This window comes from Flammeovirga sp. AWQ4_249 (assembly GCF_056161045.1).
The window spans coordinates 230,686-288,356 of record NZ_JBSWYJ010000001.1 but is presented as its reverse complement, the minus strand read 5'-3'; the positions used below and the strand labels follow the sequence as shown (position 1 = coordinate 288,356).

Below are 57,671 nucleotides of genomic sequence, written 5' to 3'. Positions count from 1 at the left end.
TTTTACATTGATTAATTTATTGTAAATAAAATTCTTAAAATTAACAGTTTAGAAAAAGTAAAAAATCACCGAAACGGGTAACAGTAGATAAATCAGATGAAATTAAGTTAAATAACCTAAAACAAACGGTTGTAGATGCAACCTAAAAAACGTAAAAAAAGAGCTTAATTTTAACAAATAAACTCTTTATAAATTTAAACACCTTGTTGTAATACTATTTTGTTTAAGGACATATTATTGATATTATACATAACATTCTTTCCGAAATCGGTTGTTTTGTTAATTAGTGATTTCTGTCACTTTTTTAAGATATTACGGATTTGTTTCCCAGATACTGAGTTGAGGTATAAATGCTCTTGGATTCGTTGACAGCATCATGATTATTGTATCTGCTAAATCTGCCGCTGTTAATTTATTTACATCCAAAGGTATTTCTCCTCCTTTATTATTGTTATTTGTTCCAGTTGTCCAACTTGGATCTATATGAAAAACGCGGATATTATCTTTTCGAAGTTCTTTCACAAGCGTTTGAGATAAATTCATCAACGCTGCTTTACTAGAAGCATAAGCGGCTCCTTGTGCAAAACCCATTTGACCACCAGTAGCACCAACATTTACGATATCTCCTTTTCCTTTCTTTTTAAAATAAGGTAAGCACATTTGTACCATTCTAGCAGGAGCAATAACATTAATGGCATACATCAATTCAAAATCCTCTCTATTTAATTGGTCGATTGGATTGACAATGACATACCCAGCATTATTAATCAGAATATCGATTTCTTGGAGTTCTTTAATAGCAAATTCAAAAAATGATTTTAAGCCAATTTCGGTACTTAAATCAGCAGTAATACCTTTAGCGTTTAATACTTTTGATGTTTTGATGACCTCATCTTCCTCTTTTCCACAAAAGACAACTTGGGCACCATTTAAAAGAAGTACTTCCAAAGTAGCTCTACCTATACCTGTAGAACCACCTGTCAGTATTACTTTCTTATCTTTCCAATTCATTTTATACAGTGTATCCATAAATCTTATCGACCATTTCATCACCATCAAAATATCCAGCGGCTAATTGCTTCGGTTCTCCATCTCCTTTATCAATTAGTAAAGAAGGGAATCCATTTGCCAGAAAACGAGCACGATTGATTTCTGCAATGGTATCATTTTGATCTTCTTCAGAACCCCATGAATCCATAAAAGGTTGTGGATCGATTTCTAATTTCTGAAGAATAGAAATATAAGTTTTAAAGTCATCAAAGCGTTGACCAAAATAGAATTGTGCTTTTTGAATTTCTGAAATAAAAGCTAAAGTCTTTTCTGGGGCATGTTTTTTTACCCAAGTAATGGCTAATGAAGGTTCAAAACTTGAAAAAACATAGGTTTCATCCTTGGCTAGTTCATAAAACTCCGTACTTACTAAAGCGCCAGTTCTTTGTTCCATTGCAGGAGAGTGTTGTTGAATAAACTGAGAAGTCTGCGCTCCACCTCTTGGTGCATGCTCTCCTACCCACATTCCTCCAACTAAAAATTCAAACTCAATATCGTCTTTGTAAGCCTCATATACTTTTTGGATACTTGGACTATTACCATAGCACCATCCGCACTGAGGATCCATTACATAAATTAGTTTCATAATGCTAAAATTTTTGTTTGAACAAATATTGAGGAATTGTCACATAAAAAAAAGTAGTTCACCTTATTAAATGTGAACTACTCATTTTTTAGATCAAAATTATTGAATGATCACTTTTTGATTATGTATCATTTTTTTACCGAGATAAACTTCCATTAGATAAATACCTGGAGGAATCTCACTAACATTGAATTCGACATTGTTCATATCCACATTTCCATCCAAATTAAACTGTTGACTATTGACTACATTGATCAATTGAATATTCATTTTATTTAGATCGCTTTTTACATTTTGTACTTCCACATTCAACTTAGTATCCGCAGGAATTGGGAATACATTGACATTATAGTCACTATTTCCTTCTGTATGAACAATCCTAGTCCACTCTTCTGCATTACCATCAAAGTCATATTCCGTTAGTTTATAATAGATCAATGATGAGTTAGGTACATCATCATCAATGTAATTATATACTTCTCGTTTTTCTGAATTACCAGCCGCTTTTATACGTTCTGAAATCACTTTGAATTTCTTACCATTAGTAGATCGTGAGATTTCAAAGAAGTCCACATTCACTTCCTGTTCATCAATCCAATCTAACGTCACATTTTCATCTTGAATTTTAGCTGTAAACGTAGAAAGTGTAACAGGTAAAGTAGTATGATGTCCAAAAAGAATATCAAAAGTAATGGCACCCATTCCTGAACCACAAGAAACATTTACATCATTGACAAATTTACTTGCTATTGCTAATTGACGTTTCATTTTACTGACAGCATTATCTGGGTCTGCATCTTTAGGAGTTTTATCAACTATTTCTTTTAAATGTCCAAGTGCAACAAAAGAGCCTTCGTTTGCATGATCTATTATTCCATCATAGCAAGCACAGAAAGCTCCATCCATCATGGTTTGTCCATTGTTTTTGAACATTTCACCAACTACTAAAGCTCCTTCTCCTTCGATAGATAAATCATCTACTTTTCCACTAGTTTGTGTCTCGAAGTTTTCACCAACTAAGATGATACCTTTATTTTGTATATCATATCTTTTATTAGTAGTATACGGAACATCTTTAAAGGATATACTTTTATCTACTTGTAAAGCACCGTGTGGTTCTATATGTAATCTATATTTTGATAATAATTCTAGATTACCACAAACCATTACAATTTCATAATCTTTAATTTCAAGAAGGTCATATGAATGCTGTCGATTATCTATTAAGGATACATCTCCTTCCATATAGTAGATTACATAATTTTTTCCATTATTACCAACATAAGTTTTTGAGTGACGTTGTAAGTTAGGACCAAATTTATCTCTGAAATATTGTAACCTTGATACTGGTCCTTTTACAATAACTGTATCTACCGTGTTATTATTTTTTAAGGCAACTAACCTATAAAATGTACTTTTTGTCTCATCAAATGCGACATCAAAGTCTTGTCCTGTAGGTAATGATGCACTTGGTTGTTCAGAAATTGTATTAAAGGATAAATTGTTATCAGACTTTTGAACAGTAATATTTTTAATTGTTGGAGCAGTTGCAACATCTATATTCCAACCAATTTCTACTGTATGTTCATCTTTTATTGTTGTGGTAACTTTGTAAATACTTTGAAGACCTTTATTAATTGGATCTTGTTCTTTGGCAGCTACAATCACTTGTTTTTTAAAAACTTCATCAAATTTAACTTCTATATAACTTAAATTTTGATCTTCATCTTCTGAACATTTTTTGGATTTCAGATTTTCAAAATGATGAACTACATGATTCAGTTCTGCTACTTCACGAATGATATTGATTCCCATAGAACCTACAACTTTCACACCTCCAACTGATCCTCTATGGGTTGTAGATGTCCAAACATATCCTGAGTTTGTCAAATGATGCACTTTAAGATTACCACCGATGGCCATGTAACCAGAAGTTACAATTTGATTGTTTTGAGGATTTTGGATTTCATCTACTCCTTTAAAATCTTTTCCGACAATTATATATCCACTGTTCTCTAATTTATGTGCTGTTGGAACTCCGTTAAAAACATCATTTTCATCAAGAATTAAACTACCTGAGATGATTAGATTGCCTTCGTTTTTTAATAATGAGTTCTTATCCAACTTTAAATCACCACATATAGCTAGTGTTTCACCTGCTTTTATTACTAGAGATTGTATTTCTGCTTCAGTTAGTGTTCCAAAAGCAACATCGCGATCAATTTCATAGACATCACTTCTTTTTTCTCCATTCATTATTCTTACAAGGAGGTCAGGCGTAATTTCTTTTATACTTTGAGAAAATGCTAATACAGGAAATAGAGTAATAGCTAGTAGTAATAATTGTCTCATAATTAATAGGTTATTTTATCCCATTAATATACAATGACTCCTATTTAATTTCTATTGAATAATAATTGATGAAATAAGATTCTTATTATAGTACTATTGATTATCTATAAATTGTATTAATGCCTTATCACCAATACATTTTATCTGATATTTCCCTCCTAAAACAATAGGTGTATTTGGATAATCATGACCAGCAGTCACCTCCGAAATTACAGGCACTTCTACTTTTTCTTTGACTATTTGTTTGATATTTAAAGGAAAAAATGGCTCTGATTCATCTGGAATTCCAGAAAACTGTCCCATAATCACAGCTTTTATTTTTTTGAGATCTCCACTTCTTTGTAAGTGCGTTAAATAACGGTCTATTTGATAGGGTTTTTCACCTATTTCTTCAATAAAAAGGATTTTATCCTCCATATTCAGTTCAGAATAAGTCGCTATTTGATCTGCTAATAAACATAAGTTCCCTCCTACAATTTCTCCTTCTATGACGCGATCACTATAACTTTCACTTACTTCTCCTTTTAAAGAAGGAATCTCTCCATAAAATAATAATCCCTTTAATTGACTTACACTTAGCTCTAAATCTTTATTAGCAAACTGAGCTACCATTGGTGCATGGATAGATTTGAAACCTAAATTATTGATACAGGTATGAAGGGCTGTTACATCAGAGAATCCAATGATATATTTTGGATGATCAATGAATTTGGCCCAATCTAAACGATCTATGATCCTAGTTAGACCGTATCCTCCTCTAGCCATAAAAATAGCTTTGACTTCAGGATCGTCTAATGCCATTTGTAATTTACTGATTCTTCTACTGTCTGCACCAGCCAAGCTTCCCCATTCCGCAGCCCATTCTTGATCATTGGGAACATATAATCCCCAACTTCTTAATGTTTCTATTCCTTGTAAAGTTGCTTCTACATCTACTTTTCCTGATGCTGCAACAACAAGTACTTTATCTCCTTTTTGTAATGTGTTCATAGTATTCAACCTGTTGCTTACTGTAATTTGTAAACTTCTGAGGTATAAAAAAAGCCTTGAACAAGTATTCTTATTCAAGGCTTTTCATTTTATTAGAATAATCCTTTAAAACCACTTAGACAGATACTTCTGCTTTAATATGTGGATGTGGATCATAATTTGTCAATTTAAAATCTTCAAATTTAAAAGAGAAAATATCTTTCACATCAGGATTAATTTCCATTTGTGGTAATGTTCTAAAATCTCTTGTTAATTGAAGTTCAGCTTGTTCTAAATGATTATTGTAAAGATGAGCATCTCCTAAAGTATGTACAAAATCACCCGGTTCAAGATCACAAACTTGAGCAATCATTACCGTCAATAATGCATAAGAAGCAATGTTAAAAGGAACCCCCAAGAATACATCTGCACTTCTTTGGTACAATTGACAAGACAGCTTACCATCAGCTACATAGAATTGGAATAAAGCATGACAAGGCATTAGAGCCATGTTGTCTAACTCACCAACATTCCAAGCTGAAATTACTAATCTTCTTGAATTTGGATTGTTCTTTATTTCATTAATCAACCAAGTAATTTGATCAATTGTCTTTCCGTCAGCTCCTTCCCATGATCTCCACTGTTTACCGTATACAGGCCCTAATTCACCATTTTCATCTGCCCATTCATTCCAGATTCTAACGCCATTATCTTGTAAATATTTAACGTTAGTATCACCATTTAAGAACCATAGTAATTCGTGGATAATAGACTTTAAATGAAGCTTTTTTGTCGTCAAGACAGGAAATCCTTCCGATAAATCAAAACGCATCTGATGTCCAAATACCGATCGTGTACCTGTACCAGTTCTATCTCCTTTGTTTGCGCCGTCGTTTAAAATTCTTCGAAGTAACTCGTGGTATTGTTTCATAGTGCTATTTTAAAAATACGAATGCAAAATAGCATTATTTCCTTTCGATTACCAAATTATTTGTGCGGTCAAAATAATAATCACTTCGCTTCACTCCCCCTAGATAAACATAAGGTAAATGAGAATCATCGTATTTGGAAACACCTCTTAAAATTTGCCTTCCTAACACAGATAAATAATACTTCCCTTCCTCTTCATGTATTAATTCAGGAGCCATATTTAGTATCATTTTTTCATATTGTAAATCTCCAAACCCTTCCCATCGTTGGCGTCGAAGTAGTTTTCCTATTAATTTATGTAATGATAAAGGCTCTATTTCTAAGAATTTTAATATTCTTCTTTCTATTTTATTTATTCCTGTTTCAGGATTTGGGAAACGCTCTAAATGAGCAATCATGGCCTCTTTTAAGAAAGCAAAACTAGATGGATGCTGATGAATAAAAGGCATGAAAGTGGTCAGGTTGCTATCTGTATATCTTTTCCAAAATTCCATAGCATATTCTACATCCTTCTGATTTAGTAGGAGTCTGTGATTATACAATTCTGGAAAATCTTGAACTCTGTAATTTCCTAGACCTTTATTTTCTTCAGTTTGAATGACTGCAATTGATCGATAAGTAATATTATTTTCACCAATAAAGGCAAGTACAGCCATCAAGTTGATCTGACAAAAAAGATCATTCTCAAACCAAAGTACTATATCGTCTTGGATAGTAGACAATTTTAACTTTTGGAGATCATCGTACAACTGGGTAGCAAAATTGCACGGATCGATGTCGTAATGGGTCTCGATAAAGTTAATTCTGGATTCAAAAAAGAGTTTCGTAAAGAGTTCACCCACACAATTTCCTTCTACCAACATTTCTCTAAAAACGATAGGAACACCTTCAAATTGATTTTGTTCCCACATACTCAATGTACTGTCACCATTTAGGATATGGTAAATCATAAACTAATTTATTAATATTAAAATATTTTAAAAATAGATACACTTATATTATTAATATTATAATAATACACACTTATTACAAAATATAAACATACATTTTAGATAAAAATCAAAATTTTTTCCTATTATGCATATTGGAACGTTAGACCAATTATGTCAAATATTAAGTGTGCGTTCTTTCTAGGTAACTTATAACAATTCCACCAACTATCATGAGAGCTTTATCTAAAAAAGAGCAAGATATTATTGCTATAATAAAAGCTGGTTTACGAGAATCTATGAAATTTGGATTTATTGCTGAATACATTAGTGTTATCATACCTGATCACAAAGAATTAGCAGAGAAAACCTTAAACAAATTATGTCCTCATTCAGGGGCTCAAAAAGAACAGTTAGATGCTGAAGATGTGAATATCATCCGAAAGGTCATGGAGTTTATTACTGAACCCAATACACCTTTCATTAATATTATTCACCCTTATCACAGAAATTTAGCATTAGAATATCAACATTCTTGGTTATATAATCTATCTGATTTAGGAACACCAATGGTAAATGTTCCTTCTTATTTAAAATAATACATTTAAACTTCTAAAGTATTACCAAATCGTAAAATACTTTAGGAGTTTTTTTTATGTCCTTACTTTTTGGACTAAAGTACAATTTGTTATTTCTTCTCAAGAGAAAAACTCAGACACAAAAAAAGGTACACTGCTTAACAGTATACCTTCAATTTATATTTTATATCTTGTAAATAGCTGAATATTAAAAACCTAAGTTGACTACTTTTGGAGATTTAGTATTCATCATTTCTTTTGATTTCTTAATCGCTTTCAAATTCTTAATATTCTTAATTAACTCTTTTGTCTGGCGAATATCTGTTTTGATATCTTCTAAGTTTAATGCATTAAAATACATTTTACCTAAACCAATAGCCATAAAGATTTTGAATTCAAATCCTACTACTGAAATAGGTTGTTGAGAAAGAACAAATGCAATGGCAAATAAGAATACCACTAAACCTGTTACTCTTTTCACTATTTTTTCTGGTGATCTTTCAAAAAATGAAGCACCAACCATTAACACACCAATCATAAGTGCATATATTCCCATTACTAAGAAATTTTGTTCAGAAGTATAATTTCTGTAAATCTCAGCAAATGGAGCCAATGTCATTATTACTAAAATAATTCTGTTGACTTTTGATTTATCGTCTAATGTGTCGGTTAAAGTGAAGAGTTTGTTCTCTTCCTTGATTAATTGTTTTGTAGATTGCATAATGATAGTAATTTAATAGGTAAATCAATTACCTAACTAGCAATAAGTCGTTATAACTAGCCTGTTAATTTATTTAGATTTAACTGTCTAAACAGCTCAGGTTCACAAGTTGTGATTATTTTCTAAAATAAGCAATAGTACTCACATTAGTTAACATGCATTTTAAACTTTATTTACTATAAAAGATAAATTAATCTTTAATTAATTGTTTTTCAGTAGTTTAAATACCAACATTTTAACATTTCCTACTTAATTTACATCTACTTTCAATCTATTGATCCAATTAATAAATAAATCCATCCACTGATCTGTTCCATCAGAAGTTCTACCAATTCCAAACCCATGACCACCAGTTGGGAAAATATGTGTTTCAACGACTGCCCCTACTTTATGAGCCTTCTCAGCATATAAGGTTGTTTCTTCAATAAAACATACTTGATCATCATAAGCATGGACTAAAAATGCAGGAGGTACATCTTTTGTGACATAATCCAACAATGTGTTTTGAGCGATTTCCACTTTTGTCAACTTACGGTAATAAAGACTTTCTTCAAGCCATTTTAAATTAGCTTCTGATAAATCCGTTACACCATAAATGTATCCGCAAAAGTCAGGCATTTCTTCTTTATCATCTGTAGACCATAAAGCAGACACTGTTGCTAAATGACCACCAGCAGAAAACCCAACAACACCAACTTGATCTTTAGAGAATCCATATTCCGATGCCATTTCACGCATCATCTTCAATCCTCTTCTGGCATCTGTAATGGGTACCATTTCTGGCTTGGTAGATGATTTCGGGTTAGGTATCCTATATTTTAATACGGCAGCCGTAATCCCTGCCTCTTGTAGTTTTTTTGCGATATCATAACCTTCATGGTGCATAGCGACTAATCCATATCCTCCACCTGGGATGACCATCACAGCTTTTCCTGTATTTTTTCCTTTGGCTTTGAAAATGGTTAAAGTAGGTTGAGTGATATCAAAAGCACACAGAGTACCATAGGCTTCCTTCTCATATTCTTTTAAATTATTTTCTTTATAAAATGGAATTTTTCCTTTCTCCCATAAAGGGACGACTTCTTGTGCTATTGCAGAAAAGTAAGTGATGAATAAACTTACAATTAATACTAATTTCTTCATATTTCATCCATTTTAAAAAATGCTCTAATCTCTTTGTAGTGTTCCTCCCACTTTTCATCAGAAACCCAATGACCTTGTGTTTGATCAATAAAATAAGTCTTTGGTGTTGTGATGAGATTATAAGTTGCAAAACTTGTTGACGGTGGGCAAACTTCATCTTGTAAACCTATACCCATAGATACTGGACATTGAATATTTTTCGCCATGTTTTTCGTATCAAAATAGCTCAATGTATTCAATACTGTATTCCATGATACAGTAGGATGTTGCATCAACCATTCATCAATTTCTTCCCAATTAGAGATACTAAAATATCTTTCCCAATCTGTTAAAAAAGGAATATCTGCTACACAAAAATCAATTCTTTGGTCTAATGCGGCTGTCATAAAGGCCAATCCACCACCTTGAGATGCTCCCCAAACAGCAATTCGATCTTTATCTACATCTTCTCTCGTCATGATATAATCTACTGCACGAATACAATCTAAGTAAATACCATAATAATAGAATTCTTTAGGATTGTCCAATCCTCTAGCCCACATTTTATAATGACGTTTTCCAGAATTGTCACTATTACCATGATCTCTGACATTGAATGAGAAGATGATCATGTCTTCGTATTTGTCCACTGGTTCTAAATTTACAGTATAACCTGGTACTTGAATTAATGTAGGGTAAACGCCTTTTTTCTTAGGTACTTCTAACCAACCTCTTACTGTTAACTCTCCTACACTTTGCATCTCTACTTCGAAAAGGTTCGTCTTTGCATCTTTATTTCTTTTTATCTTTTTTACTTTGAAATTGGGCTTTATAGCTGCTAATTCTTCTAAACCTTCTTTCCAAAATTCATCAAAATCAACTGGTTTTAATAAAGGAGAAGATATATTTTCAGGGTTCGTTGTAACAACTGTTTTAAATTTTTGTGTAATCCCATTGACATTCACCTCCGCTCTTACTTCAAAAAAGCCATCTGTTTGGAATCGATATAAAGGACAATAAGCCCAAAAAGTACCATTAGGTTGTACTTTGTAGGGAAATGCTTTTTTTCTTAATACTACTCCTTCATCATTCGTAATTTCCCAATCAATGGTATACTTCATTTCTTCTGAAGTTGTATTTTTCACTTCAGCATACAGTTCCAAAAGACGGTCTGGAAAGATCCCTTCATTTTTAGGAATGAGTTTAATTTTTAAGGGTGACTCTTCGGTTTTCTCTTGTGCAATAGTTATGCTTGAACAGAGATAGAAGATCGAAAAAATGAGTAATAACTTTCTTATCATTGTATTTGTTTGTTAAAGTTTGAGTTAGCATTATTATTAATAATTACACTTACTCTATATTAATTAAACTATTGTTTAATTATTTTGAAAGGTGTTTGATTTCCTTCCACTTGTATAAAATATATTCCATTAGATAGATTGGATAAGTCTACACGATTGCCAATTCCTTCTAATTTAGAAATTCCTTGAATATTGTACACATTAAAATGCGTTTCATTTGTGCTTCCTTTTAATAGAATAAAATCTGTTGTCGGGTTTGGATATGCCACTATTTTCAATTCATTCTCCAACTGTACAACATCATTTCTTTTTCTAGCATTACTTGATGCTAATGACATTTCTGCTAAATCAAAATCTACAGTCGAATTATTTCTAGCTTCTAAAATAACATTGATTTGCCAAGTTCCTGCAGGGGCAGCATTTGTTGTCAGTTCTACTTGTTGCCAAGTACTGTTTAACCCTCTTACATTTTGCTGACCTTCTGTGATTATATTTTGTCCTTGATCTCTAAACTCATATTTCAATCTCCCTCTATTTCCAGTGACCGTTTTTGCATATACTGAAAGGTCAAAAATATCTCCCTCTGATGCAGGTGCTGCATGCATAACACCGTAAGTTGCAGGGCAACGAATATAACTATTACCATCATAAGCATCTGATGCATTCGCTACATATTCTGGAAAAGACCAAGTAGCAAATGGCCTCCAACCATCTGCAAAACCCTCCATTAATGAAGATTCAAAACTTCCATTCCCTACCTGTCCATAAGGGGCAAACGTAGATAAATCACTAGGTGTTGGCGTTGGTAAATTAAGCACTTCAGCAATATGAGTTGATAATATATTTGCAAAAGTAGCATGTTCATTAATTACAGCATGATAATCCGACCATAACCAAGGGAATTTCACAAAAGAGATATTTTGATCTCCTGCTGCTTGTCTTTCAGTTACAAATTCACCTACATAATCTGCAGGCTCACCTATTGCCCAACCATAAGAATTTGCCATTACAATATGAGCTGTTGGATAATGTCCTCTCAATGTATTCACAAACTGTTGCCAGCTACTTTTTATTGTATTTTTATTAGCTCCAGCGTAGTAATCATTTGCTCCAAGGTTAATTACTACAACATCAGGATCAAAATTGAAATAATTATTTTCAAAATCCCATTGATTGTTTCTTCCATTACCTCCAGTAATATGGATACGATGATAATAATCTTTCAAATCAAGACGATTCATATTATCCGTAACTCCATACCCTCCAGCAGAGAAATTTGAGATTTCAGCATTCAGCATCCTTCCTACCATTGCTGGATAGGTGTAATACCCACCAGACAACCTTGCAAAACCTTCATCTCTAACATCCCAAGCTGACCAACCTGCGGCATTAGAATCACCAAAATACTCAATTTGTAAACTTGGACGAGCAGGAGGTGCTACTAAGCCAGACCCTCCTTCAATAGTAAAGCCATTAAATGTTACTTTGGTATCGTACTCATTCACCTTGACAATTTCTACCGTATGCTCTCCGGCTGTTAACCCATCAGCTAAAACAAATGTTTGATTACTTTGTGTAATTCGAATCACATTTCTATTATATGGATCAGCATTTCCATCAATTATCACATAAAGATAACTGTTGCCTACAGTATTGGAGAAAGTAGCAGAGATAGCGGTACCGTTAAACTTCGCTTTTATAGAAGTTGAAGGCATTGAAAATACAGGTGCATTCGCATTACGCATTGTCATCCGACCTGTATATTGTATGTTGTCATTTGAGGGTAAAACTGTTACCGATTGTGCCTGAAGTAAACCTACTTCTACAAATACCGATAGAAGTAAAAATGATAGTATTTTTTTCATTTAATGTGTGTGTTTAGAGAATTAACTTCTTCAATGATTAAAATAGATTGAATTATTATTTAATAAGGAGAGCCGGCTTTCTCCTTATTAAATAAACTTATTTTTGGGTAAACGATGGCAGTAAGTATGCATTAAGTGTTGTGTATAATGTGTTGTTTATTGATTCTTAATTTTTAAAAAATTTCTTGCTATTATTTTGGTCTTTTCGATGTACGATATATAAACCTTTATTCCATTTTGAGATATCTAACTGTTTATTTTTTCCTCTATATATCTTATTTCCTAATTCAGAATATATGGAATAATTAATAACACTATTATCTTTTGATGAGATCTGAATAAAATCTGTTGCGGGATTAGGAAAGACATTCCATCCCAAGTCTTTTGTTGGTGTTTCAGTAGAAGTTACATCATTGTATTGCATTTGTATATCATCAAATAAAACGACATTAGATGATGATGAAATTGCCACATCAATCTGCCAAGTATTTAATGGAGCTTCTGTTGTTAAAACACTTATTTTTTGCCAATTACCTGTTGTTTCAATAGAAACTTCTTTCGTTGAAATTTCTCGCTGCCCTTGGTTTTTAAAAGTATATCTTAATGTTCCTTTTCCACCATTACCTTTTGCGTAAACTGTAATGTAAAATTGTTCTCCTCGAGTCGCTTTTACTGCTTGATGTACCCCTGAACCAGAAGGACATTCTATTATTCCAGAACCTGTTTTAGCTTCTTTTTCATCATTTATAAACTTAGCTTCACTTGTTACAGAAGTAGGCCTCCATCCATCTGGTCGAATCCCAAGTATAGCATTTTCAAAAGAAGGATTTCCTAATAAATTCCCTTCTTGAGGAAAAGACGAGTAAGGATTATCTTCAGGAATATCCCAATTCATTTTTTCTGCAATATGTCGAGTTAAAATATTTGCAAAACCAGCATGTTCTGAAATAACAGCATGTTCTTGTCCCCATAACCAAGGAAATTTGACATAAGAAACATTATTATCCCCTCTAGCTTTGAATTCCTCAATCATTTCATCTACATAATCAGCAGGTTCACCTATTGCCCATCCTTCAGAATTTGCCAATACGATATGAGCATTAGGATAGTGTGGTCTTAATTGTTCTAATACAATCTTTCTCCAACCTTGTTTTTGAGTATCTCTATTTACACCACTATAGAAATCATTTGCTCCTAAATTAATCACCACAACGTCTGGTGTCTTATTAAGATAATTATTTTCTAAATCCCATTTATTTGTGGTTGGTTGATCAGTATTAATATGGATATTTTCAACATATCTAGTTAAATCACTTTTCCCCATATTTGGTGTAATACCAAAACCTCCTGCTGTAAAATTAACAAGATCAGCACCTAGAGCTCTCGCAGTAAATCCAGGATATGTAAAGTAAGCTCCTGAAGCATTATCTCCTCCTTGATCTTTATCATTCCATGCTGACCACCCCGAAGGATTAGAGTCTCCATAATATTCGATTAATCGTTCACTTCTAGCAGGGAAATCTATTATTTCACCTTGACCGAGATCAAATCCATGAAATTCAATTAGACTCCAATATTCATTCATTTTTACTAACTCCACAGTATGTTCGCTATCTGACAGATTATCGGCTAACGTATACGTTTGTTTAGCTCTCACTATTTCTACAATATTTCTATCGTATGGATCTGCTTTTCCATCGACTATTACATATAGGTATCCTTTTCCATCTCCGTCAAAATTTTTGGCTGAAAAAGTTCCTTTTAATACTGTTCCTTTGAATTTAATTTTGATAGTACTGCTAGGCATACTAAACCTAGCTACATTGGAGGCTGTAAATTCTATTCTTCCAGAATATTGAAGGGAAGAATTATTTGGTAAGATTTCACTACTCTGAGCTACACAAGTGATTGCCCAGAGTAATAAAATTGTTAGATTAATTAGTTTCATTGTTTATCGGTTAATTACATAAGTTGTTACCGATTTTGGAGCGATAACAATTGGAGCACTTACTTCTTGCTCACCTATGTATTCTAAATTCTTAGACGATGACGTTTGATACATTTGCATCATCTCACCTTCTATGTCGTTATTTTCAAAATTAAAATTGATATCATATTCATAATCGTTGTAATTCACTAAAACTAAAACGATTTTACTTCCATCAACAGAAGCATATGCAGAGGACATAATACGCTGCATAATAAAGCTATCACTATTTTGCTTATCAAACAGTTGATTTGTATGTACTCTGTGCATTCCTTTATCAATAAATCGGCTATAATTTCCTAATGCATATAGCATTTTTGAGGTTTGATAACTTCCTCCAGCTTCTGATTTATTGATATAAATTAAACCATCTTTATAATCATAAGGACTTACAGCTAACCACCACTGCCAAGATGAAGCCTGAGCGATAGTTAGGTCGTAATGGACCACTCTTGCTAAGTATAAACCCATATCGATTGACAAATCTTTCCCATTACCATCAATATTTTCTTCAAAATCTCGCATGATACAGAACTCAGTCATGTTATATTTTAAAGAAGGATTTATTTCATTTAATCTCGATGCTAACTCTTGACGCATAGAAGCAAGATATTGTGATTCTGTTGTCCAATAGCTATGACCTGAAATAGATTGAGCAACATTTGATAAATCACCAACATGATTACTTCCTCCTCCAAAAAACTCATTGATTTGATCATCTCTTCCAGATTTATCCGTTCCTTCTTCATAGACATAATCAATTTGTCCAGCTTCAGCTACTTCAATTTTTGTCGATAGTCCTCTTTCTGATATTTTTTGGTCTAGAACTCTCACTAAACTTGCTACTTCGTTATTGGTATAAGGACTACCTTCCTGTCCTGAACTTCTGTCCCAATCCCATTGTGTTTCATTCACTGGAGACAACTCATCGATAGTGGTTCCATTCTCTTTAAAATGTGTCACCACTTCGGTTAAGAAGTTTGCGTAATTTTCATATTGTCTTGGAGCCAAATTTGATGTTCCTGGAGTGGATGTATTTGCTCTTCCGTTTTTTGTATATTGGATTGGAGCACTGTTTGCAAAACCAATAATTTTATCAACACCTCTTGTTTTAGCAGCATTCAAAAACCATTGTTGTCCACTTTGTTGCGTCCAATCATATGTAAAATCATCTTGAAGAAAACCTTCTGTACGTCTCCACGAATCACTGATTGCACTTGAATTACCTTGTGCTGATGATCCTGCTCCAATATTAAATCGCCAAATATTAAGACCTATTCCTTCAGGAGATCCATTTTCATTCAATTCATTTGAAAATAAAAGATCTGCAATTTCATTCTTTGTATCATCAGGCCAATTACCTACATGTTGAATAGACCATGCATCTGAAGCACCAAAACCATCTATTTCTTGGTATTGTTGTGAAATATCAATACTAAGAGTAGTGTCGCCAAGACTACTTCCATTATTTTCTGGAGTATCCTCAGAACAAGATGTAAATAATGTAACTGATAATAAGGCGGCTGTAAAAGTCTTAAAAATTGAGTTAATATGAAGCATAAAAAATATGTTTGTAAAAGAGTGTTACCTCATCGAATATAGTGTATCAAATCGAATAACACTCTTTATAGTTTATTTTCCTAGATCGGCTTTTTTGTTGCTTTGATCAACAGGAATCATGGTAAAACTATACGAGAATTTATCTTCTAAGAGACGATATTCATCGTGTGGTAAGTAACCCCAGCTGTTGTCACCTCCAACTCCTCTTTGTTTCAAGTCAACATTCAATACGATTAAGTTTCGTTGAAATATATCATTGATATGTCTCTGTCCTTTTTCCATTCCTGGATCAAAATCAGAAATATAATTATGTAATGCAGAAACACTCAATGGTTGATTCCCTACAATTTGTAAGCCGATTCCATCTTTATTTAAAAGAGATAACCATCTTACATCTGTTTTATTACCATTTTCTTGAGGACGTAAGTAAGCATGATACTGATCTGCAACTTTGCTTTCATATACCCCTACTCTTGTTGCGTTATTTCTATCTTGATAATTTTCGACAGGACCTCTACCGTAGAATTTGAAGTTATCAAATTGACCAGGCATTACCATTGAAATTCCAAATCGAGGTAACTCTGGTAGGTCTTTTTGTTTTGAAATATCCATAGAAGCTTCTACACCAATGTTTCCGTTTCCTTGGATTGTATATTTCAAATTGTAATCACTTTGAATATCCTTTAGGAAGAATGTAATATCTACAACTACTTGATCTCCTTCTTCTTTGATATCCATCGCTTTCACCCATTTGTTTCTACTCGCGTTTCTCCAAATGTTACTTTCCTTTTGCATATGATTTCCAAAATCATTGTCAACCGGTGCTCTCCAGAAATTTGGTTTTGGAGCATCTTTTATTAACTCTTGTCCTTTATAAGTCCATTGTCCAATTTCCCCCCACTCACTAATCCATACCGTAGCATCTTTAGTTTCAATACCAATCCAGTTACCTTCTTTTTTCACCTTTGGTTTCCCCTCAGCTTTAGTCACTGCTTGGAAATATTGACCATTACCAATCATAAACTGATCATGTGCAATAGAATGACCTTTTGGAATCATTTCCGTAGCTTCTGTTGTTACAACATCAAAGTTTAAGAAATATTCTGTACCTACTTCAGGCTTTATTTCAGGAAGAACTACTTGAATTTCCTTTGTTTGATGCGGTGCTATATTAAGTGCTACTTCTCCTTCTTTGATGGCTTCACCATTTTTTAAAACAGTATAAGTCATCTTGTATTTCGACAGATTTGTAAAGTCAAATTCATTAGTAATTTTTACCTTACCTGCAGCAGCATCCACTACATTAAACTGTACATTTTGATGTACATATTTCACTTCATACAATCCTGGATGAGGTTTACGATCTGGATCAACCAATCCATTCAAGCAGAAATTTTCTTGGTTAGGATACATCTGTGAATTGAAATCTCCACCATATGCCCAGTACATATTTCCGTTTTCATCTTTTGTTTGAATACCTTGATCTACCCAATCCCAAATAAATCCACCTTGCATATGTGGTTTACTTCTTACAATATCCCAAATCTCTTTGAAATTACCATTAGAATTCCCCATTGCATGAGAGTATTCACACATGATATAAGGACGTGTTTTATCTGTTGCATCTGCATACGCTTGAATCTGTTTCATCGGAGGATACATTGGACAGACTACATCCGTATCTCTTTTTTCTCCAGCTTGCTCAAATTGTACAGGTCGAGAAGCGTCTCTTTCTTTTAACCAATCGTAGATTTTGAAAAATGTTTCACCATTTCCACATTCGTTGCCCATTGACCATAAAATCACAGAAGGATGGTTTTTATCACGCTCTACCATAGATTTTACTCTATCAAAATGTGCTTCATACCAATCCGCATTGTAGGCAGTATGTCTTGCAGTATCAAAAGTTCCCTGATGTTCTGCACCTAATCCATGTGCTTCTATATTAGCTTCATCTACTAAATACAATCCATATTTATCAGCCAAGTCATACCAACGCGTATCATTTGGATAATGGCTTAAACGGACTGCATTAATATTATTTTGCTTCATCACTTCGATGTCTTTCAACATCATGTCTAAAGTATTGGCATGTCCTCTTGTTGGATGATGTTCGTGTAAATTGACTCCTTTCACCAATACAGGAACTCCATTGATATGTAATTGAGCATTTTTAATCTCTACTTTTCTAAAACCTACTTTTGAAGATGTAGAAGAGATTACATTTCCTTTGTTATCTTTTTGAGAAAGGACCATTGTGTATAAATAAGGGTCTTCTGCACTCCAACGGTTTACCTTATTTATTTTTCCTATAAACGGCACATTCTTGCCCTCACCTTTGTTTATAGATACAGTCGCTTTTTTGAGCAATACTCTTTTCATGTTTGCATCAAATAATGCAACTTCTACTGCTCCAGTAAAATTCTTTTGGTCTTTGTTTTTAACCGCAACATCTAGATTAAATACTCCATTTTTATAAGACTTATCTAGTGATGCTTTTACTTCAAAATCTTGAATTTGCGTTTTTGGCGTGGCATATAAATAAACTTCTCTATCAATTCCACTAATTCTCCAGAAATCTTGATCTTCAATGTAAGAACCGTCTGACCAACGATACACTTCTACTGCTATTTGGTTTTCACCTTCTTGAAGATATTGAGAAATTTCAAATTCGGCAGGTGTTTTTGATCCTTGAGAATAGCCTACTTTTTGTCCATTTACCCAAAGGTACATGGCTGATCTCACCCCTGCGAAATGAACATAAACTGTTTTATCTTCGAAAGTTGAAGGCAGTGTAAATGTTCTTTTGTATGAACCTACAGGGTTATCATTATGCGGAATATGTGGAGGATTTACAGGAACAAAAGGATATTCTACATTGGTGTAGATTGGAGTACCAAATCCTTGTAATTCCCAGTTAGAAGGAACATCAATATCAGCCCATTCTTGAACATCATAGTCCGTTTTATAAAAATCCAACGGTCTATCTATAGGTTTCTTTACCCAATTAAACTTCCAAGTTCCATTTAAAGATAATACACTCTCATTTACAGCTTTATTGTTTTCAAAAGCCTGTGTTTCAGAAGAAAAAAGCGTAAAGGTTGCATGGGCTTCTTCTTTGTTTTCTCCAATCATTTTAGGGTTTTCCCAATCATTTACTGATTGAGCATTGATCCCAAATGAAGCAGCTAACAACAAGCCTAATAATATATTTTTTTTCATTTGTCTTTTACTATGAAATTAGGTTGAATGTCGATAGTTAAGTGTGAATAGTTTGAAAAACCACAGTGGTTTAAGTTAGCTACATTCAAAAACTACTTATGGTTTTTCATTGTAACTATTCACTTAATAACTACTTTGTAATGCTAGTAAATTAGTCCTAGTAACCAGGATTTTGTTCTACTGCTCCATTAGACAAATCAATTTGTCGTTGTGGAATTGGGAATACTGTATGTATCAAAGGATTGAATAAATCACCCTTGTAATTTCTATCTCCATTTGAGTTTATAATGCCATCGTAGTCATTGTTAAGATTCACATTATAATCTACAAAGTTTGCTAATGCTTGTTCTAGGTCACCCCATCTTTTTAGGTCATAAAAACGCTCACCTTCCATGGCTAACTCCAAACGACGTTCTAATTTGATAGCATCATATAAAGCTTGACCTGAACCTTGGATATCTCTTGATGGATCGTTCCAAGCACGTTGACGAACTTGATTGACATAAAGTAATGCCTTTCCTTCATTACCTGTTTTGTATGCGGCTTCAGCTGCCATTAATAGAACATCTGCATAACGAATAATCTTATAATGGAAAGCATCTTGACGCCATTCACCTAAACGAAGTGTTGGGTTATAAAATGCTTTTCTATTGATTCTTCCTGAAGTATTTGAAAAATCAGTATCACTACTTTCAAAAGCATTATATGGATATCCATTTGGATCTGGATTTCCTTGAAGATCTATCAATTCATTGTGTCTAATTATCGTAAACGGTCTACGAGGATCTTCAGCTCCATCAGATGTTGTATATGCTAGATCCAAATGGCTTGAAGGAGTGTTATACCCCCACCCATATGCATAAGTAGATTCTTGAGCTCCTGAAAAATTATTATTATTTCTTGAACCATGCCATAATGGAATACCTGAACCTGTTGTTGCGATAGTACTATTTGATACGGCAATTTCAAAAACTGACTCTAATGAATTTGGTGTATTTCCATCCCAAAGATCTATCAATGACATCAATCCATATTCATTACTATTGATTACATTTTCTGACATTGTTAAAGCATTAGCCCAATCTTCTTGATATAGATACACTTTTGCTAATAATGCTTGGGCTGTACCTTTTGTTATTCTGCCCCCTTGATCACCTGCTTGTTGGCTTCTTACTGGAAGGTCTTCAATAGCACTTAATAAATCAGCTGCTACAAAATCCCATGATTCAGCTTCAGTACTTCTACCTCGAGTAAGATCTTCCTCTAATTCTACTCCTGTAGTTTCATGATCCATAATTATCACTCCACCAAAGCTTCTTATCAAATTAAAATAATGGAATGCTCTTAACACTTTTGCTTCCGCAATAATTTGCTTTTTATTTGCCTCTTCAGGAATTAAAGCGGTCTCTGTTCTATTAATTACAACATTTGCACTGAAAATTGCCTTATAGCTGAAGTTCCAAAAATATTGTAAATAACCATTTAATGAGTTTAATCTAAATTCTGAAATTAAGACATACTCTGGAACATCATTTTCATAACCTACAAACGAGTTGTCAGAACAAACATCTCCATAGGTTCTATGTGGATCTTGAAACCACCAATCGTCTCCTTGCAACCAGAAATATGCACCCATCAATCCTTGAGTAGCCTCTTTTTCATTTTGATAAAAAGTATCTGGCGTCAATACACCTTGAGGAGGGTTATCTAAAAAATCTGAACATGACATTCCTCCCAAGAAGATTGCTAATAATAAATATATTGAATTAAGTCTTTTCATGACGTTAAGTAATTTTCTTTAATTAAAATGAAACGTTTATACCACCTAAGATTGTTCTTGGTGTTGGATAAACACCCCAATCGATACCTCTTTGGAAGATACCATATGAACCACCACTTAAGTCAACATCTGGACCTTTGTAGTTTGATAATGTGAATAGATTTTGACCTGAAACAAAGATTCTTAACCTATCAATTCCTTGGAAATTATTGACAGTATAACCTAATTGAATATTTTGAAGTCTTACAAATGAACCGTCTTCAATATATTGTTGTGAGAAGTTATTAAAGTTGTTGATATAACCATCTGAACCTAATCTTGGGTAATCATTTGTAGATCCTTCACCACTCCATGCTCTATCTACTGCACCCTCTAAGAAGTTTGATTCACCTAATGCTCCAGAGTAAGTATACCATCCTAAGCCATTCACAATATCATTACCGTAAGTACCTTGGAATGTAGCTGAGAAATCCCAGTTTTTATAGGTAGCATTTAAAGTTAAACCATAAACTAAATCTGGAGTTGGATCACCAATATACGTTCTATCTTCAGGAGTAATTTGACCATCTCCATTTAAGTCTGCATACTTCACATCACCGGGCTTTGCTGTTGGTTGAATTAAAGTACCATCATTTAGTGAGTGAGAATTAATTTCTTTTTGATTTTGGAAAATACCCAACATATCATAGCCAAAGAATGCACCTACAACACCACCTTCTTCAGTTCTTGTGATATAGTTACCTGATATTCTGTCATCATATCCAGCTTGAATAAAGTCTCCTTCATTTGCAAATTTATCAACTGTAGTATTTACATGAGATACGTTTGCTGAGATACCTAATGACCAATCTGATTTTTGTAAGTTATATGTGATTGTTGCATCCCATCCATTTGTAGAAATGTTACCGATATTAGACCATACCGATCCATCATATCTATCAGCATATCTGTCAGGTTCTGGATAACCTAAATGAGCAGGTACTGAACGAAGTAACAACATATCAGATGTGTAACGATCAAAATAATCAAATGTTAATGTAAACTTATCATTTAAAAATCCTAAATCAATACCAATGTTAGCATCTCTAACTGTTTCCCAAACTAAATCATTATTACCAATTTGACCGATTTCAAAACCTGGAGCCATTTGTGCATTACCATCAGGACTTACAGCATAATCAGCTCTACGTAATGTTGACATTGTTGCACCATTAGGAATATCTTGGTTACCAATAAGTCCCCAACCTCCTCTAATTTTTAATAAACTCAACCATTCTGAGTCTTTCAAGAAGTTTTCATTTGAAATAGTCCATCCAGCAGATAGAGAAGGGAAGTTACCCCAACGATTTTCAGCACTGAAGTTTGATGAACCATCACGTCTAAAATTGGCAGTTAAGAAATACTTATCTCCATATGAATAAGAGAAACGACCAAAGAAAGAAGCTAATGAATAGGGATCATAATTACCATCAATATTAAATCCATCTACCGTTGCTGAAGGTTGTCTTAAATCAGGGTGGTTATTTGGAATATTTTGACCCGAAGCCCATAAACGTGTATCAGAGTAGCTTTCTACAGAACTACCTAATAACACTGTGAAATTGTGACGTCCTATTGCCTTTGAATAGTTAATTGTATTAAACCAAGAGTAGTTCTTTCTAACATTGTGTGATCTACTAATAGAAATAATATTGTTAAAATCATTTGGTCCAACAGTATATTCAGGAGAAAAGCTATTTTCTTCCCAAAGGCTACTGTAATAGGTTAATTGTGTTTTAAATGTTAAGCCATCAATTGCTTCGTATGACAATGCTGTATTTGAGAATATTTTTGATTCCTTTGTTTGATAAAAGTTTCTAGCAATCTGTGCTGCAATATTCCCAGTTAATCTTGTAGAAGGTTCAGCAAAAATACTGAATTCATTCAACCCCTGACGTTGGTCAATTGGTTTATAAATAGCATCTGTAGGTAATGAACGTTGTGCTGTCCATAAAGCATCACCAATACCTTGATCATTTGTTGATGGTGTAAATGTAACAGTCTGCTCTAATGTTAAACGATCAGTTAAATCAATATCCAATCCTAAACGACCAGTAAATCTTTCAAAATTTGCACCTTTAAAAATCCCTTCTTGTTGGAAATAGTTACCACTAAAGTTGTAACGAATTTTTTCCGTACCACCTGTAATGCTAATATTATAATCTTGCATTAACGCATTAGGATTACTTACCTCTCCTACCCAGTTTGAGTTAGGACCACTTAATAGCTCTTCAGAAGGTTGAAAACCTTCACCTCGAATAGCTGATAATCCTCTTAAATATTCGTCTTTGCCAGCTGCTCTTGGATCCTTTGCTAAATTTTGAACACCAACTTGAGCATCAAAAGAAACAGTAAGCTTACCTTGCTCACCTTTAATTGTGTTGATGATAATTACACCATTTGACCCTCTAGCACCATATATTGAAGCGGATGATGCGTCTTTAAGTACTTGAACACTTTCAATATCTTTTGGTGATAAGAAAGTAATATCTTCAACAATTGCATTATCTACCACATATAATGGTGAGTTGTTATTGACTGTACTTAACCCACGAATTAATACAGTTGGTGAACCACCAGGTGTCGTTCCTGAATTAGAAACTTGAACACCACTAACTCTACCTTGTAAAGAAGTGGCAATATCACCAGTAGAAATCTTACGTAAATCATCTCCTTCTGCTGTCGAAATAGCTGAAGTAATTTCACTTTTCTTTTGTGTACCATAACCCACAACTACAATTTCATCTAATTGTGCTGCATCTTCTTCCAAACTAATTGAAATCGTGCTTTGTGATGCTACAGCCACTTCTCTTTGTCTAAAACCAATGTATGAAAAAACAAGAGTTTCTCCTTCCTTAGTTGAGATTGAATATTTTCCTTCAAAATTTGTTGTGGTCCCTTTTGTTGACCCCTTTATCATCACTGTTACACCAATCAAAGGCTCGTCATCAAAGGATGTTATTGTTCCTGATATTTGTCTTTCTTGTGCCCAAGAAAAAGACATCATAAACAGTGTTATTAGTAATAAAAAATATTTTTTCATATTGTAAATCAGATATGATTGATTGCTTAAGAGAAAGCCCGGGTGGAAAACCACCCGAGATTAAAAAATTAAATTATTGTACGTCTGTTTTTTGAACCCTTACTGTATTATTATTTGTGTTGACAGTAATTGTATATTCGCCTGATAAATAGTAGTATACTATAAAGTCACTATCATCAATATTTTCTGCACTTAAATCTTCTTGAGTTGCTGTTAATGTATAAGTCACATCATCTCCTCCATTTACCCATGGAAGACCAAAATCTGCCCAAATTTGATCATCTGATGCGGTTGTAACACCATAGTTTACAGGACCATAATTACCATCATTTTGACCAACAAACTTGAAGAATACTCCATAATCTTGTTCCAAGTCATAATCGTCAGCAAATGTTGTTGTGATTGAATATTCTCCATCAACTCCCGTTGGAGTCATCATAGTCCCCTTTGAAGGATCATACCATGAAGCATCATCAATTCCAATACCTGATCCAATGATATATAAATTAGTTGGCTCTACGACTTCTGGAGTTTTTTCAACGCGAACAGTCATATTGTTTGTATTGACAGTGATAGTATATTCACCTGATAAATAGTAGTATACTATAAAGTCACTATCATCAATATTTTCTGCACTTAAATCTTCTTGAGTTGCTGTTAATGTATAAGTCACATCATCTCCTCCATTTACCCATGGAAGACCAAAGTCTGCCCAAATTTGATCATCTGATGCGGTTGTAACACCATAGTTTACAGGACCATAATTACCATCATTTTGACCAACAAACTTGAAGAACACTCCATAATCTTGTTCCAAGTCATAATCGTCAGCAAATGTTGTTGTGATTGAATATTCTCCATCAACTCCCGTTGGAGTCATCATAGTCCCCTTTGAAGGATCATACCATGAAGCATCATCAATTCCAATACCTGATCCAATGATATATAAATTAGTTGGCTCTACGGCAGCAGTAGTTTCAACAACTTTAACTGTTTGATCATTTGCATTGACTGTAATTTTATATTCACCTGGCTTATTATAATAATAAACATAGCTCTGTAAATCATCAATATTGTCTGAAGAAAGATTCGCAATTGGAGCAGTTAATGCAAAAGTCTCATTATCTGAAGGGTCATTGCTACCAGAAACACCATAGTTTATTGGGTTAAAACCTGTATTCTGACCTACAAAAGTGAAATAAACTCCCCAATCATCTTCTGACAAATCATTAAAGTTTAAAGTAGTTTCAAAAACACCATCACTTACTTTTGTCATCTCCAAACCTAAAGATGGATCATACCAAGAATCATCTGACAATTCTTGTGTACCTCCAGCAAGAATGTAAAGGTTTTCAGCAATAGGGAATACAGGTGCTTCACCTACTAATTCAGCCTTAAATGTTAATTCGTTTAGGTTAAATGTAATATCATATGTCCCTGCTTTATCAAAAACAAAAGAACCTGGATCTAGTACTTCTTCTTCACCAGCTACGACAACCATATCAGTTCCAACAACTACAGAAGTGTTTTCAGCAGGACCATAATTACCTGGCCACCAATCTCTTTGTGAAATGAATTTCATTTCTGCACCAGCATTAATTTTTACTGCTGTAAATTTATATACTCCATCTGTAAGCGTTTCCATTGGCGTTGCAGCAGCAGGACTCCAATTATTTTCTGGGTAATCTGCATAACCTGCTCCTACAAAGTACATATCAGCTTGTGGTACATTATCAGCATCACCTATTCTTAAAACATGAACTGTCATGTTTTCAGTATCTAATGTGATTTCATATTTCCCAGGCTTATAATAGTAAACAATGAAATCGCTATCATCGATATTTTCGGCATTTAAATCTGATTGTGGTCCTGTAACTTGGTATGTTGCATCTTCAGCACCCTCTACCCATGGAGCACCCCACTCTGAACTAACTTGATCTCCAGGTAGAACTCCAAAGTTCACTGGTACATAGTCATTTCTTTGACCTAAAAATTTAAAATAAACGCCATAATCACCACCTGCATCATTTACAAAATTAGCGGTTACTTTAAAGACACCAGGAATATCTGTCAAGTCCATTTTTGTTGCAGAAGAAGGATCATACCATGAATTATCGTCATATCCAATACCTGAACCAATAATATACATTTCTTGGTATGTCAATTCTTCAACAGTAACAGATTGTATTTCTGTAGTTCTATTACCTCCAATACTTGTTGCTGTAATTGTAATATCTCCTGATGGAGCATCTGCTGGGACTTTAAAAGAATAGTCCACATCATATTCGGTTGGCATTGTTTCAGATAAGTCAATTACCTTATCTAAATCCCAATCTAGTTGAGTAATTTGAATAGATTGAATTCCTAATTCATGGGTTACTCTTGCCTGTATCTGATAGTTAAGTCCAGCATACACTTCTGCTGTTGTTTCTAATTCAACTATCGGATTAGTTGGGTCATTAACGTCATCTTCTTTACATGATTGAAAAAAGATGCCTATCATTAAAAAAAATAATAAGTAGAGTTTAGTCTTCATAATAGTACAATAATTTAACTCAGTGTTTCATTTCGTGTCTATTTTACACTACAAATATGAAGAGAGTCATAAAAAAAAGGGGCGTATAATTTTTTTTAAAGGAGGGGCAAATCAGATTAAATGTAAATAAACTTAAATAAATAAAGGGTTAAATCATTTCAAACCCCCATAAATAAATATAATTAAAACTGATAATCAGAATATTACATACATCTTAATGAAAATTATATCACCATGTTAAAAAAATGTTATGTTTAGTATTATTTTTACATAACTAGATTAAAAAAAAGCTTTCTGTCCATCTAAATTCTCAAAATGACACAAAAAAAACTAATTTTACTACTCCTTTTTCCCTTTTTATCTTACAATTTTTTATTTGCTCAGTCCATAATAAACTTCACTACTCAAGATGGTTTATCACATAATACAATCTATCATATTGAAGAAGATGAATACGGTTTCCTATGGATGGCAACTGAAAGTGGACTCAGTGTATTTGATGGAAAAAACTTTAACAATGTCCAATCTACTTTCAGAGATAGTATCCCATCTTTATTTATTACGTCACTATTAGTAGAAAAAAACAAACAAATATGGGTAGGCTCTACGAAAGGCCTGAGAATTATTAATCAAGAACAGCAAAGCATTAATAACCCTGTTGATGAACTATCCAATAAAGTCATATCTTCGATTACATCTTTATCAAATGGATCACATCTAATCGCCGTAAATAGTTTTGGACTTTATTTAGTTGATCAAAATTATAAAATAATAAATCATTGGTATAAAGGAAGTTATAATTACCCTTTATCTTCAAATAATATAGAAACTGTTCTAGTTGATAAGGTTTCAGGTTTAGCATGGATAGGTAATAAGGACACAGGTATTGACATTATCAATTTATCAAATAATTATGTAACTACTTACCCAATAGGAAGAGGTCATAATATGGTACCTTCTTCTAGAGTATATACAATTACACAGGATAACCAAAACAATATTTGGATTGGTACGTCGAAAGGTTTAGCTAAATATGACGCGAGTTCTAAATCAATTTTTAGTATTCACCAACGAGCTTTTTTTAATTCTACAGTTCTGTCTTTAAAAGCAGATCAAGAAGGTAATATTTGGGTCGGTACAGAGTTAAATGGATTATGGAAAATTGACAATGAAAATCAACTCTCTAGAATAGAATTAGATAAAAAAATTAAAAATCAATCTATTCGTGATATTTACATCGATAAACACCAAAACATTTGGATAGGTACGCAAAGACGAGGCATATACTTAATACCAAAAGAAACAAAATCTTTTAAAACTTTAAATACAAAAGAATTAGACTCTGAAATTATTTGGGGTTTAACAATAGATCATAGTAATAATATTTGGTTGGGAACAGATGGCGATGGAATTATTAAATATAATTTAGAAGACAAGAATACCGAATTCTATAATAGTAGTTCTGATAGTTTAAAATTATCCAATAATAATATTCTTACTGCATTTACAGATATTGATGGTCAAATATGGTTAGGTACCTACGATGGAGGCTTAAATAAATATGACCCGAAATCGAATCAATTTTTTATTTATGATCAACAAAATGGCTTACTTAAAAATGATGTTCGATCAATTAACCAAACTGATGATAAGAAAGTTTGGGTTGGTACTAATAGAGGTGGTCTACATTATATTGATGAAAAAGATAACGTTGCTATTTCCATAGATCAAACAAGAAATATGGATATTCGATCAATTGCTGTAAAAGAAAATTCGCTTTGGCTTGGCACTTACGGTGACGGAGGAATTTTTATTTATAATCCTTCAAAAAATAAATTAGCAAAAATTAACCTTCCTATAGAGATAGAAATCACTTTTGATTTATTCTTTGATCAACAAGCAGACATTCTTTGGATTGCTACATATGATAAAGGATTATTGGCTTATCATTACAAAAAGCATGAATTAGAGGAGTTTCACAACTACCCTGAATTATCGAATAATATCATTCATGCTGTTCAACAAGACTTTAACGGTTCTTTGTGGCTAACCACAAATTCAGGAATTGTATCATTTAATTACAATACAAAAGTAGTCACTAAATACAATGTCGCAGAAGGCGTTCAACCGAATGACTTTATGGATGGTTCAAGAGCAATTGATAAAGATGGCGTCATCTACTTTGGAGGTGCTGGAGGTTTAAATTATTTTGATCCTAATGCCATCAAACCAAGTTCTGAATCTCCAAATGTAGTCATTACTCAACTTGAAGTTTTCAATAAAAAAATTAAACCAAATGATGCAACTCAGCTATTAGAAAAAAATATATCTGATACTAAATCAATTACTTTTGACCATCATCAGAAACAGTTTTCTATCCATTTTCAAGGAATTGACCTCAATGATGCGGAAGAAATTCAATACAAATATTTTATGAAGGGCTTGGATAGAGATTGGAACTTAATTGGTAAAAACAACGCCGTCAATTACAGTAATCTATCTCCAGGAAAGTATTCATTTATGGTTTCTGCAAAAAACTTTGGAGGTCCATGGAGTACTCCAACTGTTTTAGAAATAAAAATACAACCCCCATTTTGGGCAACTTGGTGGGCAAATCTTTTCTACTTAGGTATTTTCATTGGTATCATTCTCTACTGGAGAAATTTCACGAATAAAAGAGCACAATTCAATGCAAAACTTCAATTACAAGAGAAGCAAACATTGATGCATAAAGAAAACAAACAGGTTTATGAAGATATTATTGATGAATTAACCACTCCTATTAATCAGGTTTTAATGCCTTTGGAAAATATGATTCATAATAATGCAGACACTTCTCCCAGTCTTCGACGTCAACTGCAGACATTGTATTTTAATGCTTCTAAAATTCATAATATCATTCGTTTTATCTTAGGAAATAAAAAGAGAGAAAACGAAGATTTTAAATTAGAAGTATATCAATATAACTTTAAAACGTTTATCGATAATTTTAAAGAATCTTTCGCTCTACAAGCATCTCAGCTAGGTATTACTATTGAATCACAGTTAAAAGGAAATAATACAACAGGCTGGTTTGATATTGAAAAAATAGAAACTGTTTTACATTTTATTTTTCTTACTGTATTTCAAAATGCACAATCAGGTAACCAAATAATGATCTCCGTTGATACACAAGGAGACGCTGAATTTTCAACAGCGAATATCACAATTTACCTACTCTCCATGGAGGGTAAAAAGTTGATTATCGATTTTCAAAAAAGGAAAACTGCACAAATTGGTATTCCGATGAGTGATTGGTATTTACAAAAACACAAAGGGCATTTATCTCTTCCAAGTGAACATGACCAAAGTATTAGCTTATCTATCCCCATCAATAAAAGTGCTTATTCTTCTGAAGAAATTAAACTTGATGATGATGAGTATAATCCATATTACTTAAACAATGAGCTTTTAAATATTGAAAAAGAAGACATTCAAGAAAAGAAATTAGATTACAAAATTGCCATTTTGGATGACAATAAAGAATCCATCGCGTTCCTATCCAATGTCTTAAGTGAATATCAAATCACTACTTTTAATAATTCCATGGAGTTCTTCCAATACATTACTAAAAATGTAGTTGATTTATTATTGATTGATAATACCTTAAAAGAAGGTAGTGGTATTGATATCATTAAAAGAGTCAAAAAAGATGGAAAACTGGCAATTATTCCAAGTATTTTACTGGAATCGAATTTCACTGAAAAAAATAAAGTAAATGGGTTAATGGCTGGTGCAGATTTGTGTATCTCTAAGCCTTTCCACATTTCAGTGCTTAAAACCCATGTACAAAATCTAATTCACTCTCGTCAATATTTCAAGAGTATATATAGAAATGAAATCCTAACGAATACGAAGGAAGTCATTCCAATGAATGAAGATGAACAATTGATTGCTAAGATTAAGGAATTGATAGATGATAACATGTCTAACCCTGATTTTAATGTACAAAGTATTCAGGAAGAAATAGGAATAAGTCAATCGGCATTATATAAGAAAGTGAAGCAACAAACGGGTAAATCGTCGACAGAATTTTTAAGGGATATTCGTCTAAAATATGCAGCTGAATTACTTAAAAAGAGTAATTTACCTGTTTCAGAGATAATGTTGAAAGTAGGTTTTCTTGATCCAAAATATTTTAGAACAAGTTTTAAAAAGAAATTTGAAGTAACTCCTTCACAATATAGGAAGGAAATCCCTGAAAAGATATAATCAAAAAAGCCATAAATGATCCTCTTCATTTATGGCTTTTTCTATATATCATATACTGAAACATTGACTTCTCCTAAAATACAAACCCCCTCTAGTATTAAATGACAATTCACTTTTTCATACTTCACTGGTTTGAAATCATCTTGATTCCCTGTAAACACCTTAGAGATCTTTCGCTTTAATGATTTACTTTTAAAATAGTGATTATATTCTCCTAATATTCGTCGAGTTCGATCTTCTACAATAGTTCCTGGAGCAACTTTTATATTAACTTCACCCACTATTTTGGTAAGCCTAAGCCGTATTACAGCCCCTTCCAAACATTTATTTCTCAAATCAATAGATGACTCACCAATTACGGTTACAATTTCAAAATCAGATTTTGAATGTTGAAGATTTTCATCCTTAAAATTTATTCTCTGCTCTCCTAAAATTGTAAAAATCCTAGATGGAGATTTTGCCACATCATTGATAAACAGCTTTTTACTTCCCAATACATTTAACGATAATTTGTCATAATTTTGAGGTGCAACTTTATTTGGGTCAACAATATTTTCTGAAGATGTAGTAGAGACCTGTTTCGAGTAGTGCTCAGGAAAGTCAGATAATACTCCTTCTAGTTTTTCAACCGAATCTGCTTGCATTACCATATCCAATCTATTCTCATAATCATGAGGATCTAAATTTCCTTCTGTAAATGCTTTTTCTAATATGTCTAGTGTTTGTTTTCTTTTTTTGGGTAAACCAAATTGAGAGACGTGTTTCATGCTAATTTATCTTTTTGACCTATAGTAAGCCTAAATTAACAAAAAAAACCTATTGAGGAAAACTCAATAGGCTCGATAGAAGTATTTTATATGTCTTTATTGGTTAAGGTAATATCTATATCGAAACTGCTAAAGCGACTACAAATCCCATCGCGATAACTACGGTTGCTATTGTAAAGTTTCTCATGTTTATTGTGTTTATATATGGTTAAAATATATCTCTTTGTTTGATATATCAAATGTATATTTTACTCTTATTATTACCAAACTTTTATTAAAGTATTTTTTACACTTATAAAAACCGTTTTTATTATTTTTTCAATATGAAGGTATCTTTTTTTAATTTTCAAAAAAATGATCTATTGAAAATTTTAAAATTGCATTTAAATAAGTGTATTTAATACAGAAAAAATAATTTTAAAAAAGTTGAACCTTTGGGAACTTTTTTTGGAAAACAACCTCATTCTAATTGATTTCTTCCCTTTTCTTTTTGTGTTAATAGGAAAAAGTCGGAAATTATATTTCAATATTTGAGTGGACTTAAATTTTACACTCTTAACTATCAAATTACACCCTTTGTAATATTTAATTTATTTGACTTCACTAATACTATATGAATAAAAAAGCAATTGTCCCGTTTGGTAAAACTAACCTTTATGTATCAAGAGTAGGACTTGGTTTAGCAGCTTTAGGCAGACCTGGCTATATCAATTTAGGACATGGAAATGACCTAAATAAAAACTATGATGTAGCAATAATGCAGGAAAATGCATCTAAGGTTATGGATTGTGCCATAGAGAATGGTATCCGTTATTTTGATACAGCAAGAAGTTATGGTAAAGGAGAACAATTTCTTAAACATTGGATTGACCAACAAGAAGATACTTCTGATATCGTTATTGGCTCAAAATGGGGTTATGAATACACAGCTGAATGGAATGTACATGCAGAACATCACGAAGTAAAAAGTCATAACCTTTCTTTACTCAAAAAACAATGGATGGAGAGTATTGGTCAATTAGAAGAACATCTTAATATATATCATATACATTCTGCTACTTTGGAGAGTGGTGTTTTGGACAATGAAGAAGTTCTCGAACAATTATGGGAAATTAAATCGCTAGGTATTGTAGTTGGGCTTTCATTAAGTGGAGAAAAACAAAGTGAAACTTTAGAGAAGGCATTATCTATTCAAAAAGAAGGACAACACCTCTTCCAGTCTGTGCAAGCGACTTACAATATCTTAGAGAGATCCGCTCAAAAGATGTTGGAAGAAGCGGCCTATCAAGGATGGGGAGTAATCATCAAAGAAGTTGTAGCAAATGGTCGTTTAACATCAAGAAATGAGGAAAAAGATTTTGCAGCACACAAACAAGTATTGCAATCTTTAGCATTAAAATATGAAGCTGGAATAGATGCTATCGCAATGGCATTTGTCCTGTCACAACCATGGGTTTCTGTGGCATTAAGTGGTGCTTCTACTTCTGGAATGCTTCTTGAAAATTTAAAAGGAGCAGATATCCAATTAGATTTACTGGATCTTCAAATGTTAGACAATATACAAGAAGAAAGTGAAGTTTATTGGCAAAAAAGAAAAGAACTCGATTGGAATTAATACTTAAAGCTCTAACTTTACATATATTTAATAATCCAGAATTACCAGCAATCAAAAAAATTAAATACATCAGAACTTAATATTTATTTTATATATAGTTATTTATTCATAGTAACATAGCATAGATTAACTTTAATCTATACTGACTCAACAATCATTTTATGAGAAAATTACTCTTATTCCTGGCCCTTTTCTCAATGGCATTGATATCTAATGCACAAAAGAAAAGTAAAGACAAGATCAAAAAGCCTAATATCCTAGTAATCTGGGGTGACGATATTGGATGGGCAAATATCAGTAAATACAATCACGGTATGATGGGATACCAAACACCTAATATTGACCGTATTGCCAATGAAGGTGCTATGTTTACCGATTGGTATGCACAACAATCTTGTACAGCCGGACGTGCTGCTTTCATTTTAGGGCAACATCCATTCAGAACAGGGTTATTGACTATCGGTATGCCAGGCTCTAAACAAGGTATCCAAGCAAATCAACCCACTATTGCTGAATTATTAAAACCACTAGGGTATACTTCTGGCCAATTTGGTAAAAATCACTTGGGAGATCAAGATGAACACTTACCAACAAATCATGGTTTTGATGAGTTCTTTGGTAACCTTTACCACTTAAATGCAGAAGAAGAACCCGAAACATACTACTACCCTAAAGATCCTGAATTCCACAAAAAATTCGGTCCTCGTGGTGTTATTCACTCTTATGCTGACGGTCGTATCTCCGATACAGGACCATTGACACGTAAAAGAATGGAAACTGTTGATGATGAATTCACACAAGCTGCTTTAGAGTTTATCGAAAAAGCTCATAAAGCTGGAAAACCTTTCTTTGTTTGGTTATCAGCAACAAGAATGCACGTTTGGACCCACTTAAAAGAAGAAAGTCGTGGTGTAACAGGCATTGGTCTATACCCTGACGGTATGGTAGAGCATGACAAAAACATCGGTATTGTATTAGCTAAATTGGAGGAACTTGGTATTATTGATAATACTATGATTATGTACTCTACGGACAATGGTGCGGAGAAATTCACATGGCCTGACGGTGGTTCTACGCCTTTTGCTGGTGAAAAAGGAACTACTTGGGAAGGTGGTTTCAGAGTACCATGTGCTATTCGTTGGCCAGGTGTCATCAAGCCTGGAACAGTAGATAACAACATCTACTCTCATGAAGATATGATGCCAACAATCTTAGCTGCTGCTGGCGTGACTGATGTAAAAGAAAAATTATTAACAGGATACAAAGTAGGTGATAAGAATTTCAAAGTTCACTTGGATGGATATAATCAAATGGACTTTTGGAAAGGTGACGTAAAAGTTGCTCCTCGTAATGAAATTTTCTACTTCGATGCTGCTGGAAACTTAAACGCTTTAAGATATAAAGACTGGAAATTACACTTTGCAATTATGGAAGGTGCAATTAATACAGCTTATAGAAAAACTCCATCATGGCCAATTTTAATCAATTTAAGAGCGGATCCATATGAGGTTTCTTACAAATCTGCTTTATATATTCGTTGGTTTGCAGACAACATGTGGACTTTCGTTCCTGCTCAAGCTTATACAGGTAAATTCCTTGCTACATTCAAAGAATTCCCACCTGTTAAAGGTTCTTCTTTAGGTATTGATAAAGTATTACAATCTTTACAAACAACACCAAAGAACTAAAAAACAGTCTATTAACTAGTATAATTTATTATACTTTTTGATATAAAAAAACATCTCATGTTATTCATTCTAATAGCATGAGATGTTTTTTATTGATTCTTCCTTAGTAATAAAGAACTTAAACTCTCAAAGTAATGTCTAGGGAAGTGGTTTGATATTTATAAATTTAACTTCACCTCAATGAATATTGCTATTATCGGAACAGGAAATGTAGGAGGTGCTTTAGCTTCAAATTTTGCCTACAAAGGACACTCTATCTATCTTGGTGTAAGAGACAGCAACAATTTTAAAGGGAAACAATTATTAGACAATCCAAATACAACTGCTCAATCTATTGCTGAAGCTGCAGATATAGCTGAAGTTATAATTGTAGCCACAGCTCCAGAACATACAGAATCTATTGTAAATGCAATTGGTAATACAAAAGGCAAAGTAATTATCGATGCAATGAATTTAATCATGACAAAACCTGACAGGTATAATAATTCATTTGATGCCTTCAAAGCTTTTGCTCCTGAAGCAGAAATAGTAAAATGTTTCAATACTACTGGTTTTGAGAATATGAAAGATCCTATTTATGATGGAAAAGGAATTGATATGTTTGTTGCCGGTAGCTCATCTAAAGGTAAAGAAATTGCTACTCAACTTGCCTTAGATGCAGGGTTTGAAAAATGTTATGATTTTGGAGGAGATGATAAAGTTGAACTTTTAGAAAAATTTGCTCTTTCATGGATAAATATTGCCATCATGCAGGGTGAAGGAAGAAATATGGCCTTTAAAATATTAAAAGATAAGCATGAAAGTAGCACTAATCACCGGAGGGCATAAAGGACTAGGATTTGGCTAGTGTAAAGTTCTTGGTCAAAAGGGATACACAATTATTGTTTCTTTTAGAAATAAAGATGATACATTTAATGCTTCTGAACTTTTAAGAAAAGAGAATATTGAATCCTTTCCGTTGTATTAGATGTAGCCTCTGAAACCAGTATTGCCAATGCAGCTGATTGGGTAAAAGAGACTTTTGGTCACCTTGATTTATTAATCAATAATGCCGGTATAAACCCCAAAGACTATAAAGACAAAGAACAAATGGCCAAAGCTTTTAAAATTGATCATTTGGACTTTAATGAAATGTAAAAAGTTTATCATGTGAATAGCTTAGCTCCATTAATTACGGTAAAACATTTTAAACCATTGTTATTAGAAACCTCAAACCCAAAAGTTATTAATGTATCTAGTTGGTTATCGAGTGTCACTAATATGAGTTTTGAAGGTCACTATGGATATGTTTCAAGTAAAAATCTACTAAATGTATTGACCAAAAGCTTAGCTATGGAGGTGAAAGACCAAGGGTTAATTACAGTTACTGTAAATCCGGGATGGGTTAAAACAGATATGGGAGGTGCTAAAGCTGAATTTACTCCTGAACAAGCAGTTGAAAATATCTATACCAATGTCATCAGTAAGATTGGGTATTAATGATTCAGGTAAGTTCTTTAATTATGATGGAAATATTCATCATTGGTAATCCTATTTTTCTTTCTCATAAATTCACAATTCAATTTAGAAGTTTATGAGAAAGTAATATTGATAAAATAACCAACCTTATCTTTTCCAGTATGGCTTAATGATTTTTCCTTCTTTATGACTTAATACCATCAAAATTATTGTTGCTACCAAACAAAATATAGTGGCTTGAATTGAACCTTCTGGGCCAAATCCACCTCCTGTAAACCATTCTGCACCTTCTATCTTAGATGAGATTAATGTTTTATTAACACCACCTCCTGAAACTCTTGCACTATAAATAGCCGATTGTGTAAAATTCCAAGCAAAATGTATAGCAATGGGTAACCATAAATTTCTTGTATAAATATAAGCTGCACCAAGTAACAGACCTGCCTGGATTGATAATCCTATAGCTGCAGAAATAGAACTATTGGGGTTAACGAGATGAAGACCTCCGAAAATAAAAGCAGAGATAATTAATGATATATAGCTACCCAATGATTCTTCAGGGATTCTAAATATTATACCTCTAAATACTATTTCTTCTGTTATTGCAGTCGTAAAACCCATAGTTAATGGAGGTATAATATAATAGATTGGATTAATTGATAAGACTGTATATCCCCCTTTTAGGTAAATCACTAAAATGGTTAATGATTGAAGGATAAAACCTAGTACAATCCCAATAATAATGTTTTATGTCTGCTTCTTTAGTGAAATTTCTTTTACCTCTCTTTTATCATAATACTGAAATATCAGTTTATAAGTAAATACTGATATAGTTGCCATTAGTATACCTGTTATCAAGTTTTTGATATCTTGATCAATAGTGAATAATACAAAAAATTCATTAATAATCATTTTACTAATCATATATACGATCACAAATAAAATGATTGTGAGAATAATTTTCACCAAAGGAAATTGAAGAAATGTAAGTTTGCTTTTAAGTGGTTTCATTTTAGTCATTCGTTAAATAGTTTGCCTTGAGGATTTAAAGTTAACACTAAATATTTAAGTATACTCCAACTTTTTATCTTCTGATTGATTTCCAATCACATTCCCTTTTGTTTTCTCAATAAATTTCACTCCATTATTCTTTTCATTTTGGGTCAATAAACTCACTGAAACATAGAGCACAAATGAGATAGATATACCAATAATTGCTTGCTCAACTGATGCTATTTCATAAAAAACAGGAAACTCAGCACCTAAAGCAACGGCAAAATTATAAGTAGAGAAGATCAAACCAAAAAGCATGGATGCCATTGCTCCTTTGCTGTTCCCTCTTTTCCATACAAAACCTAAAGTTAAAGGGATAACCACGCCTGTTGTTAAGTAATCAGAACCAATCCACGATACTTGTAAAATACTCTTGATATTTAATGCAATAGTTAATGTAACAATACTAGAAAGTACGGTCGTTATTTGCCCTAGTTGTACCATTTTTTTAGGCGTACAATCAGGTGTAATATACTTTTTACAAAGGTCTACTGTTAAGGCTAACGAACATGTGTTTAATAAAGAATCCATTGTTGACATCATCGCTGAACATAAGCCCAAAAACATGATAGCCGATATTAAAGGATTACTCACTTCACTAATCAAATGTGGGACTATGCCACCTTCTGGAATTGAATCATAAGCGACACTTGTAAACATCCCTGTAAATACTACCATTAGATATAATGGAATAAAAACTAAGAAGCTATAAAACATAACTTTTCGCGAAGATTTGATGTTTTTAGCGGCTGAAATTCTTTGCCAAACATTCGCTGAAATGACCCATGAAAAACCAAATGTAATGACATACGCTAACTGATCTGAAACACCATAAAAAAACGATGTATACCCTACTTGATCTCTAACAATTGCACTCTCTTTTACCGCATCCCATGACCCTGCTTTTATATAAGCCATGTAACATAATGCCACACTCGTGAATAAGAAAAATACAAACTGCAATAAATCAGTTAAAACTACTCCTCTAAAACCTCCTAGTGTAGCATAACTCAACACGATCAGTACACCTATAACTGCTCCTAATTCATAACTGATATCAAAATATGAACTAAAGAAATTTCCAACAACAATGACTTGTACGGAAGCGGCAATGATCATATAAATAATGGTAAAAACAGTCAACAATAAGGCGGATTGACTATTGTACCTTTCTTCCATTAATTGAGATTGAGAGATACTTCCAATATTCCGAATACCTTTGGCTAATAAGAACATCAGAAATGTAGAAAATAATACGGGCATTCCATAGATCCAAAATGAACTTAAGCCTAGTGAATAGGCCTGATCTACTAAGTCAACAGCAGACCCTCCCCCCCACCAAGAGGCAATAAAAGTAATTGCCAATAAGCTCGAAGGCAGCTTTCTTGATGCTAAAAAGTAATCTTCACTATTCTTACTTTTATTATATTTTAGACCAATACCAATAATACTCACAACATAGAGTACAAGGAAAAAGATCGTTAAGGCAGATTGACTCATAATGGAAGTTCGTCCGTTTAATTTTGCGAGGGTGTATAAATTAGTCTGCAAATATATCGAAACGATAAGTATATATAAACATTACTAATGTAAATTACTTTGAATGAAGATATTTCTCCAGTAAACCCAATATACCATAGATGTTAAGTCATTAGGCATCAATTGTAATTACAAAAACTGGAAGAGTCTCCCGACTTCGAAAAAAATATTATTTCAAATGTTTAAAAAAGGCAACTAAAATAGATGCCTTTTTAATACTAAAATTTAGTGTAAAACTTCATTTAATAATTATACTATCAAACTCATTTCATTTTTTAAAAAAGATAGTCAAAGAAGCTTTTTTCTTCACATAATCCCTCCCAAGGACCTGCATCAAAAACTTCTACATTCAATTCCTCTTTAATCATTTTTTTGGCTTTACAAGAAGAATCTCCTGTTCCACTGCAAACTATAATTGGTAAGTTTAAAGAGAATAATAGCTCTTTATCATCCATCAGTTTTTCTAGTGGCATTGAAATAGCTTCTTCAAGGTGAATATTATCAAACTCCTTTTTGGGGCGAACATCTATCAATGTCGCTCCTTCGTTAATTAGATTACAAAAATCATTTTTCTTCATTTCCTGTCATTCAAAGTTTATGTTGAGAAATTATTTAAACCTTACCGACTTTCATTTCTAATTTGAATAGGTATGAACGCTATTCATACCTGAGGACATATAATTTAGTCCAAACCAACAAATCATAAGTAAAAGAAAAGAAATACTGAGTGTAGTTAAATGTAATTTTTTATGTTTTGGTAAGTAATGTCTAATGTGTATATAGGCTAAATAACTCAACCATGTGATTAAAGCCCATGTCTCTTTTGGATCCCATGTCCAATAATGTCCCCATGCTTCTTTTGCCCACAATCCTCCAAATACTAATCCTAAAGTAAGAAAGCCAAAACCGATATAAACATAGTTGTCGGCAATGGATAATACATTGGTATCTTGTTTCTTTAGGTAGATATCATAAAGGCCTTTTAAAGCAACCAATGCTGATCCGCCTAGTAATGCGTATGAGAAAATATATACTATAACATGAGGCACAAACCAAGGGCTTTGTAGTGCTGGCATTAATGTTTTTTGATAGGTTTCTGGATGTATCAAATTAATGACTAGAAAGACAATTCCCATCATTAAACTATAAACTACAATCCAAGTATATTTCCACCTTTTATAAGCTATCAGACCAATAATAGGCATAAATAGGCTATACCATAATCTAGTTTCTCCTAATGTTCTTAGGGGTGCTCTATCTAATTCTATCCATAACTCCCCAATAAAAAAGGCAAAAATAATTACTCCTAACGTAGACAAACCAACAGCTATTTTCTTCGAATTCTCTTTAGGAGAAAAGAATAATCCTCCACTCACCAACCATAAGAATATGGAAGCAATTGATATATATGTAAAATAATCCCACATGTCTTAACTCTTTATTATTTTTTGTTCTTTGCCTTTCCAAATCAGGTAAATAGATCCCATAATCATCATCAATAACCCTATGTAAACTAAGGGCAACCATGGATCTTTAACTGCTTCTAAAACAGTATAATTAGACCATTTTCCTAATTTATCATTGTATCCATATTGGTAAATATCCCATCCTTTAATTGATAAGGGATGATTTACATCAATGGTATATTGCTCTTGTAGATTTTTATCAGTATAAACAATCACTTCTGAAGCGTAACGTTTAGGTTCTGGCTTTAAAAGAAGTAGTGCATATCTTTCATTTAAGAGTAATGTTTTTCTTGATTGAAAATTATTTCCTACGCTTATCCACCCTTTTTCATCAACTCCATTACCTGATACACTAATTTCTGCTGAAGCGGTAGCCTCCATTGTACTTGAAGGAAGAAACGCCCCTTTCTGAGTGATACTTTCTTGTAAATATTCTTTGACTTTTATCTTGAAATCTAATATCTGATATTCTTCATTTTTCTGGATTTCATGAATTGACTTTCCATCATCAATAATCTTACCTTCCACTTGATCATAAATTGCTATTTTGGCTGGGTAAACATCCATAGTAAATTTCTTCAATTCTAAGGCAAAAGGTAATGCAACCTCTTGATTGTTTTCATCTTGAGCTGTAAATACGATCTCATCATAAGGAATAATTATTTTCAACCTCTGTAAATCTGAAGCTCCTAACCCTCCTGCTAATAAGGCTAACCAAAGTCCAAAATGATTTAGGATAAAACCTACGTTAGTCACTTTAAATGGGAATGTTCTTTTTAAGGTCACATAGCCTAAAGCTGTTAGGAAAAAGAACATTAAAAGAAGAAAGGGTAAACTATTGGTTATTTGATTTAGACCTAAAATTTCAATAATTCCATCTGCTTCTTCAACTTGAGGGATAAAACCTAATAAGATTACATAAATCAGAACAAAGAAAATGGAAACTATAGATACAGGTACACTGTAAAACCACTTAATCAAAGCTGATTTTTTAAAGAAGAGATAGCTGATCAATAATAGATTGAAATAGATAACTCCAAAAATGAGGTTAGTTGGAAAGGATAATAATTGAAGTGAGGTATTTGGAAAAATATTTTGCAGTATCACACCTAGTATCAGCAATAGAAGTTGAACTCCTATTGCTGATTTATAATTTTCATATTGCTTTTCTGTAAGATTTAATAATTTTTTCATCTCTTAAAACCTAACTACACCCTCCTTGAATTTTCACTTTTTTCTTCACCCTAATCACAGGTTTTGCTTTCATTTTTAATGCAATTAATGGTAACTCAACTCTTGCTTTATTTCTAAATCTAAAATCGAATTCGTCTTGCATTGAAGCATCTTCTGAAAGTTGATAAGGTGTCATTATTTGAGCGTAAAAAGCATTGGAAGAACCATCTAAAATGTATAGATTTTTATAGTTCAATTTCTTCATAATATAATAGGCACTCTTAGCATCTGTTTCATTATCAGCATATAAAACCGTTATTCTTGATGGATCTTTAAACATTGTCTCATACTTACGGTCTTGAATTTCTGCTAACGGAATATTAAAAGCCGTAGGAATATTCTGTTTCGAAAACGCTTCTTTGGAACGTAAGTCAATGACATTCATAATGCTGTCCTGATCTTGCTTTAAAATTTTATAGGCTAACTTATCGTGCGTATAATATTGGATATCCAAAGTATTCAGTACCTTTTCATTTTGACTCTGATTCACCAAGCGATCTTGTTTGTCTGGCGTGAAGTTTACCCAAAGAGCAATGGTCATCAAAACTACTCCAAATGATGAATAAGCAAACTTTAACTTCGTTGTTTTTAATATTTTATCCTCTCTATCATTTACCTTATTCTCAATAAAATAAGTCATTACAAAAGCCGCTAAGGCGACAAAAGTAAGTAATACAGTAAAGGTTTCTTTAGCGACTCCAAGCACCTCAAATGCTGTTAGGCTTCCTAAATCCTTTGCTAAGTATAGTTCTTCATAATGAGGATAAAATTCACCGAAAAGGTAAATACCAATTGCACCTCCTATTACAAAAACCATAGCATCAATTCTACCCACTGCTGCACCAACAATACTAGTACCTGGACAGAATCCTCCGATTATAAAGCCTAAACCCATAATACCTCCACCAACCATGGCAGAGTATAAAAACGTAGGGTTAACATAGATCAAGCTTAAGTCTAACCAACCCAATTTAGCAAAAACCATCATCCCCAACATAGCAGTAACCCCTGCTGTGAAGAAGACTCTTAAAACTGTAAAATCGTAACCATAGAAAAGACCTGCCAACTTTTTTGTGGAGGAAAAACCTGCCTGTTCTAATACGAAGCCAAAACCAAAACCTACTAATAATGCAATGAGTAAGTTGAGGTCTGTATTTATTATTTCTGGAACTAATGGAGCTATCATTATTCTAGTATTTTTAAATCCAAAGTTTTCTAAATGAATAAGCTAAAAGGTAGGCTGCTCCAAAAATAAAGAGCATGGTAAGAATACCTCCTGCTGACATTACAGCCATTCCACTTAATGCAGAACCACTTGTACAACCTCTACCAAATTGAGAACCTATACCAAAAAAGGCTCCTCCTATTAAGGCTGCAATTAGCCTTGTTTTATTTGATATTTTTGGTCCTTTCTGAATCTCAAAGCGCATTCTGCCTGCTGCAATTCCTGAGAATAAGGCACCTATAATGACGCCTACGACTTCAAACACTAACCATGATTTTAAAGGACCTCCATCTTCATGTGCTTTGGCATATTTTGCATAGTAAGGTACTTCATTGTATTTCTCTGGAGAGACATTAGAGACCGTTTCCATCACTACACTTTTTACAGCACCACTTGCTCCTAATCCTCTACCACTTAAATAGATTGAACCAAGTAACACTAGCCCTAAGAGAATCCCTGCCAAATAAGGATTCATAAACTTATCTTGTTTCATTTTCTAGTTCTGTTTCTTTGTTATCTTCTTTTGTTTCCTCTTCAACCTCAATGTCTTCATACCCTGTAATCATCGCCTGAATGTTTTCAGTAAGTGTATGTCCTGTTGTGGTCATATATACATGGATAATTACAAATTGAATCAAGAGATAAGCACCTAGCGTGTGCCAAAAAGCTATACTTTCTAAAGAGAAGACTTCTATAGTATGAAGTTCTCCACCGTACATAAAACGGTATCCCATATACAACAGACCAGTAAATACCATTAATGGGATAAACACTAATTTGAGAGATAAATATGTAATTACTTGTAGTGGGTTCATCTTCTTCCTCACTGTTTTAGTGGTTGGATGAGGATGCCCATGAAATATCCCATATGTATAGTATTTCACTTGGTCTATTAGTTTCTTATAGGTAGGTACATACTGTTTCCATTCTCCAGTTGTAAAATGCCAGAAGATGGCAAAGACTATCAAAAAGAGAAGTAATACAGATGACCAATTATGTACTTTCACTGCATTCTCATATCCCAAAACTTTGTAAGAACCGTGAATTTCAAACCCTGTAAACATTAATAAAGTAATCAATAGGGCTTGCATCCAATGCCAAAACCTTTCGAATGATTTGTATATATACACTTGCTTTTTCATTGTATTACTTTTTAGATAATCTGAAATAAATTCTCAAAATAGCGTGAGCAGCCACGCCTAAAACTGATAAGATTAGGAGCCATTTTCCCATGTTATCAAGGTCTTCAGATCTATCTCTACCTGGTAAATAGAAGCCTCCCAATTGAGCTAATCGACCTTCTTCAGATCGTGTATGACATTCATTACAAGAAACTGTACTTTCTTTTGGCGATACTTGGTGGTTTAACGGCCAGTACATCTCTGTTTTAGCAAAGGTCACTTGTCCACTAAAAGGAAGGCCTAATTTCTTCTGTCCGATTTCTGATGCTTTCACCCAATCAAAATCAGTCCAATAGGCTCCTGAACCTTTTTCAGGATTATAAGTATAAGGTTGAATTAATAATTGGTTTACCGGGTCGTAAGGTTGTTTTGCCTTATGAATTTTCACTGGAATAATTTTTCCATCAGCATATGATCCATGTAAAGTATTGATTTGAATTGGTGATAATGTATCTGCTTTATCTCCAAATAGGTAATGACCTGCTGTACCGTTAAAGAAAACATAATCTGGTTTTACATTTTTCTCCCAAGTAAACGAACCTTTGATAGATAAGTAATCATGATTACCCATTTCATCCTCTGTATGATAAGGTTTACCATCTTTCAACTTACCAGCAGTAGACCAATCCCAAGTCATTTTTGTCGCGTTTTCTTTGGCATATGTTGGAATATGGCAAGTCTGACAAGCTACTTTCTCAGCATGACTATTTATGAGGTCGTCTGTATGTGCCACTGATGTATGACAATCTTCACAAGTAGCTCTATTTGTATTTTCAGAGGATAATGAATAGAGCTTCCCTTTGATATTATGGTTCTCAGTAGTGTGGCAATCCGTACATGATAAATCAATACCATCAGAAGCCATATGTACATCCACTTCTCTAGAACAATCTAATTGTGCAACTTCTAGATCACCATGTTTTACGTTGTTTCCTCCTCCAGAGAAGAAGTGACATGTACCACAATTTTGTTTGGTTGGGTGGCCAACACTTTGAGCTACTAAAGCCAAATCCACTTTTTCATTAGGTTTACCCCAACCACCGTTTTTAATATAATCATCCACACCATTATGACAGGCTAAGCAGTCTACATTCTTTTCGGTTGCAAAAAATTCATCATCTTTTTCATAACCATAACCCACATGACATTTTGCACAAGCCTGTTCATTACCTGTTGCTCCAATACAGAAGTTATTAATGATGTTTTTCTTTCCTAGATAAGTAACTCCTCTTCCTTCAATGTATTCCTCTCTTTCCCAATTCCAGTGGTTCGATTCCATAATTTCATGGTGTCTTTCTTGGTGACAAGAGATACATGCTGTAGTTACATCTTGTGGATTTTTGAAGTCTTGTTGAAGGATCTCAAATTTAGAATGATCTACAATTTTTTCTTTTTTGCTTGTTGTATATTTCTTTTTAAGTTCTGCTAGTTGTTTTTCAGTGTTAGATTGTTCTGGTTCATGCCAAAAAACATTAAAAACAACTACAAGAATAAAGTTTAGTAAAACAATTATGCCTATACTTTTTTTCATCACATGTAAAAATGTTCATATTTAATTATAAACAAATTTACATTCTTGGATAAGTCATTTTATTGATGCTTATCACCAAAATTCAGGATTGATATTACTAAAGTGTTGCGAGTACACTTGTAATGTAACAATTGTTACATTTTTACTTAAGAAGGATGGATTGTATATAAATTAAGTTTTTCTTTTACTCCTCTTATCTCTTTATTTCCTAAAAACAGAATTGGTTTACCTACTACATCCACATCACCAATAACTGATTCTGAAAAGATAATTTCCTGATCCAATTCTTTACAATAGTGTTGAATTCTTGACGTCACATTTATGGCTTCTCCATGGAAACTTACCTCCTTTTTATACTTTCCTATGGTGGTGGAAATGACTTTTCCTTTATGCATTGAATAACGAAATTGAGGCTTAATACCGTATTTCTCTATAAACTCATTTTTACTTTTTTCTAATACATTTTTACAAGCCATAGCTCCATTTATGTAGCAACTTTTATGCTTATCTGTGGCTTTCCAAGTAATCACCACTTCATCTCCTACATATTGAAATATATCTCCAAAATAATCATAAATGATAGAGAACTTTTCAAAACTTTCTTTTAAAAACTGACTGTATTTTTCAGGTCCTAACTGTTCTGCAATTTTCGTTGAATCAATTAAATCAGCAAAAAGAAACACTCTTTCTTCGGATTTTGGTTTAAGGTACTTATCTCTAAATAACTTCTTCAAATGAAAAGGACCAATCATATTATCCACTTCTAACAAATACAATTCATAAATTTTCAGAGGGATGATATAGGTAAATAATGGAACGGAATGATCTTGGGCTATCATTAAATAATCTCTCACCAGTATGATAATTAAAGCACTTAGAGACACCTCTGTAATATAGAAGATCAAGAGTGATAAAAATGAATTCTGATGTTCACTCAATAGACTTTTTAGAAGTGACCTAATGATTAAACTTGAAGCAGATATCACTAACGATATACTTATAATTTCAAGTATGATTTTGAATACATTGGTTTGTTCGTTGAAGAAATAGTCTTTTAAATAGATTGCATGAGAGAAAGCCATTAGCCATAGAATGAACCCATAGAAAAAGTGGTATACTTGCTCACGAGTTTTAAATAGAATCTTATCGGTCTTTTTCCATTGCATCATTAAATCTAATTAGATTTAGTACTTTCTCTTGATCTTTAATTTTTATTTCTTTCTTTTGAATTTCAATATACCCCTCCTTTTGCATTTCTTTGAGTACTCGGATTAGCGATTCACGAACAGTACCAATTAAGCTAGCAAAGTCTTCTCTACGTAATGTGAAGTGCTCTTCAAAATCAAAACAGTCACCAAGAAGAAGTAGGAAATAAGCGATTTTCACTTTTATATTTTTATGTGTGATGATGTTTAATCTATTGATCATGGCCATACAATCATGTGTCATGACATCATATAAAGTCTCTTCCAACTTATTTCCAAAACTTAAAAGTTCTTTGACTTTATGAAGTGGTAGATACTTAATTTTAACATCACTATTGGCAATAGCAATTTCTTCGTGTTTGTCAAATTTCAAAAGATTTCTGTAGCCGAAAATATCATCATTCTTATGAACATAAAATATTTTCTGGTCGCCATCTAACCCTTTTTTAACCAAAAGGACTGAGCCATTTTCAATATAATAAATACCTGAGTGCTCGTCGGCACATTCATAAATTACCGCCCCTTTTTTTACAATCATCTCTTCAGCTTCTTGAAAGAAAAAATTTCTTTCTTCTTCTGACAAGTTGGGTAAGATTTGCATTGATTTAAACTTCAAAGCACTCAGTTTATTTTTCACACAGCTATCACACATATTTTTAGCATTTAGGACATCTGAATTTTGGATTAAAATGCTTCAGTATACTTTCTAATGGACACCATTTTGTCAATGAAGATTGTAAAAGATTTGCTCCCACAAATGCTGTAAAATATAACCAATTGATATTTACATAAATGGCAAGTAAAATGCTAATCAGGATGAATGATCCTGCAACGAAACGTATTATTCTTTCTAACATGATTATTTAATTTTGAACTCTAAATTCACCTATAATTTTGAGGTACTCTTTCAAGCGTTCTTCTTCTTCATTTTTTCCATTGATGAAAAAACGAAGCAAAAAAATCTAGGCGGTGAATGCAAAAGCTAAATTTTACTTCGCTCACCTAAAATCTTCAAAACTCGCTGTGCTCAAACAAAGAAGATTTTTTAACGGTTCACTTCTTAAAATTCTTGACGCTTTTCCCTTCAATGCCGAATAAGGTTAGTATTTTATGGATACTTATTCTTACCTAATCCCTCTAACCTATTCTCTTAAGCTGTCATTGATTCAACATCTACACAGTAGGCATGGATTGGAAATTCTGCTTTGGATTGATTCAGTTCATCAATAGCTAAAACAATCTTTTCAGCCTGTTCTTCAGTCACAGCTACTATATCTAATTTGGAATCTGTGGAAAGGTTTTTCTGGCTAAAGAAAGCCGATGTTGCAGAGAGGTCCGTATAAATACCTTTTACTTTTGATTCACTAAAAACGGCTGCACCAACATTAGAAAGAAGGGAGTATAATTCTTCTTGTTTACCTTCATCAATAGAGAATATAAATATTAATTTCATGATTATAGAATTTATCTTGAAGAGAGAGCATAAGCTCCCTCTTCAATAATTGGTCAACTTAATTTATTACTGATGCTTTTTCTTTTCAGTCATATAGAATACTAATGGTACGATTAGTAAGGTTAAGGCTGTTGAAGCGATTGTTCCACCCATTAATGAAATGGCTAAACCTTGGAAAATTGGATCAAACAAGATCACAAAGGCTCCAATTACAACTGTACCTGCCGTTAGTAAAATTGGCATTGTTCTTACTGCTCCTGCTTCAATTACTGATTCTTTTAATGAAGCACCTTCTTCTAATTTTATATTGATAAAATCAATCAATAATACGGAGTTCCTTACCATAATACCTGCAAGTGCTATGGCTCCAATCATACTTGTAGCTGTAAAGAATGCACCTAACATCCAGTGTCCAACTAGAATTCCTACCATTGCTAATGGAATGGCTACCATCATAACCAATGGTGTTTTAAAGTCTTGGAACCAACCAACAATGAGCATGTAAATTACTACTAAAACGACAGCAAAAGCTGCTCCTAAATCTCTAAATACTTCATAAGTGACCTGCCATTCTCCATCCCATTTTAAGATATAATTATCTTCTAAGAATGGAACAGCAGTGAAGTTTTGCTCTAGATTCTTACCATTAGGTGTGATGATATTATCCAATTGATCACCGACCCCTAAAATCGCATAAACTGGAGATTCCATTTTCCCTGCTACATCTGCAACAACATAAGTAACTCTCTTCTGATTTTTACGGTAAATGCTCTTAGGTTTAATCGATTCTTTCACCGTTACCAAATCACCAATAGATACCATTTGCCCATGCATAGATTTTACAGAAATCTTTTTAAGATCTTCAATAGAAGTTCTATTTGTTTCTTTTAAAATCAATTTGATACCTACTTCATTGTAATCATTTGGAGCATCAATTTTAGATACTTCGTATCCTCTTAATGCAGTATTCATGGTATATACAATTTGTTGTGTTGGAATCCCTGCTAAAGCAGCTTTCTCTTTATCCACTTCAAAAGTATATTCTACTTGATCGCTTTCTAGGTAAGAATCTACATCTACAATGTCTGATGAAGTATTGAAGATTTCCTCCACTTCTTCCGCTACCTTTTCTTGTCCTTTTAAATCTGGACCATAAATTTCTGCCACCAAAGTGGATAATACCGGAGGTCCTGGAGGAACTTCAACTACTTTGATATTCGCACCTAATTTCTCTGCTAACTTTTGAAGTCCTGGTCTGAAACTTTTTGCTAAATCATGACTTTGTAAATCTCTCTCTTCTTTGTTCGTAAGATTCACCTGAATATCCGCCATATTTGGACCTCTTCTTAAATCATAATGTCTTACTAAACCATTGAAAGTATTTGGAGAAGAAGTACCTACATACATTTGGTAAGCAGTTACCTGATCTTGCTTTCTGATGTAAGCAGCCAATTCTTTTGTCACTTGATATGTCTCTTCCAAAGGCGTTCCTTCTGGCATATCAATTACTACTTGAAATTCATTTTTATTGTCGAATGGAAGCATTTTCACTACCACCATGTCAAAATAGAACATTGACATTGAACCCAATAATAACACCGTAATGCTAATTATAAATGACCATCTTAAAACAGGCTTTTCGACCAATGGACGCATCATTTTATTATAGGCTTTATAGATTCCTGTATCTTCAACTTTGAACTCGGCTTCTCCACCATGATCATCCCCTTTTAATAATCGATAAGCGATAAAAGGAGTAATCACCAAAGCAACAATCAATGAGAAGAACATCGCGAAAGCTGCACCAATTGGCATTGGACTCATATATGGCCCCATCATTCCTGAAACTGCCACCATTGGCAATACAGAAGCAATTACAGTGAAAGTGGCTAAGATCGTTGGGTTACCTACCTCACTAATTGAAGCTAATGCAGCTTGAAGGAACGGTAACTTTTTCATCTTGAAATGGCGATGCATATTTTCGGCAATGATAATACTGTCATCCACCACAATACCTGTTACAAATACAAGAGCAAAAAGTGTAATTCTATTTAGCGTATAACCAAGTAAATAATACGAGAAAAGTGTTAAAGCAAATGTTACTGGTACTGATAAGAAAACGACCAGTCCACCTCGCCAACCCATAGAAAGGGCGACCACTATTGTTACCGCAATGATAGATCCGATAAGGTGCATCATCAATTCATTTACTTTATGAGAAGCACTCTCACCGTAATTTCTCGTTACCTCAACTTTTACATCCGATGGAATTAAAGTAGGTTTTAAATCATCTGTCTTTTGCAAAACTAGATCTGCCAACTGCATGGCATCTGCTCCTTTTCTTTTCGCAATAGAAAGTGTTACGGCTGCTTCATCTCCATTCAATTTTTCTCCACTAGAAACTCCATTACCATAACGAACATATTGAATGGCTTCTTCAGGACCATCTTTTACAGTTGCTACTTGTTTTAGATAAATAGGTGCACCATTATTTGCTCCAATCACTAAATTTTGAAGGTCATCTGCTGTTCTGAAAAACTCACCTGTAGTAACTGAAATATTTGTATTCTTCTGATTGAAAGTTCCTGAAGAAAATTCTTGGTTCGCTGCTTGAATTTGTTGAGCAATACTCATTGGATCTACTTTGAAAGACTTCATTTTCTCTCTATCCAATTCCACTCTCATCTCACGACTTCTACCTCCAATTACTTTTACTTGAGCGATATCGTTGATTTTAGCGATTTCATTCCCTAGCTCTTCACCCAATCTACGAAGCATGAAATCATCATATTTATCACTATGAAGCGTTAATGTTAATGCGGGTACATCATCAATTGCTCTGATCTTGATAATGGGTTTCATCACACCTTTTGGCATTTGATCCATATGTTTATCAAGCTCCGCATACAATTTCACCACACTTCTTTCGATATCTTCACCCACAAAGAATTGTACAATCACCATCGCTTGTTCATTCATAGAAGTTGAATACACATACTCAACCCCTTTAATATTTGAAGCGATTTTCTCCAATGGTTTTGCTACTCTAGACTCTACCTCTTGTGGCGTTGCTCCAGGATATCCGATGTAGATATCCGCAATAGGCACATCAATTTGTGGCTCCTCTTCTCTTGGTGTTAAGTAACTTCCGTAAATTCCTAATCCCAAGAAAACGAACATTAATAGAGGCGTCAATTTTGAATTAATAAAGACCTCTGCAATTTTTCCTGCTATTCCTTTTTGCATGACTCGTTCAATTTTAGATTAGTATTTTACAGAAGCACCATCATGTAATTCATTGTTCAAAGTAGTGATGACTTTATCCCCATTCTGAACCCCAGAAAGCACTTCCACTTGACCATCGTAGGCTTTTCCTAAACGTACCCAAGTCAATGAAGCTTCACCTTGCATATTTACTAGGTATAACCCTGCCAATTGTCCTTTTTTCAAAACCGCAGTTTCTGGAACTAAAATTTTATCCACTACACCATTTGATGTGGCTACCTTTGCATACATACCATTCGCTAACCCTTTCTCTTCTTGTAAAGTAAACTCTACTTGGAACTGCCCTCCATTGTATTTTCCAGAAGGAACAACTCTATTTACCTTTGCTTCAATAGTTTTATGAATCGCACTTATATATAGTTTAGCATCCTCTCCTTCTTTGAATAAATCAATATCAGATTCCGGAATACTTGCCACCGCTTTAAACTTATCCGAAGAAGCAAATTCTACTATTGGCATTCCTGGAGAAGCCATATCTCCTTGTGTCATATATTTTCTTGTAATCACACCATTATAAGGGGCTTTGATTACCGTATAAGATAGGTTAGCATTTACCTCTTCCTCTGCCTTTTTTGCAGATTCTAAACCTGCTTTTGCAGAAAGATAATGCGTAGTGATATCATCTAATTCTTTATCTGTTGCACTTCCTAATTTGTGCAATTCCGTAATTCTTTGATAATCTTTTTCAGCGTTCTTTAAACCCACTTCAGCCATTTCTACTTGAGCATGAACCCTAGCTTTTGATGATTGAATTCCTGCACTTTCAATTCTAGCGATGATTGTTCCTCTTTTCACTTCATCGCCGGCCTCATAGTTGAACTGATAAATTCTACCCATTAATTTTGTACTCAGCTGTGTGATACTTTCACTTTTAATTTCAGCTGAATAAGCAGAAGCATTTTCTACTCCCTGTGCCGATACATTTAAAATCTTTACATTGATAGGAGTGCTTAATTGACCTGCATTTTGCTGTTTAACCTCTGTTCCACACGATGATAAATAGAAGGTAGAAAAGATTACTAAAGCACTTTTATATATAATTTCTTGGAATTTCATTTTGATATATTTTTCTATTCTTGAAGTAATAAGTCTAGGTGGAATACAGCCATATTGTATTCAAAAACGGCATTTAAATACGCCAATTCTTTTTCAGATTTAGTTGTTTCAGCAGATAACAAATCCACCGTTTTTTCTAGTCCAACTTTATATCTGTCAGATAAAATCTTGAAGCTTGATAAAGCCTCTTCTTTGGCTGTTTCTGTCATATCGATTTTTGTTTTTGCAGAAACCACATTTCGTTGTGCCTTCTTTAAATCGATATCCGCCTTTGTTTTCTCTTTTTCGAAATTCATGTTCGCTTTCTCCCACTCTAATTTCGATTGTTGAGAAGCGGCAATTTGCTGTCCTCCATCAAAAACAGTCCAGCTTAAGGAGATCCCTACTAAATAACTTTGAGCTGATGTTCCGAATAAATTCTGGTCATTGAAATCATATTGACCAAAAGCATTGATACGTGGAGCAAACTTAGATTTATTCATCTTCCACATGTTTTTCTGTGCTTCTACTGCAAATGATAACCCCATTAAATCAGCTCTAGAAAGAGGTACATGTTCTTGCTCTATTTTAGCCGTCTCAGCTGTTTTTAGTGTGATTTGATCTTGAATCTCGATTTTAGTTCCTGGAGCTAATCTTAATAAGAAGACTAAATAATCATTCACTGAAGCTTCAGCATTTTCTGCTTCATTCAGTTTAGTCTCTAGATCTAATTTTCTTACTTTAACCTGAAGAACATCAGACTCTTTTGCATAACCATTTTTCTTATTGTTCTCCACCACTTTGAGTGCTTCCTCAACAGTTTTAATTGCTTCAGAAAGTACTTCCGTTTGATCGTGAGCCAAACTCAACATATAGTAATGTTGCTTTACTTCAAAAAGCACAAACTCTTTTACACGTTTTGCTTCTTGTGTCTTTGCATTGTAAACCTGTTTAGTAGCTTTTCGTCCATACAAGCCATCCAAATTAAAGATTGGTTGTTGGATTGCTCCTCTTGTATTCCAGTTTGAAATATTATCGGGATCATTTAATGTAGCTGGATTAAAATCCTGAACCGTTACTCTTTCTTGTTGTAATAAAATACCAAAAGAGTTCAACGGGTTATTTGTATTCACCCCTGTTTCAGAAAGGGTGATGTTTGGTAAAAATACTTTATTTGTCTTTTTATACTCTAACAAAGCTGATTCTACTTCAGCTTGTTTGATTTCGATATCTCTGTTTTGTGTTTCTGCCAATTGTAACGCTTCTTCTAAAGTAAGCGGCTTGGTTTGGGCAGTAACATTCAACCCTATAAATAGGAGTACTATTGTAGGTATTAATTTAAATTTCATTGACTGAAAATGAAAAATGATTGATTCTTATTATTTGGATGCGACCAATGGTCTTAAGGGAGTGAACCTTTTTCAGAAATAGTTGCACTCATTTTTTTCAGTAGATATTTTACAAAACATAATCTTCGTTTTAATAAAAATAAAATGAACAATACAAAAGTAAATTGTCTTAATTGATTAGTATGTGATAATAGTTACATAACATATGATGACATCATCATATATATTTATTTTAAAATTAACTTTAAAATAATCCAACATAAAAATAGCGAAACCCTTCTATTTGAAGAAAATTATTTAATTTGTTTAAATTCAAATCTTCAAAAAGTAATACATAAACATTATTAAATATTAATTTTAACATAAGTAATAAATATATTATAGGAATCTTATGTTTACTTCATTCCTACTTAAATGTTGATTATTCTTTATTAGACATTAAACATATTGCTTGCTGCAGAGTAAAAGATTTTGTCTTTAAATTATTCTAATGTGGATATTTATCTTTTATAACTCTATACTTAAATACCCCTTCTTTTGCTGTTGAAAAATATACAAAATACCATTATTAACAACCTTTACAGTTGAAGGTAGTTTTGAACTATCTATCTCAAATTTATTAATAGAAAAACCACAGGCATTGATTGTCACCTTATTTTGTTTAGCCATTTTCAAGTAGGGTTCCATTAATGATGTATTCTCAAGTTCTTTAATGGCCTTACCACAAATAACTACTTCAAAATTTCCAAAGTTTGCCCCATCTTCATTTGAAAGACTTTGAGCTGTCAAAATGATTGGTTTTAACTGCTGTATATTCCTCGTGAGGACGATATAATTTTTCATCTCGTTTGATTGCTTTTCTTGTGCAAAAAGAGACAAGCTACCGATCAACAATAATGTTATTGTGAAGAAGATTTTAAGTGATTTCAAAATAATAGGTGTGAGTTAAATTTGGTTGAAAATAAAATTATATTAGGATAATTATATCGTCTGGGATAATAATTATTTAAGAAGTTTATTTCTAAATTATAGAAAAGTCCTCCTTTCTATGAACTAAGTAAAGAGGACTTTCTACATCAGGAATTATATTCCAAACTCTGCTTCAAAAGCTCTTTTCAAATCTGGTTTTTGTAAGGCACCTCTCTGCATTTTCGGAGTACCTTCCATTGGTATAAATAATAAGGATGGAATACTTTTGATACTAAACATTGCCGCTAATTCTTGCTCTGCTTCTGTATCGATTTTATAAATATCTATTTTACCATCATACTCCTCTCCTAGCTCTTCTAAAATTGGAGCGATCATTTTACATGGTCCACACCAATCTGCATAAAAGTCGATAAGAGCAGGTTTATCTCCTTTAAAATTCCATTCTTCACTTGCCGTGAAATCAAAGATTTGTTCTTTGAATTGCTCTAGCGTTAAATGTTTTACTGCCATAATGTTTTTATTATTTTCTACACAAAGTAATGTATAATTTTTTGAATTCATTGTGATAAATGATACACATATTAATGAATAAGGTTCATGTCATTTAAACGTAAGTACTGTAACTAAAGTCACACAATATCAATCAAGTACAATTTATATTTGCAATAGTAATAATTATAAAAACACAAGAGATATGGATTTCAAAAAATTAGCCAAAGATGGTGCTTCATTATTAGATGTTAGAACAACAGATGAATTTTCAATGGGACATGTCGATAACTCTGTAAATATTCCACTTGATGAATTAAATAATAGAATGGAAGAGGTATTAAAATTACCAGAACCCGTTTTAGTATATTGTCAATCTGGAATGAGAGCATCTAGTGCTTTATCTTTATTGAAAAGCAATGGTGTAAAGGAAGTATATAATGCAGGCGGTTGGGCGTCTTTATTATAATATAGTTTGATAATTACATGTAGAGTAATTATAGGCTCTAAAAGATAATTGAAAAAATAAACAGCTCATAAATTTCCTTCATGAGCTGTTTTATTATATCTCTATTTCAAATGTATTTTGAAGTTGAGTAACGTTAATTGGTTTATGTAAAAAGCCATCAATACAACCGTATTCCTTAGACTTTTTTTCATCCGATGGGTTAATTGAAGTAGTTAATACAAATACTTTTTTTGACTTATGTGCATCGTCTAATTCTTTATATTTTTCAATAAATTCCCAGCCATTCATATCTGGCATATTAAGATCTAAAAGTAATAGATCTATTTTTATTAATTCATTAGATAATTTTTCTACAGCAGTTCGAGCATTGTTAATTTCAATGATATTTAATAGTTCATTCTCTTTGTGTAGTTTCTTCTTTGTTATTAAGGATGATATTAATTCATCATCAATAATCAGTATATTTTTTACTTCAGACATATGTGTAATTAATATGGTAACTCAATAAAGAATGTAGATCCCTTATTGAATTCAGATTTAACATAAATATTACCAAAATATAGTTCTACAATTTTCTTACAATGAGCTAATCCAATACCTCTACCTTTGATTTCATCGTAGTTGTGTAACCTTGTAAAGATGTTGAAAATCTTTTCTTTATTTTCATCTCTTATTCCAATTCCATTGTCTGTAAAAGAGAGTATTAATTTTTCATCTACTATTTTAAAATCAATATGAATCTTTGTTTCAAGGTGCCTCTTTCTATATTTTATTCCATTGAAAATAAGATTTTGAAAAAGAAGTCTTAATTCAATATGGCTCCCATTATAAGAGGGAATCAATTCATTATAAGTAAGTTCAACTTTTTTCTTTTTTAAGCACAAAGAATAGTCATCTACTATATCCTTAACAATTTTAATAAAAGATACTTTCTCAATTTTTCGATATAAACCTATATTTGAATATTCTAAAAGACCTTGATAAGTGAACTTGCTCTATCCACTGAACCAATTGCCAAATTCATCATAGATTGCGACTGTTCACTGAATGTATTGTCAGGATCTGTAGTAATAAATTCCAGTAAACTATGAATATTGTTTATGGGTTCTTGAAGATCATGAGAAGTAATATAAGCTAATTCTTTTAACTGCTTATTATTCCTTTTCAGAGTTTCAACATATAATGAAGTTTTATACGCTTTCTTTTGTAACGTAATATCAACATGACATCCAATCATTCTTAAAGGTTTGTCGTCTTCATCCCACTCTATTATTTTTCCCTCTACATAAAACCCATACAATACTTCCATCTTTATGAAAATACCTCACTTCACTATCAAAAGGAATCTTTCCTTTGGATTCGACATGTTTGTTGTAACAATATAATACACCTGATAAATCATCAGGATGAGCTAATTTCATCCATGCATCAGGTTTATTAGGTAATTCATGGTCTTCATAACCAAACATTTTTTTAAAAGATGGACTCATATATTCATAATCATCTTGAATATACCAATCCCAATAACCAGATAATGTACCTTCTAAAATTGAGTCAAAAAGGAATTTAGTTTCACTAAGTTGTTTATCTAGTTCTAAATACTTATTCATTTCAGGTTCCATGAATAAAATTTAGATATTTGTTTAAATAACTTAAAACCAAGCAATTACAACAGTTTCATTTTCATGAAAATATTCAATAATTACTTGGTTTAAGTAAAGATTCGCAATTAAATATTAAAAGTAAAAAAGGTATGGATCTTTCTACCTTCTAAAATTTAAAGTTCAATACCAACGATCAAAATATCGTCAGTCTGATCGTTCTTTCCTTTCCATTTATCTAGTACACCTTCCAGTACTTTGTGCTGTTTTGTCATCGG

General features: G+C 33.0%; 47 protein-coding genes and 1 pseudogene (1 of these 48 running past the window's edge). 7 read left to right on the top strand and 41 right to left on the bottom strand.

The features are described from left to right. Window positions 1-312: 312 nt before the first annotated feature. The 6 genes from ACXAHM_RS01125 to ACXAHM_RS01100 form a co-directional block, all read right to left on the bottom strand. On the bottom strand, window positions 313-1,029 hold the full coding sequence (locus ACXAHM_RS01125; protein ID WP_474958546.1) for an SDR family oxidoreductase: 717 nt from the start codon (window positions 1,027-1,029) through the stop codon (window positions 313-315). Next, window positions 1,013-1,636: a DsbA family protein gene (locus ACXAHM_RS01120; protein ID WP_474958545.1), complete on the bottom strand. Its 624-nt coding sequence runs from the start codon at window positions 1,634-1,636 to the stop codon at window positions 1,013-1,015. The genes ACXAHM_RS01125 and ACXAHM_RS01120 overlap by 17 nt, the downstream gene beginning before the upstream one ends. Window positions 1,637-1,735: 99 nt before the next feature. Beyond that, window positions 1,736-3,988 carry a hypothetical protein gene (locus ACXAHM_RS01115; RefSeq protein ID WP_474958544.1) on the bottom strand — a complete coding sequence of 751 codons (2,253 nt, stop codon included), beginning with the start codon at window positions 3,986-3,988 and terminating at the stop codon, window positions 1,736-1,738. 93 nt (window positions 3,989-4,081) lie between these two features. Next, window positions 4,082-4,978 carry a S66 peptidase family protein gene (locus ACXAHM_RS01110; protein ID WP_474958543.1) on the bottom strand — a complete coding sequence of 299 codons (897 nt, stop codon included), beginning with the start codon at window positions 4,976-4,978 and terminating at the stop codon, window positions 4,082-4,084. A gap of 115 nt (window positions 4,979-5,093) precedes the next feature. Then, window positions 5,094-5,888 carry a thymidylate synthase gene (locus ACXAHM_RS01105; RefSeq protein ID WP_474958542.1) on the bottom strand — a complete coding sequence of 265 codons (795 nt, stop codon included), beginning with the start codon at window positions 5,886-5,888 and terminating at the stop codon, window positions 5,094-5,096. A 34-nt stretch (window positions 5,889-5,922) separates the two neighbouring features. Beyond that, on the bottom strand, window positions 5,923-6,837 hold the full coding sequence (locus ACXAHM_RS01100; RefSeq protein ID WP_474958541.1) for a hypothetical protein: 915 nt from the start codon (window positions 6,835-6,837) through the stop codon (window positions 5,923-5,925). A 212-nt stretch (window positions 6,838-7,049) separates the two neighbouring features. Between ACXAHM_RS01100 and ACXAHM_RS01095 the strand changes: the two genes are divergently transcribed. Next, window positions 7,050-7,415: a hypothetical protein gene (locus ACXAHM_RS01095; RefSeq protein WP_474958540.1), complete on the top strand. Its 366-nt coding sequence runs from the start codon at window positions 7,050-7,052 to the stop codon at window positions 7,413-7,415. Between the two features lie 187 nt (window positions 7,416-7,602). Here the strand turns inward: ACXAHM_RS01095 and ACXAHM_RS01090 are convergent, their stop codons facing one another. From ACXAHM_RS01090 to ACXAHM_RS01045, 10 genes are all read right to left on the bottom strand, one after another. Next, entirely contained in the window at window positions 7,603-8,115 is a 513-nt protein-coding gene (locus tag ACXAHM_RS01090; protein WP_474958539.1) for a hypothetical protein, read from the bottom strand. Between the two features lie 249 nt (window positions 8,116-8,364). Beyond that, the gene (locus tag ACXAHM_RS01085; protein ID WP_474958538.1) at window positions 8,365-9,258 is read right to left on the bottom strand and encodes an alpha/beta hydrolase; all 894 of its coding nucleotides are present in this window, start codon (window positions 9,256-9,258) and stop codon (window positions 8,365-8,367) included. Next, the gene (locus tag ACXAHM_RS01080) at window positions 9,255-10,538 is read right to left on the bottom strand and encodes an acetylxylan esterase (RefSeq protein ID WP_474958537.1); all 1,284 of its coding nucleotides are present in this window, start codon (window positions 10,536-10,538) and stop codon (window positions 9,255-9,257) included. The genes ACXAHM_RS01085 and ACXAHM_RS01080 overlap by 4 nt, the downstream gene beginning before the upstream one ends. A 68-nt stretch (window positions 10,539-10,606) precedes the next feature. Beyond that, the gene (locus tag ACXAHM_RS01075; protein WP_474958536.1) at window positions 10,607-12,403 is read right to left on the bottom strand and encodes a GDSL-type esterase/lipase family protein; all 1,797 of its coding nucleotides are present in this window, start codon (window positions 12,401-12,403) and stop codon (window positions 10,607-10,609) included. Between the two features lie 166 nt (window positions 12,404-12,569). Beyond that, window positions 12,570-14,351 carry a T9SS type A sorting domain-containing protein gene (locus tag ACXAHM_RS01070; protein WP_474958535.1) on the bottom strand — a complete coding sequence of 594 codons (1,782 nt, stop codon included), beginning with the start codon at window positions 14,349-14,351 and terminating at the stop codon, window positions 12,570-12,572. Window positions 14,352-14,354: 3 nt separating this feature from the next. Further along, window positions 14,355-15,950: a glycoside hydrolase gene (locus ACXAHM_RS01065; protein WP_474958534.1), complete on the bottom strand. Its 1,596-nt coding sequence runs from the start codon at window positions 15,948-15,950 to the stop codon at window positions 14,355-14,357. A 72-nt stretch (window positions 15,951-16,022) separates the two neighbouring features. After that, on the bottom strand, window positions 16,023-19,172 hold the full coding sequence (lacZ, locus tag ACXAHM_RS01060) for a beta-galactosidase, LacZ type (RefSeq protein ID WP_474958533.1): 3,150 nt from the start codon (window positions 19,170-19,172) through the stop codon (window positions 16,023-16,025). Between the two features lie 157 nt (window positions 19,173-19,329). Further along, window positions 19,330-20,952, bottom strand: coding sequence for a RagB/SusD family nutrient uptake outer membrane protein (locus tag ACXAHM_RS01055; protein WP_474958532.1), 1,623 nt, complete (start codon window positions 20,950-20,952; stop codon window positions 19,330-19,332). A 22-nt stretch (window positions 20,953-20,974) separates the two neighbouring features. Further along, window positions 20,975-23,998, bottom strand: a complete 3,024-nt coding sequence (locus ACXAHM_RS01050) for a SusC/RagA family TonB-linked outer membrane protein (RefSeq protein ID WP_474958531.1) — start codon at window positions 23,996-23,998, stop codon at window positions 20,975-20,977. A 109-nt stretch (window positions 23,999-24,107) separates the two neighbouring features. Continuing rightward, window positions 24,108-26,570 (bottom strand): hypothetical protein, encoded by a 2,463-nt coding sequence (locus ACXAHM_RS01045; RefSeq protein WP_474958530.1) that lies wholly within the window; start codon window positions 26,568-26,570, stop codon window positions 24,108-24,110. Window positions 26,571-26,885: 315 nt separating this feature from the next. Here ACXAHM_RS01045 and ACXAHM_RS01040 point away from each other — a divergent pair, with 315 nt between their 5' ends. Further along, the gene (locus ACXAHM_RS01040) at window positions 26,886-30,821 is read left to right on the top strand and encodes a two-component regulator propeller domain-containing protein (RefSeq protein ID WP_474958529.1); all 3,936 of its coding nucleotides are present in this window, start codon (window positions 26,886-26,888) and stop codon (window positions 30,819-30,821) included. A 41-nt stretch (window positions 30,822-30,862) separates the two neighbouring features. Here the strand turns inward: ACXAHM_RS01040 and ACXAHM_RS01035 are convergent, their stop codons facing one another. Next, window positions 30,863-31,588: a DUF1707 domain-containing protein gene (locus ACXAHM_RS01035; protein ID WP_474958528.1), complete on the bottom strand. Its 726-nt coding sequence runs from the start codon at window positions 31,586-31,588 to the stop codon at window positions 30,863-30,865. A 613-nt stretch (window positions 31,589-32,201) separates the two neighbouring features. On the opposite strand from ACXAHM_RS01035, the gene ACXAHM_RS01030 reads away from it, so the two are divergent. From ACXAHM_RS01030 to ACXAHM_RS01015, 4 genes and pseudogenes are all read left to right on the top strand, one after another. Further along, window positions 32,202-33,203 carry an aldo/keto reductase gene (locus tag ACXAHM_RS01030; protein WP_474958527.1) on the top strand — a complete coding sequence of 334 codons (1,002 nt, stop codon included), beginning with the start codon at window positions 32,202-32,204 and terminating at the stop codon, window positions 33,201-33,203. A 161-nt stretch (window positions 33,204-33,364) separates the two neighbouring features. Then, on the top strand, window positions 33,365-34,891 hold the full coding sequence (locus ACXAHM_RS01025; protein ID WP_474958526.1) for an arylsulfatase: 1,527 nt from the start codon (window positions 33,365-33,367) through the stop codon (window positions 34,889-34,891). A gap of 180 nt (window positions 34,892-35,071) precedes the next feature. Next, the gene (locus tag ACXAHM_RS01020; protein WP_474958525.1) at window positions 35,072-35,719 is read left to right on the top strand and encodes an NADPH-dependent F420 reductase; all 648 of its coding nucleotides are present in this window, start codon (window positions 35,072-35,074) and stop codon (window positions 35,717-35,719) included. Between the two features lie 120 nt (window positions 35,720-35,839). Further along, a pseudogene (locus ACXAHM_RS01015) lies at window positions 35,840-36,370 on the top strand (SDR family NAD(P)-dependent oxidoreductase). Window positions 36,371-36,496: 126 nt separating this feature from the next. Here the strand turns inward: ACXAHM_RS01015 and ACXAHM_RS01010 are convergent. From ACXAHM_RS01010 to trxA, 19 genes are all read right to left on the bottom strand, one after another. Continuing rightward, complete coding sequence (locus ACXAHM_RS01010; protein ID WP_474958524.1) at window positions 36,497-37,042, bottom strand: lysostaphin resistance A-like protein; 546 nt, start codon at window positions 37,040-37,042, stop codon at window positions 36,497-36,499. A 54-nt stretch (window positions 37,043-37,096) separates the two neighbouring features. Continuing rightward, a complete protein-coding gene (locus ACXAHM_RS01005; protein WP_474958523.1) occupies window positions 37,097-37,360 on the bottom strand; it encodes a hypothetical protein in 264 nt (87 codons plus the stop codon). A gap of 54 nt (window positions 37,361-37,414) precedes the next feature. Further along, window positions 37,415-38,902, bottom strand: a complete 1,488-nt coding sequence (locus ACXAHM_RS01000; protein WP_474958522.1) for a sodium:solute symporter family protein — start codon at window positions 38,900-38,902, stop codon at window positions 37,415-37,417. A 314-nt stretch (window positions 38,903-39,216) separates the two neighbouring features. Then, entirely contained in the window at window positions 39,217-39,519 is a 303-nt protein-coding gene (locus ACXAHM_RS00995; protein ID WP_474958521.1) for a rhodanese-like domain-containing protein, read from the bottom strand. Between the two features lie 57 nt (window positions 39,520-39,576). Continuing rightward, on the bottom strand, window positions 39,577-40,368 hold the full coding sequence (locus tag ACXAHM_RS00990; protein WP_474958520.1) for a cytochrome c biogenesis protein: 792 nt from the start codon (window positions 40,366-40,368) through the stop codon (window positions 39,577-39,579). Between the two features lie 3 nt (window positions 40,369-40,371). Continuing rightward, complete coding sequence (locus ACXAHM_RS00985; RefSeq protein WP_474958519.1) at window positions 40,372-41,601, bottom strand: cytochrome c biogenesis ResB family protein; 1,230 nt, start codon at window positions 41,599-41,601, stop codon at window positions 40,372-40,374. A 10-nt stretch (window positions 41,602-41,611) separates the two neighbouring features. Next, the gene (locus ACXAHM_RS00980) at window positions 41,612-42,826 is read right to left on the bottom strand and encodes a YeeE/YedE thiosulfate transporter family protein (RefSeq protein WP_474958518.1); all 1,215 of its coding nucleotides are present in this window, start codon (window positions 42,824-42,826) and stop codon (window positions 41,612-41,614) included. Window positions 42,827-42,839: 13 nt separating this feature from the next. Further along, complete coding sequence (locus tag ACXAHM_RS00975) at window positions 42,840-43,358, bottom strand: YeeE/YedE thiosulfate transporter family protein (RefSeq protein ID WP_474958517.1); 519 nt, start codon at window positions 43,356-43,358, stop codon at window positions 42,840-42,842. After that, window positions 43,345-44,007: a cytochrome b/b6 domain-containing protein gene (locus tag ACXAHM_RS00970; RefSeq protein WP_474958516.1), complete on the bottom strand. Its 663-nt coding sequence runs from the start codon at window positions 44,005-44,007 to the stop codon at window positions 43,345-43,347. The genes ACXAHM_RS00975 and ACXAHM_RS00970 overlap by 14 nt, the downstream gene beginning before the upstream one ends. Window positions 44,008-44,011: 4 nt before the next feature. After that, entirely contained in the window at window positions 44,012-45,577 is a 1,566-nt protein-coding gene (locus ACXAHM_RS00965; RefSeq protein WP_474958515.1) for a tetrathionate reductase family octaheme c-type cytochrome, read from the bottom strand. A 146-nt stretch (window positions 45,578-45,723) separates the two neighbouring features. Further along, window positions 45,724-46,746 carry an adenylate/guanylate cyclase domain-containing protein gene (locus tag ACXAHM_RS00960; RefSeq protein ID WP_474958514.1) on the bottom strand — a complete coding sequence of 341 codons (1,023 nt, stop codon included), beginning with the start codon at window positions 46,744-46,746 and terminating at the stop codon, window positions 45,724-45,726. Next, window positions 46,721-47,383, bottom strand: coding sequence for a Crp/Fnr family transcriptional regulator (locus tag ACXAHM_RS00955; protein ID WP_474958513.1), 663 nt, complete (start codon window positions 47,381-47,383; stop codon window positions 46,721-46,723). The genes ACXAHM_RS00960 and ACXAHM_RS00955 overlap by 26 nt, the downstream gene beginning before the upstream one ends. A gap of 55 nt (window positions 47,384-47,438) precedes the next feature. Beyond that, window positions 47,439-47,639, bottom strand: a complete 201-nt coding sequence (locus ACXAHM_RS00950; protein WP_474958512.1) for a YgaP family membrane protein — start codon at window positions 47,637-47,639, stop codon at window positions 47,439-47,441. Window positions 47,640-47,932: 293 nt separating this feature from the next. Then, window positions 47,933-48,235, bottom strand: coding sequence for a hypothetical protein (locus ACXAHM_RS00945; RefSeq protein WP_474958511.1), 303 nt, complete (start codon window positions 48,233-48,235; stop codon window positions 47,933-47,935). Between the two features lie 66 nt (window positions 48,236-48,301). Next, window positions 48,302-51,481 (bottom strand): efflux RND transporter permease subunit, encoded by a 3,180-nt coding sequence (locus tag ACXAHM_RS00940; RefSeq protein ID WP_474958510.1) that lies wholly within the window; start codon window positions 51,479-51,481, stop codon window positions 48,302-48,304. An 18-nt stretch (window positions 51,482-51,499) separates the two neighbouring features. Then, the gene (locus ACXAHM_RS00935) at window positions 51,500-52,576 is read right to left on the bottom strand and encodes an efflux RND transporter periplasmic adaptor subunit (RefSeq protein ID WP_474958509.1); all 1,077 of its coding nucleotides are present in this window, start codon (window positions 52,574-52,576) and stop codon (window positions 51,500-51,502) included. A 14-nt stretch (window positions 52,577-52,590) separates the two neighbouring features. Continuing rightward, a complete protein-coding gene (locus ACXAHM_RS00930) occupies window positions 52,591-53,904 on the bottom strand; it encodes a TolC family protein (RefSeq protein WP_474958508.1) in 1,314 nt (437 codons plus the stop codon). Window positions 53,905-54,411: 507 nt separating this feature from the next. After that, window positions 54,412-54,834 (bottom strand): DsrE family protein, encoded by a 423-nt coding sequence (locus tag ACXAHM_RS00925; RefSeq protein WP_474958507.1) that lies wholly within the window; start codon window positions 54,832-54,834, stop codon window positions 54,412-54,414. Window positions 54,835-54,987: 153 nt separating this feature from the next. After that, entirely contained in the window at window positions 54,988-55,395 is a 408-nt protein-coding gene (gene trxA, locus ACXAHM_RS00920; RefSeq protein ID WP_474958506.1) for a thioredoxin, read from the bottom strand. Between the two features lie 133 nt (window positions 55,396-55,528). On the opposite strand from trxA, the gene ACXAHM_RS00915 reads away from it, so the two are divergent. Then, window positions 55,529-55,792: a rhodanese-like domain-containing protein gene (locus ACXAHM_RS00915; RefSeq protein ID WP_474958505.1), complete on the top strand. Its 264-nt coding sequence runs from the start codon at window positions 55,529-55,531 to the stop codon at window positions 55,790-55,792. Between the two features lie 93 nt (window positions 55,793-55,885). Here the strand turns inward: ACXAHM_RS00915 and ACXAHM_RS00910 are convergent, their stop codons facing one another. The 5 genes from ACXAHM_RS00910 to ACXAHM_RS00890 all read right to left on the bottom strand — a co-directional run. Next, window positions 55,886-56,272: a response regulator gene (locus tag ACXAHM_RS00910; protein ID WP_474958504.1), complete on the bottom strand. Its 387-nt coding sequence runs from the start codon at window positions 56,270-56,272 to the stop codon at window positions 55,886-55,888. A gap of 8 nt (window positions 56,273-56,280) precedes the next feature. Beyond that, window positions 56,281-56,634, bottom strand: a complete 354-nt coding sequence (locus tag ACXAHM_RS00905; protein ID WP_474958503.1) for a sensor histidine kinase — start codon at window positions 56,632-56,634, stop codon at window positions 56,281-56,283. 125 nt (window positions 56,635-56,759) lie between these two features. After that, window positions 56,760-57,029: a hypothetical protein gene (locus ACXAHM_RS00900; protein ID WP_474958502.1), complete on the bottom strand. Its 270-nt coding sequence runs from the start codon at window positions 57,027-57,029 to the stop codon at window positions 56,760-56,762. A gap of 19 nt (window positions 57,030-57,048) precedes the next feature. Next, window positions 57,049-57,402 (bottom strand): PAS domain-containing protein, encoded by a 354-nt coding sequence (locus ACXAHM_RS00895; protein ID WP_474958501.1) that lies wholly within the window; start codon window positions 57,400-57,402, stop codon window positions 57,049-57,051. Window positions 57,403-57,569: 167 nt separating this feature from the next. Then, a protein-coding gene (locus ACXAHM_RS00890) for a type IV pili methyl-accepting chemotaxis transducer N-terminal domain-containing protein (protein WP_474958500.1) crosses the window boundary here: on the bottom strand, window positions 57,570-57,671 show its end. The gene runs 1,560 nt beyond the window's last position; the window shows 102 of its 1,662 coding nt (coding positions 1,561-1,662); the start codon falls outside the window, past its right edge — the gene reads right to left on this strand; its stop codon occupies window positions 57,570-57,572.

Bases quoted from the DNA above. Each gene is read 5' to 3' on its own strand.
- ACXAHM_RS01120 (WP_474958545.1), bottom strand. From the start codon at position 1,636: ATGAAACTAATTTATGTAATGGATCCTCAGTGCGGATGGTGCTATGGT.
- ACXAHM_RS00955 (WP_474958513.1), bottom strand. From the start codon at position 47,383: ATGCAAATCTTACCCAACTTGTCAGAAGAAGAAAGAAATTTTTTCTTT.
- ACXAHM_RS00985 (WP_474958519.1), bottom strand. From the start codon at position 41,601: ATGAAAAAATTATTAAATCTTACAGAAAAGCAATATGAAAATTATAAA.
- ACXAHM_RS00915 (WP_474958505.1), top strand. From the start codon at position 55,529: ATGGATTTCAAAAAATTAGCCAAAGATGGTGCTTCATTATTAGATGTT.
- ACXAHM_RS01070 (WP_474958535.1), bottom strand. From the start codon at position 14,351: ATGAAACTAATTAATCTAACAATTTTATTACTCTGGGCAATCACTTGT.
- ACXAHM_RS01030 (WP_474958527.1), top strand. From the start codon at position 32,202: ATGAATAAAAAAGCAATTGTCCCGTTTGGTAAAACTAACCTTTATGTA.
- ACXAHM_RS01065 (WP_474958534.1), bottom strand. From the start codon at position 15,950: ATGCTTCATATTAACTCAATTTTTAAGACTTTTACAGCCGCCTTATTA.
- ACXAHM_RS01085 (WP_474958538.1), bottom strand. From the start codon at position 9,258: ATGAAGAAATTAGTATTAATTGTAAGTTTATTCATCACTTACTTTTCT.
- ACXAHM_RS00945 (WP_474958511.1), bottom strand. From the start codon at position 48,235: ATGAAATTAATATTTATATTCTCTATTGATGAAGGTAAACAAGAAGAA.
- ACXAHM_RS00990 (WP_474958520.1), bottom strand. From the start codon at position 40,368: ATGTGGGATTATTTTACATATATATCAATTGCTTCCATATTCTTATGG.
- ACXAHM_RS01080 (WP_474958537.1), bottom strand. From the start codon at position 10,538: ATGATAAGAAAGTTATTACTCATTTTTTCGATCTTCTATCTCTGTTCA.
- ACXAHM_RS01050 (WP_474958531.1), bottom strand. From the start codon at position 23,998: ATGATGTCTTTTTCTTGGGCACAAGAAAGACAAATATCAGGAACAATA.
- ACXAHM_RS01105 (WP_474958542.1), bottom strand. From the start codon at position 5,888: ATGAAACAATACCACGAGTTACTTCGAAGAATTTTAAACGACGGCGCA.
- ACXAHM_RS01100 (WP_474958541.1), bottom strand. From the start codon at position 6,837: ATGATTTACCATATCCTAAATGGTGACAGTACATTGAGTATGTGGGAA.
- ACXAHM_RS00935 (WP_474958509.1), bottom strand. From the start codon at position 52,576: ATGAAATTCCAAGAAATTATATATAAAAGTGCTTTAGTAATCTTTTCT.
- ACXAHM_RS00980 (WP_474958518.1), bottom strand. From the start codon at position 42,826: ATGATAGCTCCATTAGTTCCAGAAATAATAAATACAGACCTCAACTTA.
- ACXAHM_RS00900 (WP_474958502.1), bottom strand. From the start codon at position 57,029: ATGATTGGATGTCATGTTGATATTACGTTACAAAAGAAAGCGTATAAA.
- ACXAHM_RS01125 (WP_474958546.1), bottom strand. From the start codon at position 1,029: ATGGATACACTGTATAAAATGAATTGGAAAGATAAGAAAGTAATACTG.
- ACXAHM_RS00965 (WP_474958515.1), bottom strand. From the start codon at position 45,577: ATGAAAAAAAGTATAGGCATAATTGTTTTACTAAACTTTATTCTTGTA.
- ACXAHM_RS00975 (WP_474958517.1), bottom strand. From the start codon at position 43,358: ATGAAACAAGATAAGTTTATGAATCCTTATTTGGCAGGGATTCTCTTA.
- ACXAHM_RS01005 (WP_474958523.1), bottom strand. From the start codon at position 37,360: ATGAAACCACTTAAAAGCAAACTTACATTTCTTCAATTTCCTTTGGTG.
- ACXAHM_RS01025 (WP_474958526.1), top strand. From the start codon at position 33,365: ATGAGAAAATTACTCTTATTCCTGGCCCTTTTCTCAATGGCATTGATA.
- ACXAHM_RS00970 (WP_474958516.1), bottom strand. From the start codon at position 44,007: ATGAAAAAGCAAGTGTATATATACAAATCATTCGAAAGGTTTTGGCAT.
- ACXAHM_RS00960 (WP_474958514.1), bottom strand. From the start codon at position 46,746: ATGATGCAATGGAAAAAGACCGATAAGATTCTATTTAAAACTCGTGAG.
- ACXAHM_RS00910 (WP_474958504.1), bottom strand. From the start codon at position 56,272: ATGTCTGAAGTAAAAAATATACTGATTATTGATGATGAATTAATATCA.
- ACXAHM_RS01045 (WP_474958530.1), bottom strand. From the start codon at position 26,570: ATGAAGACTAAACTCTACTTATTATTTTTTTTAATGATAGGCATCTTT.
- ACXAHM_RS00895 (WP_474958501.1), bottom strand. From the start codon at position 57,402: ATGAATAAGTATTTAGAACTAGATAAACAACTTAGTGAAACTAAATTC.
- ACXAHM_RS01115 (WP_474958544.1), bottom strand. From the start codon at position 3,988: ATGAGACAATTATTACTACTAGCTATTACTCTATTTCCTGTATTAGCA.
- ACXAHM_RS00940 (WP_474958510.1), bottom strand. From the start codon at position 51,481: ATGCAAAAAGGAATAGCAGGAAAAATTGCAGAGGTCTTTATTAATTCA.
- ACXAHM_RS01000 (WP_474958522.1), bottom strand. From the start codon at position 38,902: ATGAGTCAATCTGCCTTAACGATCTTTTTCCTTGTACTCTATGTTGTG.
- ACXAHM_RS01035 (WP_474958528.1), bottom strand. From the start codon at position 31,588: ATGAAACACGTCTCTCAATTTGGTTTACCCAAAAAAAGAAAACAAACA.
- ACXAHM_RS00950 (WP_474958512.1), bottom strand. From the start codon at position 47,639: ATGTTAGAAAGAATAATACGTTTCGTTGCAGGATCATTCATCCTGATT.
- trxA (WP_474958506.1), bottom strand. From the start codon at position 55,395: ATGAATTCAAAAAATTATACATTACTTTGTGTAGAAAATAATAAAAAC.
- ACXAHM_RS00995 (WP_474958521.1), bottom strand. From the start codon at position 39,519: ATGAAGAAAAATGATTTTTGTAATCTAATTAACGAAGGAGCGACATTG.
- lacZ (WP_474958533.1), bottom strand. From the start codon at position 19,172: ATGAAAAAAAATATATTATTAGGCTTGTTGTTAGCTGCTTCATTTGGG.
- ACXAHM_RS01110 (WP_474958543.1), bottom strand. From the start codon at position 4,978: ATGAACACATTACAAAAAGGAGATAAAGTACTTGTTGTTGCAGCATCA.
- ACXAHM_RS01075 (WP_474958536.1), bottom strand. From the start codon at position 12,403: ATGAAAAAAATACTATCATTTTTACTTCTATCGGTATTTGTAGAAGTA.
- ACXAHM_RS00930 (WP_474958508.1), bottom strand. From the start codon at position 53,904: ATGAAATTTAAATTAATACCTACAATAGTACTCCTATTTATAGGGTTG.
- ACXAHM_RS01055 (WP_474958532.1), bottom strand. From the start codon at position 20,952: ATGAAAAGACTTAATTCAATATATTTATTATTAGCAATCTTCTTGGGA.
- ACXAHM_RS01020 (WP_474958525.1), top strand. From the start codon at position 35,072: ATGAATATTGCTATTATCGGAACAGGAAATGTAGGAGGTGCTTTAGCT.
- ACXAHM_RS01040 (WP_474958529.1), top strand. From the start codon at position 26,886: ATGACACAAAAAAAACTAATTTTACTACTCCTTTTTCCCTTTTTATCT.
- ACXAHM_RS01090 (WP_474958539.1), bottom strand. From the start codon at position 8,115: ATGCAATCTACAAAACAATTAATCAAGGAAGAGAACAAACTCTTCACT.
- ACXAHM_RS01095 (WP_474958540.1), top strand. From the start codon at position 7,050: ATGAGAGCTTTATCTAAAAAAGAGCAAGATATTATTGCTATAATAAAA.